47 protein-coding genes (2 of these 47 running past the window's edge) are annotated in these 57,671 nt (G+C 68.2%); 26 read left to right on the top strand and 21 right to left on the bottom strand.

What is annotated here, in order from left to right:
• The 9 genes from FHY04_RS00490 to FHY04_RS00450 form a co-directional block, all read left to right on the top strand.
• On the top strand, positions 1–428 hold the 3' portion of the coding sequence (locus FHY04_RS00490; protein ID WP_183935057.1) for a glutathione S-transferase. It extends 196 nt beyond the left edge of the window; 428 of the gene's 624 nt are visible here — the last part of the coding sequence; its start codon lies off the left edge, out of view; it ends in the stop codon at positions 426–428.
• Between the two features lie 142 nt (positions 429–570).
• Positions 571–2,910, top strand: a complete 2,340-nt coding sequence (locus FHY04_RS00485) for a TonB-dependent receptor domain-containing protein (RefSeq protein ID WP_183935427.1) — start codon at positions 571–573, stop codon at positions 2,908–2,910.
• Positions 2,911–3,055: 145 nt separating this feature from the next.
• On the top strand, positions 3,056–4,174 hold the full coding sequence (locus FHY04_RS00480) for a DUF47 family protein (protein ID WP_056679450.1): 1,119 nt from the start codon (positions 3,056–3,058) through the stop codon (positions 4,172–4,174).
• A 194-nt stretch (positions 4,175–4,368) separates the two neighbouring features.
• A complete protein-coding gene (locus FHY04_RS00475) occupies positions 4,369–5,367 on the top strand; it encodes an inorganic phosphate transporter (protein ID WP_031394897.1) in 999 nt (332 codons plus the stop codon).
• 58 nt (positions 5,368–5,425) lie between these two features.
• Positions 5,426–8,116, top strand: a complete 2,691-nt coding sequence (locus FHY04_RS00470) for an EAL domain-containing protein (protein ID WP_260171251.1) — start codon at positions 5,426–5,428, stop codon at positions 8,114–8,116.
• Between the two features lie 407 nt (positions 8,117–8,523).
• Entirely contained in the window at positions 8,524–10,410 is a 1,887-nt protein-coding gene (locus tag FHY04_RS00465) for a ribonucleoside-diphosphate reductase subunit alpha (protein WP_409349135.1), read from the top strand.
• A 182-nt stretch (positions 10,411–10,592) separates the two neighbouring features.
• Entirely contained in the window at positions 10,593–11,339 is a 747-nt protein-coding gene (locus FHY04_RS00460) for a hypothetical protein (protein WP_183935056.1), read from the top strand.
• The gene (locus FHY04_RS00455; RefSeq protein WP_183935055.1) at positions 11,336–12,505 is read left to right on the top strand and encodes a M48 family metallopeptidase; all 1,170 of its coding nucleotides are present in this window, start codon (positions 11,336–11,338) and stop codon (positions 12,503–12,505) included. Before FHY04_RS00460 ends, FHY04_RS00455 begins: the two co-directional genes overlap by 4 nt.
• The gene (locus FHY04_RS00450) at positions 12,505–13,083 is read left to right on the top strand and encodes a hypothetical protein (protein WP_183935054.1); all 579 of its coding nucleotides are present in this window, start codon (positions 12,505–12,507) and stop codon (positions 13,081–13,083) included. Before FHY04_RS00455 ends, FHY04_RS00450 begins: the two co-directional genes overlap by 1 nt.
• Here the strand turns inward: FHY04_RS00450 and FHY04_RS00445 are convergent.
• From FHY04_RS00445 to FHY04_RS00425, 5 genes are all read right to left on the bottom strand, one after another.
• A complete protein-coding gene (locus tag FHY04_RS00445) occupies positions 13,080–15,311 on the bottom strand; it encodes an ATP-binding protein (RefSeq protein ID WP_183935053.1) in 2,232 nt (743 codons plus the stop codon). The two genes, FHY04_RS00450 and FHY04_RS00445, sit on opposite strands and share 4 nt — an antisense overlap.
• Positions 15,312–15,438: 127 nt before the next feature.
• The gene (locus FHY04_RS00440; protein WP_183935052.1) at positions 15,439–17,112 is read right to left on the bottom strand and encodes a response regulator; all 1,674 of its coding nucleotides are present in this window, start codon (positions 17,110–17,112) and stop codon (positions 15,439–15,441) included.
• Between the two features lie 13 nt (positions 17,113–17,125).
• Positions 17,126–18,634, bottom strand: coding sequence for an ATPase domain-containing protein (locus tag FHY04_RS00435; RefSeq protein WP_311723088.1), 1,509 nt, complete (start codon positions 18,632–18,634; stop codon positions 17,126–17,128).
• A 170-nt stretch (positions 18,635–18,804) separates the two neighbouring features.
• Positions 18,805–20,613: a DUF885 family protein gene (locus FHY04_RS00430; protein ID WP_183935050.1), complete on the bottom strand. Its 1,809-nt coding sequence runs from the start codon at positions 20,611–20,613 to the stop codon at positions 18,805–18,807.
• Positions 20,614–20,699: 86 nt separating this feature from the next.
• Positions 20,700–20,903 (bottom strand): DUF5818 domain-containing protein, encoded by a 204-nt coding sequence (locus FHY04_RS00425; protein ID WP_031440577.1) that lies wholly within the window; start codon positions 20,901–20,903, stop codon positions 20,700–20,702.
• Between the two features lie 188 nt (positions 20,904–21,091).
• On the opposite strand from FHY04_RS00425, the gene nhaA reads away from it, so the two are divergent.
• Together nhaA and FHY04_RS00415 are read left to right on the top strand one after the other, a co-directional pair.
• Entirely contained in the window at positions 21,092–22,480 is a 1,389-nt protein-coding gene (gene nhaA, locus FHY04_RS00420) for a Na+/H+ antiporter NhaA (protein ID WP_183935049.1), read from the top strand.
• A 63-nt stretch (positions 22,481–22,543) separates the two neighbouring features.
• Complete coding sequence (locus FHY04_RS00415) at positions 22,544–22,855, top strand: hypothetical protein (protein ID WP_183935048.1); 312 nt, start codon at positions 22,544–22,546, stop codon at positions 22,853–22,855.
• 461 nt (positions 22,856–23,316) lie between these two features.
• On the opposite strand, the gene FHY04_RS00410 is transcribed toward FHY04_RS00415, so the two are convergent.
• Entirely contained in the window at positions 23,317–23,565 is a 249-nt protein-coding gene (locus FHY04_RS00410; protein ID WP_031396615.1) for a DUF2171 domain-containing protein, read from the bottom strand.
• A 56-nt stretch (positions 23,566–23,621) separates the two neighbouring features.
• Between FHY04_RS00410 and FHY04_RS00405 the strand changes: the two genes are divergently transcribed.
• From FHY04_RS00405 to FHY04_RS00385, 5 genes are all read left to right on the top strand, one after another.
• A complete protein-coding gene (locus FHY04_RS00405; RefSeq protein WP_031396614.1) occupies positions 23,622–23,825 on the top strand; it encodes a hypothetical protein in 204 nt (67 codons plus the stop codon).
• Positions 23,822–24,085, top strand: a complete 264-nt coding sequence (locus FHY04_RS00400) for a hypothetical protein (protein WP_031396613.1) — start codon at positions 23,822–23,824, stop codon at positions 24,083–24,085. Before FHY04_RS00405 ends, FHY04_RS00400 begins: the two co-directional genes overlap by 4 nt.
• Positions 24,086–24,121: 36 nt before the next feature.
• On the top strand, positions 24,122–25,177 hold the full coding sequence (locus FHY04_RS00395; RefSeq protein ID WP_056409090.1) for a ribonucleotide-diphosphate reductase subunit beta: 1,056 nt from the start codon (positions 24,122–24,124) through the stop codon (positions 25,175–25,177).
• A 181-nt stretch (positions 25,178–25,358) separates the two neighbouring features.
• A complete protein-coding gene (locus FHY04_RS00390) occupies positions 25,359–25,529 on the top strand; it encodes a DNA-binding protein (RefSeq protein WP_183935047.1) in 171 nt (56 codons plus the stop codon).
• Positions 25,522–25,785: a DUF2442 domain-containing protein gene (locus FHY04_RS00385; RefSeq protein WP_183935425.1), complete on the top strand. Its 264-nt coding sequence runs from the start codon at positions 25,522–25,524 to the stop codon at positions 25,783–25,785. The genes FHY04_RS00390 and FHY04_RS00385 overlap by 8 nt, the downstream gene beginning before the upstream one ends.
• 140 nt (positions 25,786–25,925) lie before the next feature.
• Here the strand turns inward: FHY04_RS00385 and FHY04_RS00380 are convergent, their stop codons facing one another.
• From FHY04_RS00380 to FHY04_RS00360, 5 genes are all read right to left on the bottom strand, one after another.
• Entirely contained in the window at positions 25,926–26,684 is a 759-nt protein-coding gene (locus tag FHY04_RS00380; RefSeq protein ID WP_311723080.1) for a thermonuclease family protein, read from the bottom strand.
• A gap of 231 nt (positions 26,685–26,915) precedes the next feature.
• Positions 26,916–27,581: an outer membrane protein gene (locus FHY04_RS00375; protein ID WP_031394478.1), complete on the bottom strand. Its 666-nt coding sequence runs from the start codon at positions 27,579–27,581 to the stop codon at positions 26,916–26,918.
• Between the two features lie 265 nt (positions 27,582–27,846).
• Complete coding sequence (locus tag FHY04_RS00370; protein ID WP_183935046.1) at positions 27,847–28,467, bottom strand: hypothetical protein; 621 nt, start codon at positions 28,465–28,467, stop codon at positions 27,847–27,849.
• A gap of 74 nt (positions 28,468–28,541) precedes the next feature.
• A complete protein-coding gene (locus tag FHY04_RS00365; RefSeq protein ID WP_037530490.1) occupies positions 28,542–28,883 on the bottom strand; it encodes a hypothetical protein in 342 nt (113 codons plus the stop codon).
• A 72-nt stretch (positions 28,884–28,955) separates the two neighbouring features.
• Positions 28,956–30,215, bottom strand: a complete 1,260-nt coding sequence (locus FHY04_RS00360) for a multidrug effflux MFS transporter (RefSeq protein ID WP_183935045.1) — start codon at positions 30,213–30,215, stop codon at positions 28,956–28,958.
• Between the two features lie 141 nt (positions 30,216–30,356).
• Between FHY04_RS00360 and FHY04_RS00355 the strand changes: the two genes are divergently transcribed.
• Positions 30,357–31,313: an isopenicillin N synthase family oxygenase gene (locus FHY04_RS00355; protein ID WP_183935044.1), complete on the top strand. Its 957-nt coding sequence runs from the start codon at positions 30,357–30,359 to the stop codon at positions 31,311–31,313.
• A 447-nt stretch (positions 31,314–31,760) separates the two neighbouring features.
• Here FHY04_RS00355 and FHY04_RS00350 read toward each other — a convergent pair whose 3' ends face one another.
• The 5 genes from FHY04_RS00350 to hflK form a co-directional block, all read right to left on the bottom strand.
• Positions 31,761–32,993: a M20 family metallopeptidase gene (locus FHY04_RS00350; RefSeq protein WP_183935043.1), complete on the bottom strand. Its 1,233-nt coding sequence runs from the start codon at positions 32,991–32,993 to the stop codon at positions 31,761–31,763.
• Positions 32,994–33,554: 561 nt separating this feature from the next.
• Positions 33,555–35,204 (bottom strand): helicase HerA-like domain-containing protein, encoded by a 1,650-nt coding sequence (locus FHY04_RS00345; protein WP_183935042.1) that lies wholly within the window; start codon positions 35,202–35,204, stop codon positions 33,555–33,557.
• Between the two features lie 110 nt (positions 35,205–35,314).
• Entirely contained in the window at positions 35,315–36,880 is a 1,566-nt protein-coding gene (locus FHY04_RS00340; RefSeq protein ID WP_183935041.1) for a Do family serine endopeptidase, read from the bottom strand.
• 105 nt (positions 36,881–36,985) lie between these two features.
• Complete coding sequence (gene hflC / locus FHY04_RS00335; RefSeq protein ID WP_031395778.1) at positions 36,986–37,852, bottom strand: protease modulator HflC; 867 nt, start codon at positions 37,850–37,852, stop codon at positions 36,986–36,988.
• Complete coding sequence (gene hflK, locus FHY04_RS00330) at positions 37,849–39,015, bottom strand: protease modulator HflK (RefSeq protein ID WP_183935040.1); 1,167 nt, start codon at positions 39,013–39,015, stop codon at positions 37,849–37,851. Before hflK ends, hflC begins: the two co-directional genes overlap by 4 nt.
• 69 nt (positions 39,016–39,084) lie before the next feature.
• On the opposite strand from hflK, the gene FHY04_RS00325 reads away from it, so the two are divergent.
• The 4 genes from FHY04_RS00325 to FHY04_RS00310 all read left to right on the top strand — a co-directional run bounded on the left by FHY04_RS00325 (position 39,085) and on the right by FHY04_RS00310 (position 41,611).
• Complete coding sequence (locus FHY04_RS00325; RefSeq protein ID WP_183935039.1) at positions 39,085–40,035, top strand: Mrp/NBP35 family ATP-binding protein; 951 nt, start codon at positions 39,085–39,087, stop codon at positions 40,033–40,035.
• 141 nt (positions 40,036–40,176) lie between these two features.
• Positions 40,177–40,620 (top strand): CoA-binding protein, encoded by a 444-nt coding sequence (locus tag FHY04_RS00320; RefSeq protein ID WP_183935038.1) that lies wholly within the window; start codon positions 40,177–40,179, stop codon positions 40,618–40,620.
• A gap of 76 nt (positions 40,621–40,696) precedes the next feature.
• Positions 40,697–41,035: a hypothetical protein gene (locus FHY04_RS00315; protein WP_107931843.1), complete on the top strand. Its 339-nt coding sequence runs from the start codon at positions 40,697–40,699 to the stop codon at positions 41,033–41,035.
• A 120-nt stretch (positions 41,036–41,155) separates the two neighbouring features.
• On the top strand, positions 41,156–41,611 hold the full coding sequence (locus tag FHY04_RS00310) for a hypothetical protein (protein WP_183935037.1): 456 nt from the start codon (positions 41,156–41,158) through the stop codon (positions 41,609–41,611).
• Between the two features lie 500 nt (positions 41,612–42,111).
• Here FHY04_RS00310 and FHY04_RS00305 read toward each other — a convergent pair whose 3' ends face one another.
• On the bottom strand, positions 42,112–43,401 hold the full coding sequence (locus FHY04_RS00305; RefSeq protein ID WP_159512341.1) for a homoserine dehydrogenase: 1,290 nt from the start codon (positions 43,399–43,401) through the stop codon (positions 42,112–42,114).
• 98 nt (positions 43,402–43,499) lie between these two features.
• Between FHY04_RS00305 and FHY04_RS00300 the strand changes: the two genes are divergently transcribed.
• Positions 43,500–46,247, top strand: coding sequence for a [protein-PII] uridylyltransferase (locus FHY04_RS00300; protein ID WP_166746977.1), 2,748 nt, complete (start codon positions 43,500–43,502; stop codon positions 46,245–46,247).
• Positions 46,248–46,457: 210 nt separating this feature from the next.
• Here FHY04_RS00300 and FHY04_RS00295 read toward each other — a convergent pair whose 3' ends face one another.
• The 4 genes from FHY04_RS00295 to FHY04_RS00280 form a co-directional block, all read right to left on the bottom strand.
• Positions 46,458–49,277 carry a TonB-dependent receptor gene (locus FHY04_RS00295; protein ID WP_183935036.1) on the bottom strand — a complete coding sequence of 940 codons (2,820 nt, stop codon included), beginning with the start codon at positions 49,275–49,277 and terminating at the stop codon, positions 46,458–46,460.
• 334 nt (positions 49,278–49,611) lie between these two features.
• Positions 49,612–50,142, bottom strand: a complete 531-nt coding sequence (infC, locus tag FHY04_RS00290; protein ID WP_031396176.1) for a translation initiation factor IF-3 — start codon at positions 50,140–50,142, stop codon at positions 49,612–49,614.
• 99 nt (positions 50,143–50,241) lie between these two features.
• Positions 50,242–52,233: a threonine--tRNA ligase gene (thrS, locus tag FHY04_RS00285; RefSeq protein WP_183935035.1), complete on the bottom strand. Its 1,992-nt coding sequence runs from the start codon at positions 52,231–52,233 to the stop codon at positions 50,242–50,244.
• A 554-nt stretch (positions 52,234–52,787) separates the two neighbouring features.
• Positions 52,788–53,603 (bottom strand): LD-carboxypeptidase, encoded by an 816-nt coding sequence (locus FHY04_RS00280; protein ID WP_183935034.1) that lies wholly within the window; start codon positions 53,601–53,603, stop codon positions 52,788–52,790.
• A gap of 48 nt (positions 53,604–53,651) precedes the next feature.
• On the opposite strand from FHY04_RS00280, the gene FHY04_RS00275 reads away from it, so the two are divergent.
• The 4 genes from FHY04_RS00275 to FHY04_RS00260 form a co-directional block, all read left to right on the top strand.
• A complete protein-coding gene (locus FHY04_RS00275) occupies positions 53,652–55,076 on the top strand; it encodes a glutamate ligase domain-containing protein (RefSeq protein WP_183935033.1) in 1,425 nt (474 codons plus the stop codon).
• 36 nt (positions 55,077–55,112) lie between these two features.
• A complete protein-coding gene (locus FHY04_RS00270) occupies positions 55,113–55,367 on the top strand; it encodes a DUF6356 family protein (protein ID WP_031395112.1) in 255 nt (84 codons plus the stop codon).
• Positions 55,368–56,616: 1,249 nt separating this feature from the next.
• Positions 56,617–57,354: an alpha/beta fold hydrolase gene (locus FHY04_RS00265; protein WP_183935032.1), complete on the top strand. Its 738-nt coding sequence runs from the start codon at positions 56,617–56,619 to the stop codon at positions 57,352–57,354.
• On the top strand, positions 57,351–57,671 hold the start of the coding sequence (locus FHY04_RS00260; RefSeq protein ID WP_409349134.1) for a hypothetical protein. The gene runs 480 nt beyond the window's last position; 321 of the gene's 801 nt are visible here — the first part of the coding sequence; the start codon lies at positions 57,351–57,353; its stop codon lies beyond the right edge, outside the window. Before FHY04_RS00265 ends, FHY04_RS00260 begins: the two co-directional genes overlap by 4 nt.

The following is a 57,671-nucleotide window of genomic DNA, read 5'->3' as shown; positions in this document are numbered from 1 at the left end:
TCGCCATCATGCACTGGGCGCTCGCCACAGCCGATCCGCTCGACTGGCTCGCCGGAGAGGACACCGATCTGATCGCGACCAACGACGGCGCGTTCAAGCATCATCTCGACCGCTACAAATATGCCGATCGCCACGCGACCGACCCGCTTGAGCACCGCGCCGCCGCCGCCGCGATCCTCGCCGATCTCGACGCGCGGCTGCACGCCACCGGCCATCTCGTCGCGCCCCGCTTCACGCTGACCGACATGGCGATACTCCCCTTCGTCCGCCAGTTCGCGCAGACCGACCGCGCCTGGTTCGACACGCTCCCCCTCCCCGCGCTCCACGACTGGCTGGGCCGCTATCTCGCAAGCCCGCTCTTCGCCGCCGTCATGCCCAAATTCGCGCCGTGGCAGCCGGATGCGCCGACTGTCATTTTTCCAACATGATCCGCGCCTAGCGCATCGCCGGGGGGCATTGCGACAGCATGAGCCGCGCGACGGCGATCACGGTCCACGGGGGTGGCCGCGATCGGCGCGCGCGGCTCGTCGGGTGTCCCTTCGGTAAAACCAAGAAGATCATCCAGGGAATATCACCGTGACACGCACCCGTCTGACCACGTCGCTCCTGCGCGGCATCGCACCCGCGACATTGCTGCTCGCCGCGCTGCCCGCCGCCGCCCAGGACACGACCACCGCCCCGGCTGCCACCCCCGCTGAAGACGGCCTCGGCGAGATCGTCGTCACCGCCGAACGCCGCTCGGAGAATCTCCAGCGCGTGCCGCTGTCGGTCGGCGTCGCCTCGGGCGATGCGTTGCGCGCGTTCCAGGCGGGTGGCGACGACACGCTGCTGTCGCTGTCGGGCCGCGTCCCCGGCCTCTATGTCGAGACCACCACCGGCCGCATCTTCCCGCGCTTCTACATCCGCGGTCTCGGCAACATCGATTTCTACCTCGGCGCGTCGCAGCCGGTCACGATCATCCAGGACGACGTGATCCTCGAGCATGTCGTGCTGAAGTCGAACCCGGTCTATGACGTCCGCCAGGTCGAGGTGCTGCGCGGCCCGCAGGGCTCGCTGTTCGGCCGCAACACGACCGCGGGCATCATCAAGTTCGACACGATCAAGCCGACCAACGACTTCGACAGCCGCGCCTCGGCCTCGGTCGGCACCTATGGCAGCGTCAGCGTCGACGCGGGCGTCGGTGGCCCGCTGATCAAGGACCTGCTGTCGATCCGCGTCTCGACGCTGCTCCAGCACCGCGAAAACTATGTCGACAACGTCTATGCCGGCGTCACGCAGGACAGCACCGCGACCCCGCGCAAGAACGCGATGGGCGGCTTCGACGACCGCAACGTCCGCGTCCAGCTCGCGCTGACCCCGGGCAACGCCTTCTCGCTCGACCTGTCGGGCCATGCCCGCTGGTATGACGGCACCTCGACGCTGTTCCACCGCGCCGCGCTGAAGAAGGGGTCGAACGACGTCCAGGCCGAACCGCGCAACGTCGTCGCGCTCGACGAAGGCAATGACAATCCGCAGAGCTACACCACCTATGGCGGCTCGGTCCGCGCGACCTATGATTTCGGTCCTGCCGCGCTCACCTCGATCACCGCGTACGAGACCACCTCGGGCTTCAGCCGCGGCGACACCGATGGCGGCGCGGGCGCGAACTTCCCCGTCCGCGGCACGGCGAACGGCTTCGGCCAGTCGCAGGGCCAGATCCGCGATCTCGACCAGTGGTCGCAGGAACTGCGTCTCTCGGGCACGCAGGGCGGCCGCTTCAACTGGCAGGTCGGCGGCCTGTATTTCGACACGCGCGATATCACCGATTTCTACCAGCGGACCTTCTTCCTGACGACCGCACAGCGCAACCCGAACAACTGGGTCCGCCTCCACGACGTCAACACCTCCTGGGCCGGCTTCGGTCAGGTCAGCTACGAGCTGATGGACCGGCTGACGCTCACCGCCGGCGGCCGCATCACCGAGGACAAGAAGCGTACGCAGTTGCTCAAGCTTGTCCAGAATGTCGCCGGTATCAGCCAGTATCCGGCCAACTTCCGCACCGACGTCACGCTGAAGGCGACCAAGCCGAGCTGGGACGCGAGCCTCCTCTACCAGGCGAGCCCCGACATCAGCCTCTACTCGCGCATTGCACAGGGCTTCCGCGGACCGACGATCCAGGGCCGCTCGGCGGTGTTCAACTCGGACTTCTCGACCGCCAATTCGGAGACGATCCTGTCGTGGGAGACGGGCATCAAGACCCGCCTGCTCGACAACACGCTGAGCCTCAACGCGACCGTGTTCGGCTACCGCGTCAACGACATCCAGCTCAACGGCAACGATCTCAACGGCAACGGCATCCTGTTCAACGGCAACAAGGCCGAGGCGTACGGCATGGAGGCCGAGGCGAACTGGAAGCCCGTTCCCAACCTCACGCTCGGCGCCGGGCTCAGCCTGCTCCACAGCGCGATTCGCGACAAGACGACCGAGGTGCAGATCTGCGCGCTCAACAACGCGGTCGTCTGCACGCCCTCCGCGGCGGTCCGCCCGGTGCCCGGGGCGTTCGGCACGACCTTCCTCGTCAAGATCGACGGCGAGCCTTTGCCCAATGCGCCGGAGTATAATGTCGACCTGACCGCACGCTACGACCAGCCGCTCGGCAATGGCGGTCGCGCGTTCATCGCGGGCGACTTTAACATCCAGGGCTATACGCAGTTCGTGCTCTACAAGACCAAGGAGTTCACCGCGAACGGCAACTTCGAAGGCGGCCTGAAGATCGGCTATGCCGCGCCCGACGACGCCTATGAACTCGCGGTGTTCGCACGCAACATCACCGGCGAGAAGAACCTGAAGGGCGTGATCGAGAACTACATGGCCGCGGTGTTCAACGAACCGCGGATCATCGGTGTCTCGCTCAGCGGCAAGTTCCGCTGATACGGCCGGCGTGGCGGTAACCCCGCCACGCCATCCCCTTGCGGATCGTGGCGGTTCATCCGCCACGCCACCTTTGCGGAGCGTCTGGCGCTCGCGCGCGGTGCGTGTCAGACATCGGGTTTGACCTTGCCCGAGGACCCGACCGATCCGTCAGATCGCTGCCCTGCCCTACCGGATCACCGCCGACGGATCCGCCGAGATCCTGCTCATCACCTCGCGCGAGACGCGGCGCTGGGTGATCCCCAAGGGCAATCCGATTGCCGGCCTCGCCTCGCACGAGGCCGCCGCGCAGGAAGCGTTCGAGGAAGCCGGGATTCGCGGCATCCCCTGCCCCAGCGCGGTCGGCGATTTCTGCTACGACAAGCGGCGCCGCAGCGGGCGTCTCCGGCCGATGATCGTCAGCGTCTATCCGATGCAGGTCGTCGAACAGGTCGCGGACTGGCCCGAGCGGGATCAGCGCGAGACACGGTGGTTTCCGCCTGATAAGGCCGCCGCCGCGGTCGACGAGCCCGAACTCAAGGCTCTGATCCGAGGATTCCGAAAGCCACCGATCCCGGTGGCGTTCGAACAACGCGTGCTGCCGGTGCTGCGGTCACGAATGAGGAGGCGTTTTCCGATGCTGGGCTGGTTCCAGGCACTCATGCCCAAGCAGGGGCGGTTCTTCGAGCTGTTCGACGCGCATGCCGCGACGCTCGTCGCGGGCGCCGACGCGCTCGCCCGGCTGCTCCACGGCGAAGGCTCGATCGAAAGCCAGATCGCCGAGATCGTGCGCCGCGAACACGAGGCCGACGACATCACGCGCGAGGTCCTGCAGGACGTCCGCCGCGTGTTCGTGACGCCGTTCGACCGCAGCGCGATCACCGACCTGATCGGCGTGATGGACGATGCGATCGACCAGATGAACGGCACCGCCAACGCGATCGCGCTGTACGAGGTGACCGAATTCGCGCCCGAGATGCGCGATATGGCGGGGATCATCGTCGAGGCCGCGCGAATCACCGCCGAGGCGATCCCGCTGCTCCGCTCGCTCGGCAGCAACGCCGGCCGCCTCCACGACCTGACCGCCCGGCTGATCCAGATCGAGGGTCACGCCGACGACATCCACGACACCGGCCTGCGCGCACTCTTCGCCGCGTCGAAGAGCCATGCCGACCCGATGGCCTTCATCATCGGCCGCGAAATCTATTCGAGCCTCGAAAAGATCGTCGACCGCTTCGAAGACGTCGCCAACGAGATCCAGGGACTCGTCATCGACCATGCGTGACGCGTCGTTTCGGCCCGCGACATCCCCCAAGGCCCCCCCCGGCGAAGGCCGGGGCCCAGTTGGGGGACGGCCATGGCTGAAGGCAGCGCACCGTTACTGCGACCTCTCCAACTGGACCCCGGCCTCCGCCGGGGAGGTAAACTGGTGGGAGGCGCCGCGATGACGCCAATGCAGGCTCGGGGGAGCATCCCCGCATGATCCTCTCGCTTCCGGTCCTTATCGGCCTGATCGGCATCGCGCTGCTGTTCGATTTCCTGAACGGCCTGCACGACGCCGCGAACTCGATCGCGACGGTCGTCTCGACGCGCGTGTTGAAACCCCAATATGCCGTGCTCTGGGCGGCGTTCTTCAACTTCATCGCCTTTGCCGTCTTCGGCCTGCACGTCGCGCAGACCGTCGGCACCGGCATCGTCCATGCGCAGGTGATCGACGCGCAGGTGATCTTCGCCGCGCTGATCGGCGCGATCGCGTGGAACGTCATCACATGGGTGCTCGGCATCCCCTCGAGCAGCAGCCACGCGCTGATCGGCGGGCTGCTCGGCGCGGGCGTCGCCAAGATCGGCTTCGGCGCGATCGTCTGGAGCGGCGTGATCAAGACCGTCAGCGCGATCTTCGTCTCGCCCGCGGTCGGGCTGCTGCTCGCGCTGCTGCTCGTCCTGCTCGTCGCCTGGACCAGCCTCAAGCTCACCCCGCTCGGCGTCGACAAGCGCTTCCGCAAGCTCCAGCTTATCTCCGCCGCGCTCTATTCGCTCGGCCATGGCGGCAACGACGCGCAGAAGACGATGGGGATCATCGCGGTGCTGCTCTATTCGCAGGGGCTGCTCGGCGGCGAGTTCCACGTGCCCTTCTGGGTCGTGCTGTCCTGCCAGGCGGCGATGGCGCTCGGCACGCTGTCGGGCGGCTGGCGGATCGTCCACACCATGGGGTCGAAGATCACCCGGCTGACCCCCGCGCAGGGCTTCTGCGCGGAGACCGGCGGCGCGATCACGCTGTTCGCCGCGACCTTCTGGGGTGTGCCGGTCTCGTCGACGCACACCATCACCGGCGCGATCGTCGGCGTGGGTGCCGCGCGACGCCTGTCCGCGGTGCGCTGGAACGTCGCCAGCAACATCATCATCGCCTGGACCGTGACGCTGCCCGCCGCCGCCGCGATCGGGGCGGCGACCTATTGGCTGACCGGGCTGTTTATCTGATAAATGCAGGCGCTTACGGCCTGTTAAGCATGATCGGAGGGCAATTGCGCAACCGCTGATGCGGTACGCTCGCGGTATGTTCTCGCGCTCCCCCGCCATTCCCCTCCGCGATCATCCCGACGCCACGAGCCTCATCCTGTTCGGGCTCGTCGAAAGCGACGAGGATGCGTGGAGCGCCGCGCAGCATGTCCGCCTCGCCAAGGTCGGCGCGGTCTGGCCGGTCGCGCTGATCGCGCATCTGGTCGCCGCGGCGATCGTCTTCGGCGTCTCGCTGGCGGCACAGCCGGCGCTGATCGCGGCGGTGGCGGTGCATGCGGGGGTGATCGCCCTGCTGTCCGGCGCGGCCTTTGCGACGGTGCGCAGCGCGACGCTGCGCGAATGGCCGATCCATCGCCGCAACGCGGTGCTCGCGACCTGCGCCGCCGGGCTCTCCGCCGCGCTCCTGTCCTTGCTCTGGGTCACCGTCGAGCTGCCGGGCGGGCCGATCGAGCTCGCCGGGCTGGTCGCGATCGTCGGCGCGATCAGCGTGACCGCGATCACGCTTTATGCCGTGCGCGCCGCGACCCTGGGGTTCGGCATCGGCCTGGCGCTGATGCTGACCGTGCTGTCGGGCGTCGGGATCGCGCCGGTCGTCGCGATCGCCGCCTTTGCCGGGTTTGCCGCGGTCGCCTACCGGATGGCGCGGATCGACTATGCGCTCGCGCTCGATCATGCGGACCAGTCGAGCGAGGGCCGGCTCGCGATGAAGCTGATGGCGGAGTTCGAGAATTACGGCCCCGGCTGGTTCTGGGAAGCCGACCGGCGCGGTCGCATCACCTATATCTCGCCCAAGATGGCGCACGCGCTCCCGCCGCCGTCGGATCCGGAGGAGGGGTGCGACCCGTCGTCCGGGCTGGTCGGCTGCATCCTCACCGACCTGTTCCGCATGGACAGCGAGGCACCCGGCACCGAACGCACGCTCGCCTTCCATCTGTCGTCGCGCACCTCCTTCTCGGACTATTCGGTCTGCGCCGCCGCCGACCCCGCGCCCGAGCGCTGGTGGTCGATGTCTGGCCGACCCGTGATCGACGAGATCGGCCGCTTTCAGGGCTTTATCGGCACCGGCTTCGACCTCACCGAAAAGCGCAAGGCCGATGCCGAGATCAACCGCCTCGCGCTGTTCGACGGGCTGACCGGGCTCGCCAACCGCCAGCGGATGCGGCTGTCGCTCGACAAGACGCTCGCGCAGCAGGCCGGGCCCTACCGCCCGACCGCCTTGTTCCTGATGGATCTCGACCGATTCAAGGCGGTCAACGACACGCTCGGCCATCAGGCAGGCGACCTGCTGCTCAAACAGGTCGCGCAGCGGCTCACGCGCGTCGTCGGTGACGCAGGGCTGGTCGGCCGGCTCGGCGGCGACGAGTTCCAGGTCGTGCTCCCCGGCGTCGACAACCGCGACACGCTCAGCACCCTGTCGCGCGAGCTCATCCTCGCGCTGTCGCAGCCCTATTTCATCAGCGGCGCGTCGGTCTCGATCGGCTGCTCGATCGGCATCGCGATCACGCCGCAGCACGGCAAGGATTCGGAGACGCTGATCCGCAACGCCGATCTCGCGCTCTATGCGGCCAAGGCCGATGGCCGCGGCGTCCACCGCTTCTATTCGGACGACATGCTGGCGGGGGCGAAATCGCGCAAGCAGCTCGAGGACGATCTGCGCATCGCGGTGACCGAGGGCGCGTTCCACCTCTGCTACCAGCCCGTCGTCAGCACCAAGTCGACGCGGATCGTCGGCTATGAGGCGCTGATCCGCTGGAACCATCCGACGCGCGGCCCCGTGTCGCCCGCCGACTTCATCCCGATCGCGGAGGAATGCGGGCTGATCGAGGCGATCGGCACCTGGGTCCTGCGCACCGCGTGCAACGCCGCCGCGCGCTGGCCTGCCGACGTCCGCGTCGCGGTCAACGTCTCGCCGATCCAGTTCGCCAACCCCGCGCTCCCAGCCCTCGTCACCAGCGCGCTCGCCCAGTCCGGGCTGCCCGCCAACCGGCTCGAGCTCGAGATCACCGAGGGCGTCTTCCTCGACGAGAGCGCGTCCTCGGACCAGATGTTCAAGGCGCTCAAAGGAATCGGCGTCCGGCTCGCGCTCGACGATTTCGGCACCGGCTATTCGTCGCTCGGCTATTTGCGCACCGCGCCGTTCGACAAGATCAAGATCGACCAGTCGTTCGTGAAGGGCGCGGCCGAGCCCGGCAACCGCAATGCCGCGATCATCAAGGCGATCGTCATGCTCGCTGACACGCTCGGCATGGAGACGACCGCGGAGGGCGTCGAGCTGCAGGACGAGATCGCGCTGGTCCGCGATCTCGGCTGCAGCCATATCCAGGGCTATGTCTATGGCCGCCCGGTCCTCAACGAAGTGGTGATGGAACAGCTTGCCACCGCCGCGGGGGTGGCGACGGCCGCCGGGTTCAAGACTAGCCGTGCGCCGCGCGTGCGGATGCTGCGCTCGGCGCGGCTGCTGGTCGAGGACACGCTCGTCGATGTCCGCGTCCGCGACATCTCGACCAGCGGGGCGATGGTCGAGGGGCTGATGGTCCGCGGCGATCCGACCGGGGCCGGGGTCTCGATCGAGCTCGTCGATGGGCAGATGATCGGCGCGCAGATTCGCTGGCTGCGCGACGGCCGCGCCGGGCTCGCCTTCGATCATCCGGTCGATATCGAACGGCTCGGCCCCCCGCCGCTGGTCCGCGGGATGCGCCGCGCGGGCTGACCGCGGGCGCGCGCGGCTCGCTCGAAAATATTTCGAAAGGCGCGAAATCCGCTTGCGTATCGCGAACCCGGCGCAGATCCACGCGTCGCGCCGCCGCCGCTGCCTCGCGATACCCCCATCGACCCCGGGCAGGGCCGCAACGGGCCAACTAGCGGCTTGCACCCGCTGCGGGATTGGCACAGTATCTGGGGGCTACTTACAGCGGCAGGCCCTATCTCTGGTAGAACATGGTGCGCCCCTCGGGCTGCCACCCTGATTGTCGACAGGCGTGACCACGCGCTGCCGATCAGTTTTTGTTCTGCTTTTGATCTGCCCGATGATAGCATGGGATATGCTCCCGATTCGAACGATTACAGAATTTTAGGAGCGGTCTTTTGGATTTCAGAGACAGCAGCCGGGATAGCGACATGACGACCGACACCATCGAACAGACCCTCGACACGCCCGCAGCAGAGGCCCCCAAGGCGCCGCGTCAAGCGCAGGACAGCCATTCCGTGCGCGCGCAGATCTACCCGGTCGAGGTCGATCACAGCCGCGACGCGCTGCTGACCGAATTCGGCAAGGAGACGCTGAAGGACCGCTATCTGCTCCCGGGCGAGAGCTATCAGGATCTGTTCGTCCGCGTCGCGTCTGCGTACGCCGATGACGCCGGCCACGCGCAGCGCCTCTACGACGCGATCTCGAAGCTCTGGTTCATGCCCGCCACCCCCGTTCTCTCGAACGGCGGCACCGGTCGCGGCCTGCCGATCTCCTGCTATCTCAACTCGGTCCCCGACAGCCTCGGCGGCATCGTCGACACCTGGAACGAGAATGTCTGGCTCGCCTCGCGCGGCGGCGGCATCGGCACCTATTGGGGCAATGTCCGCGGCATCGGCGAGCCGGTCGGCCTGAACGGCAAGACCAGCGGCATCATCCCGTTCGTCCGCGTCATGGATTCGCTCACCCTCGCCATCTCGCAGGGGTCGCTGCGCCGCGGTTCGGCCGCGGTGTACCTCGACGTCTCGCACCCCGAGATCGAGGAATTCCTCGAGATCCGCAAACCCTCGGGCGATTTCAACCGCAAGGCGCTGAACCTCCACCACGGCGTGCTGATCACCGACGCGTTCATGGAGGCGGTGCGCAACGGCGAGGAATGGCATCTGCGGTCGCCGAAGGACCAGGCGATCCGCGCCACCGTCGACGCGCGCTCGCTGTTCCAGAAGCTCGTCGAGACGCGTCTCCAGACCGGCGAGCCCTACATCGTCTTTGCCGATCACGTGAACAAGGCGATGCCCAAGCATCACCGCGAACTCGGCCTCAAGGTCTCGACCTCGAACCTGTGCTCGGAAATCACGCTGCCGACCGGCAAGGATCATCTCGGCAACGAGCGGACCGCGGTCTGCTGCCTGTCGTCGCTGAACCTCGAAACCTGGGATCAGTGGAAGGACGAGAAGGGCCTGATCGAGGACGTGATGCGCTTCCTCGACAACGTGCTCCAGGATTATATCGACCGCCACGAGCCCGGCATGGAACGCGCCGCCTATTCGGCCGGCCGCGAGCGTTCGGTCGGCCTCGGCGTCATGGGCTTCCACAGCTTCCTCCAGGCACGTGGCATCCCGTTCGAGGGCGCGATGGCGAAGTCATGGAACCTGCGGATGTTCAAGCACATCAACGCGCAGGCGAATGAAGCCTCGATGCAGCTCGCGATCGAGCGCGGGCCCTGCCCCGACGCCGCCGATGTCGGCGCGATGGAGCGGTTCAGCTGCAAGATGGCGATCGCACCGACCGCGTCGATCAGCATCATCTGCGGCGGCACGTCGGCGTGCATCGAGCCGATCCCGGCGAACATCTACACGCACAAGACGCTCTCGGGCAGCTTCTCGATCAAGAACCCGTATCTCGAGAAGATGCTCGCCGAGAAGTCGAAGAACTCCGACGCGGTGTGGAACTCGATCCTCGAACAGGGCGGTTCGGTCCAGCATCTCGACTTCCTCTCGACCGAGGAAAAGGACTGCTACAAGACGTCGTTCGAGATCGACCAGCGCTGGCTGCTCGAACTCGCCGCGGACCGCACGCCCTATATCGACCAGGCGCAGTCGCTGAACCTGTTCATCCCCGCGGACGTCGAAAAGTGGGACCTGCTGATGCTCCACTTCCGCGCCTGGGAGCTCGGCATCAAGTCGCTCTATTATCTCCGCTCCAAGTCGGTGCAGCGCGCCGGCTTCGCGGGCGGGGTCGAGGCGGACAACACCATCGACCTGCGTCAGATCGACGTGGAATCGAAGGATTATGACGAGTGCCTCGCCTGCCAGTAAGCCCCCGACCCATCACCGTGGCGGGCCCGCCCGCCGCCTGATCGAACAGCCTGTCGCGCCTCTCGCGCGACAGGCTTTTTCGTTGGCGCGCGGCCTAGGTCCAAAGCGGGCCGGTCTGCGGCTTGTCGCCCCCGTGCGCGCGGCCTAGCCCGGTCGCCGGGACAGCGCGCTGGGGGGCGTCGATGGGGACAAGGCTCGCGACGCGTCTGGCGATCATGCTGCTGGCCCTCACGCCAGCGCCACCCGCCGCCGCCCGCCAGAGAAGCGCGCAGAAGACCGGCTTCACGCTGCCCCCCGGCAGCGGCAGGACCATCCTCCTGATCCGCCCGAGCATACGCGTCGGCGCGCGCTCGACCGGCGGGATGTTCGAACCCAATGGCGACTGGACCGACCAGGCCCGCCGGAACATCGAGACCGCGCTCGCCGCGCAGCAACAGGCGCTCGGCAACCGCGTGATTCCCGCGCCCGTAGCGGACGGCGATGCGGCGCGGCTCGTGGCGGACTATGCCGCGCTGTTCGCCGCGGTCTCGCAATCGGTGATCCGCTATCAGTTCTTCGCCGGCGACCGGCTGCCGACCAAGAAACGGGCGACGCAGGCCGGGCGCTTCGACTGGACGCTCGGGCCCGGCATCATGCGGCTGCCCGGTGCGCGCGACGCCGATTACGCGCTCTTCCTCAGCACCAGCGACGCCTATGGCTCGACCGGGCGCAAGCTGCTGCAGATCGTCGCGATGCTCGGGCCCGGCATCCCGATCAGCGCGGGCGAACATGCGGGCTATGCCGGGCTGGTCGATCTGCGGACGGGCGATCTGCTCTGGCTCAACGCCGACCGGGCGATGGGTGGCGACCTGCGCACCCCCGAAGGGGCCGCCCGCCGCGTCCAGCAGTTGCTCGCCGATTTCCCCGGCAGCACCCCCGCCCCCCGATGACCGTCACCGCGCTCGCCCTCGCCCTGCTCGCCGCGACCGCCCCCGCCCCGCCCCCCTATGCCGGCGCCTATCAACCGGTCGGCGTCGACGAGATCGGCGCCTGGGCCGAGGCGGACGAGGATGAGCGGCAACTCGCGTCGTCGCCGCTGCTGATCCGCGACGCTGGGCTTAACGCCTATGTCCGCCGCGCGCTCTGCGACACGGTCGGCGCGGCGCGCTGCGCCGGCGTGCGGGTCTATGTCCTGCGCGTGCCTTTGTTCAACGCGAGCATGGCGGCGAACGGGACGATGCGCGTGTTCAGCGGGCTGCTGCTCCGCGCCCGCAGCGAGGCGGAGCTCGGCGCGGTGCTCGGGCATGAATTCGGCCATTTCGAACGCCGCCACACGCTCGCGCAGTTCCGGGCGCAGCGTACCGGATCCGACCTGCTCGGCTGGGGCGCGGTGCTCGCCGCAATGGTCCCCGATGCCGATCTGCGCCGCCGCTTCGCCACGCTCGGCCGATCGGTCTACGGCGCACTCTACCGCTTCTCGCGCGATCAGGAACGCGAGGCCGACCGGCTCGGGATCGGCTATCTCAACGCCAGCCGCCTCCGCCCCCAGGCCGCCGCGCAGCTGTGGCAGAACGCGATCGCCGAGGCCGGGGCTTCCGCGGTTGCGCGCGGCGCGCACCGGCCGCGGCTCGACCGCATCGGCTTCTACGCCTCGCATCCGCCAGAAGCCGAACGCGCCGCCACGCTCGATGCGCTCGCCCTGCCCGACGCGACGGACCGCGACGACGGCGCCGACCGCCATGCCGACGCGCTCGCGCCCTGGCTGCCGCTGTTCCTCGACGACCAGATCAAGCTCAACGACTTCGGCGCCAGCGCCTATCTGATCGCTGCCTGTGCGACGCGCGGCTGGACCGCGGCACTGTGGCGCGCACGCGGCGATCTGTACCGCGCCCGCGGCAACCCCCGCGACCTCGTCAACGCCGCACACTTCTACGCGCAAGCCACCGCGCTCGACCCTAGCCTCGCCGCCGCACAGCGCGGGCTGGGACTGGCGCTGGTCCGGACCGGTCGCCTCGCGGAGGGACAGGCCGCGCTACGCCGCTATCTCGCGCTCGACCCCGCCGCGGGCGATGCGGGGATGATCGCGGCACTGATCGCCGCCCCGGAGGACCGCTGATGCGCTGCCCGCTGCTCCCTGCCCTCCTCATGCTCCTGCCCGCGCCCGCGCCCGCCGATGCCAACGCCTATCGCGCGCAGGGCAAGCCCGTCCGCGTCGCCCGCACGATGACCGTCACCCCGCCGCGCGACTGGAACCAGCTCTCCGCGCGACCGGGCCGCAAGGCCGAGGTCTGGACGCTCGACGGTGAGCGGCTCAACGCGGTCACCTGGTTCGGCGGGATCGCACCCGGCGAGCCGCTGCTGCGCGAACCCCGGCGCCGCAGGACGCTGCCCCGCTACAGCGGCGCGATGCTGCTCGCCGAAATCCCCGAACTGCTCGAATCGACCTATCGCAGCGCGGGCGGAATCGCGGACTTCACGCTCACCACCGCAGCACCCGACCCGTTTCTCGGCCATGCCGGCATCCGCTTCGGCTATGCCTATGTCGACGCCGACGATTTGCCCCGCCGGGGCGAGGCGCGCGCGGCGATCGTCGCGGGGCTGCTCTACATCGTCACCTTCGACGCGCCGCGCACCGACTATTTCGACCGGCTGCTCGGCGACGTCCACCGCCTCACCGACAGCGCCGCGCTCTAGAACGCGCCCGCCACAAGCGGCCGGTCCGCCTCCATCACCGCGTGCAACGCCCGCGCGAGCTCCGCCATCGAATAGGGTTTGTGCAACAGCGCAAAGCCCTGCGCGCCGTCCTTCGAGATCACGTCGCTATAGCCGCTGGTCAGCAGCACGCGCATCGCGGGAAAGTCCCGGCGGACATATTGCGCCAGCGCGACGCCGTTCATCCCCGGCATCACCACGTCGGAGAACATCACGTCGAACGCGTCCACCTCCCGCGCCAGGATCGCCAGCGCCTCCTCGGCATCGCGCGCGAACACGATCGCATGCCCCAGATCGGCGAGCGCGGACATTGCGAAGTCGCCAACCGCGGCATTGTCCTCAACCACCAGGATCCGCAGCGACGGCCCGTCGCCGCGCGCCTCCGCCGCGATGCCGACCCCCGCCGGCACGCCGGTCGGATCATGCGGCAGATACAGCGTGAAGGTCGCGCCCGCGCCGGGCGTGCTCTCGACGATCACCTCGCCGCCCGACTGCTTCACGAACCCGAACACCTGCGACAGCCCCAGCCCGGTGCCGTGGCCGATCGCCTTCGACGTGAAGAACGGCTCGAAGATATGCTCGATATGCGCCGGGTCGATCCCGCTGCCCGTGTCGCGTACGCCGATCGTGACGAAATCCCCGTCGCGCGCGACATGGCCGCGCACCGCCGGGATCCGCGCCGCGCGTCCGACCACGATCCGCAGCGCACCGCGCCCCGCCATCGCGTCACGCGCATTGACCGCCAGGTTGACGATCGCGGTCTCGAGCTGGCTCGCATCCGCATGCGTCAGGCACGGCGTGTCGGGCAGGCTCAGCGCAATGTCGATGAACGATCCCGACAGCGTCGCCAGCATCTCGGTCATCCCGCTGACGACGGCGCGGACGTCGAGCACCTCGGGGGTCAGCGACGATCGCCGCGCAAAGGCGAGCAGCTGGTTGGTCAGCTTGGTCGCGCGGTCGGCGGTGTCGGCGATCGCGGTGATATAGCGGTCGCGCCGATCCGCGCTCAGGTCGGGCCGCCGCAACAGGTCGGTCGATCCCCGGATCACCGTCAGCAGATTGTTGAAATCATGCGCGATACCGCCGGTCAGCTGGCCCAGCGTCTCCATCTTCTGCGCTTGGCGCAGCGCCTCGTGCGCCTGGGTCAGCTCCGCGGTCCGCTCCGCCACGCGCTGTTCGAGCGTGTCGTTAACCTCCTGCACCGCCTTGAACAATTGCGCATTGTCGATCGCGATCGCCGCCTGCGCCGCGACGCCGACCAGCAGCCGCTCGTGCCGCTCGCCAAAGCGCCCGGGCTCGGAATGGCCGAACAACAGCCCGCCCAGCACCACCCCGGTGCGCGACGTGACCGGCACCGACAGATAGCTCCGCACCGGCAGATGCCCGCGCGGCATCCCGTAATGCGGCGCGCTCTTTCCGTAGCGCGGGTCGGTGCGGATATCGTCCGACCGGATCACGCCCTCGTTGCGGAAGGTCGGCCCGAACACCGCGGTCGCGCGCGGCCGGCCGAGCTTCTCGAACGCCGCGCGCTCCGCGCCGGCCAGCGTGAACAGGTGCAGCCGCTCGCCGGTCTCGTCCATCAGGTTGTGGAAATAGGCGCCGAACTCCGCCCCGGTCAGCTTGACCCCCGCATCGGTGACCATCTGGATCAGCGGCTCGAGCTCGAGCTCGGCGACCAGCGCCGCGCCGGTGACGTTCAGCGTCTCGAGGCTGTGCGTCTCCCAGCGCAGGCTGCGCTCGGCGAGCACCGCGTCGGTCGTCTCGATCACCACCGCCAGCACGCCCGCGGGCACCCCGTCGGCATCGAGCACGGGCGAATAATTGAGGTCGAGGAACACCGTCTCGGGCTCGCCGTGGCGGTACAGCGTCAGCTCCTGCCGCGCATAGCTCCGCGTCTTGCCGGCCATCCCGGCGCGCACCACGCCGTCGTTGAACGCCGCCGCCTCCGTCCAGGCCTCGCGCACCGGCATGCCGAGGATCGCGGGGTGCTTGTCCTGCGCGATCGTCGCATAGCGCGTATTGTAGAGCAGGATCCCCTCCTCGCCCCACAGCAGCGCCATCGGCACCGGCGCGCGCAACAGGATCGACACCACGGTCCGCAGATGCGGCGGCCAGCCCTCGATCGGGCCGAGCGGGGTCGCCGACCAGTCGAACGCAGCGATCAGCGCCGCGAGCGGGCCGTCGCCCAGGAATCCATGCCGCTCAGTCACGCTGCCCCACCTTGCCCCCACCCCGGGTCCGAAATCCTGCGTCCCTGATCACCGTACACGCACGGGCCTTACCCCATCCTATACACCGCACCGCCACCGCGAAACGCTGCAATGTCCGTCACCTGCGCTACTGCGCCGACTCCGCCGACAGTGCGTCGCCGATCCGCGCCGCGACCTCGCCGATGCGATAGGGTTTCTTCAGCACCGTCTCCGCCGCCAGCTCGTCGCCGAACGTCGCGACATCGGCATAGCCGCTCGCGAACAGCAACGGCATGGCGGGGGCGACCGCGCGGATCCGCCGTGCCAGGTCGACGCCCGACATGCCCGGCATCACCACGTCGGTCAGCACCAGGTCGAACGACGCGCGCCCGAATTCGGTCAGCGCCTCGGACCCGCTCGCCGCCGCGACCACCTGATAGCCGATCTCCTCGATCATCTGCGCGGCGACCCCGCGGACGTCATTGTCGTCGTCGACCACCAGGATCCGCTGCCGCGACCCGGTCGCCTGGGTCAGCCGCTCGATCGCGACCGGATCGGCGACCTCGGTCGTCCGCGGCAGGTACAAGGTGATCACCGTCCCCTCGTTCTCCGCGCTGACGATCCGGACCGTGCCGCCCGACTGGCGGGCAAAGCCGTAGACCTGCGCGAGCCCCAGGCCCGTGCCCTTGCCCTGCCCCTTGGTGGTGAAGAACGGCTCGAACGCGCGCGCGAGCACCGCGGGCGTCATCCCCGCACCGGTATCGGCGACCTCGATCGCAACATAGGCGCCCGGGTTCAGCTCGGCGGTCAGCGCGTCGGGCACCGCGGCCAGGTTGCGCGTCGCGATCCGCACCACCCCGCCCGACGGCATCGCGTCGCGCGCGTTGATCGCCAGGTTGAGCAGCACGACCTCGAGCTGCGTCGGATCGACCATCGCGCGCCAGACATCGTCCGCCAGGTCGAGCTCGACCGTCACCGCCGCCCCGATCGACCGCGCGAGCAGGTCTGCCATCGACGCGACGACCTGATTGGGCTCGACCGGCACCGGCGACAGATGCTGGCGCCGCGAAAAGGACAGGAGCTGCGCGGTCAGCGTCGCGCCGCGCTCGCCCGCCTGCAACGCCATGCTCGCCAGCCGCCGGATCTTCTCGTCGTCGGTGCGCCGCAGCAACAGGTCGAGCGAGCCGATCACCGCGGTCAGCAGATTGTTGAAATCATGCGCGATGCCCCCGGTCAGCTGGCCGATCGCCTCCATCTTCTGCGCCTGCACCAGCCGTGCCTCGGCGCGCTCGCGCTCGGCGATCTCCGCAGTTAGCCGGTCGTTCGCCGCCGCCAGTTCGCGCGTCCGCGCCTCGACCTTTGCTTCGAGCGTGTCGGCCAGATCGCGCAGCTCGGCGCGCGCCTTTTCGCGGTCCTCGAAATGCCGCGCCGCGAGCCGCTGGCGTTGCCGCGCGCGCAGCGCCGCCCGCGCCGCACTGACCAGCGACGCAGGGTGGAGCGGGCGTTCGAGCAGCGTGACGTTGGCGACCGCCTCGACCTCGCGCGCGCCGCGCCGCGGTTCGCCGCGCTTGCTCAGCAGGATGAACGGAAAGTCGGACCAGGGCGCCTGCGCCGCGATCGCCGCGAGCAGCCGCTCCTGATCGAGCCGCGACAGCGCGTCGTCGGTCAGGATCGCGCCGGCATGCGTGCCCCCCGCGATCGCCGCGAACAGCGCGGTCCCGTCGGCATCCGGCACCGCGGCGATATCGGCAGAGCGCAGCACCTGCGCGGTCACATCGGCGTCGCGGCCGGTCGGCGCGACCACCAGGAAATCGTCGGTCATCACGGCCGGTCGGTCAGTTATCGTCACGGTTCGTCAGCAGGGCGGCGCTGCCCCCATATTCGGGCGTCCCGGTCAGCACACCGCGAAACCCGGTCAGCTGCGGGCCGACGCGGATCCCGCCGCTGTCGATCCGGAACTCGCGCAAGGTCCCCTCGTGCGGACCCATCCGACGTTTCAGGAACGACATCACCCGCCGGATCGCGCCATCAGCCTCGAAGAACCTCAGCAGCATCACCGAATCCGCAAGATAGGTCAGGTCGACCGGCGACTGCATCGTCCCGATCATCCCGGTCTGCGTCAGCACCAGCAGCCCCAGCACGCCCTGCTGGTTCAGATAGGTCACGACCTCGTGCATCTGCAGCAGCATGTGCTGCTCCTCGGGCATGGCGAGCTGATAGCCCGACAGCGAATCGAGCACGACCACCGTCGCGCCGACCCGCTCGACCTGGTCGCGGATGATCCCGGTCAGCTCGCCCGGCGACAATTCGCCCGGATCGACCTGGCGGAAACACAGCCGCCCCGCCGCGACATGGTCGCCGAGGTCGAGGTCCATTCCCGCCGCGCGGCGCATGAACACGCGCTCGGTCTCGTCGAAGCTGACGAACAGCGCTTTCTCTCCGCGTTCGAGCGCGGCGAAGACATATTGCAGCGACAGCGTCGTCTTGCCCGATCCCGACGGCCCGATGATCAGCGTCGTCGTCCCGTAATCGAGACCGCCACCCGACAGCGTGTCCAGCTCCTCGATCCCGCTCGACGCCAGCCGGTCGACGAAACCGGTATCGGGATGCGCGACCGCGGTCAGCCGCGGAAAAATCTGCAGCCCGCCACGCCGGATCACGAAGTCGTGGAAGCCACCGCGAAACGCGCGCGCACGCATCTTGTACACGCGCAGCCGCCGCCGCTCGGATCCATAGGGCAGCGCGATCTGCTCGAGCCGGACGACGCCGTGCGCCAGGCTGTGCAGGCTGAGATCGTCCTCGGTCTGCGTCAGGTCGTCGAGGAACAAGGCGGTGCAGCCCCGCTGCGCGAAATAATGCTTGAGCGCGAGCAGCTGCCGGCGGAACCGCAGCGGCCCCTGCGCGAGCAGGCGGATCTCGGACAGGCTGTCGAACACGATCCGCGTCGGCTCGACCTTGCTGACCGCCTCCATCACCATGTTGACCGTCTCGCCGAGTTCGAGATCGGACGAATAGACGATCGACTGTTCGCGATCGACGTCGAGGCTCAGTTCGGGCGGCACCAGTTCGAAAATGTCGACCCCGGTCATGTCCCAGCCATGCGTCTTGGCGACATGGAGCAGCTCGTCGCGGCTTTCCGACAGCGTGATGTACAGGCACCGCTCGCCCGCATCGCGCCCGGCGAGCAGGAACTGCAGCCCGAGCGTCGTCTTGCCCGACCCCGGCTCGCCCTCGATCAGGTGGACGCGGTTATACGCATAGCCGCCGTCGAGGATATAGTTCAGCGGGTCGAGGCCGGTCGATACGACGCTCCCGTCGGAGGGTGATGACGGTTCTTGGCGCACGCGACATTTCTCCAGGCCAGTCCGGGCGCCGCGCCGGACCATGTCCGGTTCGAGAGCCCCCGCCCAACAACCCCCCGGCAACGCACAAGTTTCCGCTGCGGAATTTTTGCAAAAGTCACCGCGGTCCGGCCGCGTCGGCGGGGGGGCGGCGGGCTGGAGGACTGGGGGGCCTAAGCCCCCGCCCCCGTCCGGCGCACCACGCGCTCGAGGATCGCGAGCGGCATCGCCCCCTTCAGCAACACCGCATGGAAGTCCTTCGGCGTATATCCCGGCCGCGTCTTCGCCTCGTCGCGCAGGCGGGTCCACACCGTGTGGCCGATCTTGTAGCTGCACGCCTGGCCCGGCCAGACGGTGTAGCGGTCGATCTCGCCCTGGCTGCGGCCGCGCGCGATCCCCGTCGTCGCGATCAGGTAATCGGTCGCCTTTTCGCGGCTCCAGCGTTTCGCGTGCATCCCGCTGTCGACCACCAGCCGCGTCGCGCGGAACAGCAGCGACTGGAGATAGCCGACCTGCCCCAGTGGATCGCCCTCATACATCCCCATCTCGTCGGCGAGCTGTTCGGCATAGAGCGCCCAGCCCTCCGAATAGCCGCTGAAGAACCCGCGCCGCCGGATCAGCGGGATCTGCTCGCTTTCGAGCGCGAGGCTGACCTGGAGGTGATGCCCCGGCACCGCCTCGTGATGGGTCAGCGTGGCGAGCCCGAATTTGGGCCGGTCGAACGTGTCGCGCAGGTTGATATAGTAGATCGCCGGTCGCGACCCGTCGAGCGAGGCGTTCTGGTAATAGCCGCCCGGTGCGCCCGCCTGGATCGTCGGCGGCACGCGGCGTACCTCGACCGGCGCCTTGGGCAGGCTGGCGAACGCCTCGGGCAGCCGCGCCTGCATCGCGACGATCTGCCGGTTGAGATGCGCGAGCAGCGCGTCGCGGCCCGCATCGGTGTTGGGATAAAGCTGGTCGGGCCGCTTGTTGAGCGCCACCAGCCGCTCGCCGACGGTGCCTTGCGTCATCCCCTGCGTCTTCAGGATGCCGTCGATCCGCGCGCCGATCTCGGCGACCTGCGCGAGGCCGAGGCGGTGGATCTCGTCCCCGCTCATCGCCACCGTCGTCGCGGCCTCCGCCGCCGCGGCATAATAGGCGTCGCCATCGGGCAGCCGCCAGCACCCCGCATCATGCACCGCCTTGGCGCGCAACTCGGCGACCAACGCACGCTGCCGCTCGAGCGCGGGGCGGACGTCGCGCTCGACGATCGCAGTCGCGCGCGCGACGCGGTCGTCGGGCAGCCCCGCGGCCTTCAGCTTGGTGGCGAAGCTCGTCACCATCACGCTCTGCGCGGCCGCGCCCTCCATCGCGCTGCCCAGCTGTTTCAGCGTCGTGTCGAGGATATAGTCAGGCGCGAACACGCCGCGCGCCGCGTCGCTGCGCTGCTGCTCGCTGCTGTCGTCGATCGCCTTGGGCAGCGCGGACAGTCGCTGCAGATACGCATCCGCCTCGCCCGCATCGCGCACCCGCGTCTGCGACTCGAGGAAATCGGGCACGTCGCGATACGGCCCGGTCAGCTGGCTCAGCACATAGGGCGCGAACCGCCCGAGGCTGCTGCCATAGGTGAACCGCTTCGCGCCCGCGACCGCGCGTGTCAGCTGATAGGTCACGATCTCGTGATCGAGCGCGGCATCGCTCGACAGCCCGCCCGTCCCGAACGCGCGCAGCTCGGCGAGTTCCTTCGTCGCCTGCGCCAGCTCGCGCGCACGCCCCGCCGCCGACTGGTCGTCGAGCCGCGCCTTCAGGCCGCTGCCCGTCCCCGTATCGAGCCCCAGCCGCGTTGCCTGCTCGGGCGAATCGTCGAGCCGCGCATAGAAGAACCGGTCGAGCATCGTGCGCAGCGCCGCGTCGCGCGATCCCGCCGCGTCGGCCCCTTTGAGGGGGACCGCGCCGATGACGGACGCGGCAGCGGCACTCGTTAGAAACCGACGACGATGCATGGACTACTCCCCTGATTCGGGGAGGGGTGTAGCATCCGGGCGGGCTCGATCCACCCCGGGCCCCATGCTATCTAGGACTTACGCGCTCAGACGGGCGAGACGCCGTCCGCATTCACCAGATCGTCACCGACCAGCGTGCCGACCAGCCGCACGCGCTTCTCGACCAGGTCGACCGGCGTGCGGTGGAGCTCGAGCTCATAGCGCCCGCCCATGTCGCGGCGGAGATAGAACGCACCGCCGTCACGGATCAGCGTCCCCGTCTCGTCGATCTTGGTTCCGATGGTCGTCATGGCGCGCGGCCTCCTGCCAGCGGCGATACCGCAGGTGACGCGCGACGCAACCCCCGGCGGCGTCGGTCCGCCGGCAGAAGTGTCCCACGCGCCCAAGGGATACGGCAAGGGATACGGCAAGGGATACGACAGGCGGTCTGCACCGTTATACCCGCACGCGCGTCCTGCCGACGCGATCCTGGAACATCATGGCCCTCACCCCCCGTCTCTCCGGCAAGCTGGCGGCGCGCGCGCATCATTCGCCCGCCGCCGCCGGTTTCCTCCACCGCCTCGCGCCGTTCTTTGCCGCCGATCAGGTCGTCGGCGGGCCGTTGCTCATCGCCACGATCGTCGCCTTGATCTGCACCAACCTGCCGATCGCGCATGATTACCAGACGATGTGGGACAGCACGCTCGAAATCCGGCTCGGCAGCTTCCGCGCCGCGCACCCGCTTGCCGACTGGGTGAACGAGGCGCTGTTGCCGCTGTTCTTCTTGATCATCGGCGCGGAGGTGAAGCGCGAATTCACCAAGGGCGCGCTCTCGACCGTGCGCACCGCGATGTTCCCGCTCGCCGGCGCGATCGGCGGGATCCTCGTTCCCGTCGCGGTCTATCTCGCGTTCAACTACGGCACCGAAGCCGCGAGCGGCTGGGGCACCGTCATCACCTCGGACACCGCGTTCGCGCTGGCGATCATCGGCATGTTCGCGACCCGGCTGCCGGTCTCGATCCGCGCGGTGCTGCTGGCGTTCGCGGCTATCGACGATGTCGGCGGGCTGCTTGTCATCGCGGTCGCCTATACCGGCACCCTGGTCCTGCCGATGCTCGTCGTCGCGGCGGTCGCCTATGTCGCGATCTTCGTGCTGCTGCGGCTGAAGCTCGTCTCGCCCATCCCCTATGTGCTGCTCGGGCTGATCGTCTGGGCGGGCGTCTATGCGTCTGGTATCCATGCGACGATCGCCGGCGTGATGCTCGGGCTGTTGTCGCCGACCCAGTCGCGGCTGTCCGAACGCCGTTTCGCCGAGCGCGTCCAGGCCCCGATCGACCGCTTCAAGCAGGCGGTCGACGAGGCGGAGTCGGGCGACCCCGAGGATAACGAGGAGATCCAGCGCAAGGCGCAGCAACAGCTCGGCTATATCCAGGAAATGACCGAGGCGACCGACGAACCCGCCGAACGTCTCGTCCAGATGCTCAACCCCTGGGTGTCCTATGTCGTCCTGCCGCTGTTCGCGCTGTCCGCGGTGCGGATCCACTTCTCGTCGGACCTGCTCGCCGACGCCGCGGGATCGCTGCTCGGGATCGGCGTGTTCGCAGGGCTCGCGTTCGGCAAGCCGCTCGGCTTCGTCACCGCGACGTGGCTGGCGGTCAAGGCGGGCGCTGCCGAACTGCCCGACGCGGTCACCTGGCGGATGGTGCTCGCGATCGGCGCCTTGTCGGGGATCGGCTTCACCATTTCGCTGTTCATCGCCAATCTCGCCTTTCCCGATGCACAGCGCACCGAGATGGCCTCGCTCGCGGTGCTCGCCGCGTCGCTCGCCTCGGGCGCGCTCGGCTATGTCCTGCTCCGCACCGCCGCGGCGCGGACCGAGGCCGGCTGAGCACGGAACCTCCGCCGGCCACCGGGCGCTTCCATTGGGTTCTCGCGTGATGGAGGTATGACGATGACCGAAGCCTATTGGGGCGACACGACGCCGCCCGACATCGACTGGCGGATGAGCGCCGCGCTCGAAAACGTGCCCCGCGGCGACACCGACGTCGCCGAAGTGACCAGCCTCGAGACCGCGGTCCGCACCTGGACGACGCTCGATCCCGAGCATCAGCGCGCCGCGACACTCACGCCCGAGCACGCGCTCCAGATCGGGCCCGAGGGCGCGGTCCGGCACTTCACCGGCGACGCGATCGCAACACTCGCCGCACTGCTCCCGACTGCCGGTCGCGCGGCCCCGGTCGACGACGACCCCGAAGCCGCCTGATCGCGTCGTTTCGGGGCCCGGACAGCGGCTGTCCGGCCCCGAAACCCGCGGAATTCCGCGGGCCCGCAGGGGTCGCGGCCACCCGACCGCGCCCCGACGCCCGATCCCGTATCTGGTGTCGGAATGCCCCCGACCACACTATCCCTAGGTGCAAGTCGGATAATTCGCGGCTCTTATCGAAATAAGTGCATAGCGATATCCGGCCCGATCATGTAGATAAATGGCGTCACGCAGCGCCGCCCATCGGCGACGCCGGGCCCAGCTAGGACGGAGACGACATGCGCAGCAAATCGCACTCTGCCGCCGGGCGGACACCGGCCGACGCCACCCCGATTCGGGTGGCCGGTGCAGCAGCGCGCAGTCGTGCAAGCACGACGCGAAAAGGGCGACCCGGATCGCTCCGGAACGCCCCTGTCGTGCACTCGGCGCGCCCCCTCCGCTCGGGAGAGGGCGCCGCGCGGTTACTCGCTCTCTTCGAACGTCAGCGCGTTCGCGCCGGTCGCGCTCAGGCGGACCTTGTCACCCTCGATCTCGGCGACGAGGCCGAGCGAGATATAGTGATGCTTGGCGCCCTGCCCGTCCTGCGACTGCGGCGAATCATTCTTGGTCAGCTTGATGCGGTCGCCGTCGACATGATCGACGGTACCGACATGAACGCCGTCCGCGCCGATGACTTCAGCGTGTTCCTTGATCTGGGTTGCGTCGACCATTTTGCGTCTCCTGTGGTGGGTCCGGGTGCAGAACGCGCGTCTCGGGCATTGGTCGCATGACCTATGGCAGCGCCATCATGTTTGTCGTCGCGGCCCTGCTCGGGATCATCGGCGTCGCGATGCTGTTGCGGCTGCGCAGCCCCGACGTCAGCGACAAGCAGGTCTATGCCTTCCGGATGATCGGCATCATGCTCACCTCGGGCGCGATCGTGCTCGCGCTTTCGGCGGGCGCGATGTGGCAATGGACGCTCGAATCGTGAACACGCTCGTCCTGATCCTCGCGGTCGTCGGCATCTGCGCGGCGAACATGATCCTCGGCCGTCACTGGAGCCGGCTCGACCATAATCCCTGGTCGGGCGACTTTCGCGGCGAGACCTTCTGGGGTCCGACCCCCGGCTGGAACCCCGGCGCGCTCGACATCGGCAAGATCCGCCAGCGCGGCCGCGTGCTGATGATCGCCGCACCGATCGCGTCGCTGCTGTTCCTCGTCGTCGTCATCACCAGTTCAAGCCGTTTCTAGTTTCCTCAATTTCCCAAATTTGTCCCGGAGTATCCCATGTCCCTCCTCGAAGCCCGCAAGCAGTACAAGCCGTTCGAATACCCCTGGGCATTCGAATTCTGGAAGCGCCAGCAGCAGCTCCACTGGCTCCCCGAGGAAGTGCCCCTGGGTGAGGATTGCCGCGACTGGGCGCAGAAGCTCAGCGATCACGAGCGCAACCTGCTGACGCAGATCTTCCGCTTCTTCACCCAAGCCGACGTCGAGGTGCAGGATTGCTACCACGAGAAATACGGCCGCGTGTTCAAGCCGACCGAGATCAAGATGATGCTGGCCGCGTTCAGCAACATGGAGACGGTGCACATCGCCGCCTACAGCCATCTGCTCGACACCATCGGCATGCCCGAGAGCGAATATGGCGCCTTCCTCGAATATGCCGAGCTGAAGGACAAGCATGACTATATGCAGAGCTTCGGCGTCGACAATGACGAGGATATCGCGCGCACGCTCGCGATGTTCGGCGGCTTCACCGAGGGCGTCCAGCTCTTCGCCTCGTTCGCGATGCTGATGAACTTCCCGCGCTTCAACAAGATGAAGGGCATGGGCCAGATCGTCACTTGGTCGATCCGCGACGAGAGCCTGCACTGCGAGGGCATCATCAAGATGTTCCACACCTTCTGTGCGGAGCGTCAGTGCCTCACCAAGGCGGTCAAGGACGACATCGCCGACGTCTGCCAGACGACGATCCGCCTCGAGGACAACTTCATCGATCTCGCCTTCGAAATGGGTCCGGTCAACGGCATGACCCCCAAGGAGATCAAGAAGTATATCCGCTTCATCGCCGACTGGCGCATGACCCAGCTCGGCCTCAAGCCGATCTACATGATCGACGAGCACCCGCTCCCCTGGCTCGCCCCGATGCTCAACGGCGTCGAGCACGCCAACTTCTTCGAACAGCGCGCCACCGAATATTCGAAGGCCGCGACCAAGGGTCAGTGGAACGACGTCTGGGACAGCTTCGACAAGCGCCAGACCGCCAAGAAGGGCCCCGCCGCGAACGAGGACCTCGCCGACGGCGGCGACATGTTCTCGCTGGCGGGCGTGGCTGCGGAATAAGTCGCGCCGCGCGCGGGTTTAGCGACCGCTAAACCCCGCCCCCGGCGGCGCGACCGGCCGGCGGCGCCATCAGCGCCGGCCGACGGCATGGGCTTTGCTCATGCCGGCCTCGTTCTGCAGACGGCAGGTGACAAATCCCGGCAAGGCGACGATGATCGCCGAGGTTTGGAGAGTCAGACTGATGGCTATCAAAACGACCGGCTGGAGCCCTACCGCGCATCTCGACAGCGATGCCGCAGTGCTCGCCTATCTCGAAGCGGTCTTCGAAGACGGCGATCCGGCTCTGATCGCTGCCGCACTTGCCGACGTGGCCCAGGTCCGCAGCAGTGTCGGTGCAGAGGTTCGTGATTAAGCTCGTTCACCTCGCCATTAGCGGCGACGATACGCTGGACCTCGTCTTTTCGGACGGCAGCGCCGCGCACTGGTCCGCGGCGGACCTCATAACCCGCGACACGGTCATGACGCGCCCGCTCGCCGACCACGCCTATTTCGCCCGCGCCTTTATCGAAGGCGGCGCGCTGGCCTGGCCGAACGGCTTCGAACTGTCCGCCGACGCGCTGCATCAGCGTCTGGCAGCCAAAGACCTGCTGATCCACGACGCCGCCTGACGGGCGGCCGGTGGGGCACGCCTCGCCTGATCCCGAAAGGATCGTCATTTCCGCGAGGGCGGGAACCCAAACGGGCTGACCCGACTTCGTGATCGCTGCCGTGGACCCGGTGCCGTCACGTTACGACGACCAGAGCCCCCTCAGCACCAGGGCGACCGCTTCCCCCCGCCATAACGCCGCGCCAGCCCCTCGCGGACCAGCGTGTCGCCCAGCGACCGCCCGTCACGCTGCACCAGCCGCAGCTTGCGCCCATATTTGTCGACGTCGCGCTTGATCCGCGTCAGCGTGAACGGCCCCGCATTGAGCAGCGCCTGCATCCGCAGCGTCGCGCGGTGGCCCGCGCGTGCTTCGGCCTTGCAGCGCGGCGGGTGCGTTTCGGGGGTGTCGATATCGGCGATGCGGATCTTGGTGCGGTTCATCCAGAAGGTGTCGCCGTCGACCATGCAGTTGACCCGCTTAGCCCGGCCGCAGATCGTGAAGCGCGCCGACACCGCCTTCCCCGCCCCCACCGCGCCGGCCCCGCCTGACCCCGCAGAGCCGGCCCCGACGATCAGCCCGCCCGCCGCGCCCGCCGCCGCAGCCGCCGCGGTCGCGGCCGTGCTGCCCAGACCCGCAGCGGACGGCGCGACGTCGGTGGCGGTATCGCGCAGCCGCCCCCAGCCACCCGGCACGTGGAGCTGCCCCGCGGGCCAGGTCACGCCGAACCCGGTCGGCCATTCGACCTTCAGGCCCGGCGGGACGAGCGGCGACCAGTCGATCTTGCGCAAGGTCGGCACCATCAGCCCGATCAGCACGCCGTAGAACACCAGGCGGAGCTGTAGCGCGAGACCCGGACCGCTCCGACGACGGGCGCCACCCGTCCCGCGATTGCCGCTCAGCAACCGCATAAAATCAAACACATACTCCATCGCCTTTCGCGCCTACGCGGCCACGAGTCGATGTCACTCGCCCGTCGACTCACATGCGGCGAAGCGAGTCGGAAATGCGCCAGAACGCATCGGGAACATCAGGAGGACGTCATGGCACCGCCCGACGCCTCTCCACGCGGCCGGCCGATCCGCGCCGGACACAAAAAAGGGCGGGGTGCGATCGCTCGCACCCCGCCCGATTTCACGTACCTAAGCCAAGGCTCAGAAGTGCGTGACGATACCCAGCATCGGGCGGAAGCTCTGCGCGTCGCCGAAGGTGTTGACCTCGGCGCGGATGCGGAAGCCCGCGTTGCCGGTGATGCCCTTCAGGCCGATGCTCTGCGGACCGACTTCGGCGCCGATGCCGTAGGTGATCGCGCTATAGTCGCGGTTCGTGTTGGGAACCGTGTTCGACAGGCCCGAGAAATGGTCGAAGTTGACCCACTGGTAGCCGACCTTGCCGTAGATCAGGCCGCTGTCGCCAGCGCGGAAACCGAAACGGCCTGCTGCGCCATACTGCCAGTCGATGTTGCCATCGATGCCCTTGATCACGTTACCTTCTGCGCCGACGAAGACCGGGCCCAGCGGAACGTTGACGCCCAGGACGCCCTGAACGAGCGAACCCGAGGGCTTGTAGCCGCGACGCAGCGTGCCGTTGGCGTTCAGCGCCTGCGGGATGCCGTGGCCGGCTTCGTTGTCGAACTGCTCCCAACCGCCCATGACGCCGAAATACGGCTCGATCCCGAAGGCCTTCGAGCCGTCCGGTGCAGCGGCTTCGCCGGGCGCTGCGCTGTTGTCGGTGGGGGCAGGAGCCGACATGTCCTGCGCGAACGCCGGAGCGGCGAGGGCGGCTGCTGCGATGGCGACTGCGATGGAAAGCTTACGCATATTCGAATGACCTTCTTGTTTCGTTCTGGGTCCCGCCGCCCCGGACAACCCGTGGCGCGTGACACTCAGGCCCTCCAAACAGGTCGATGACGAAAATGTTGCACCGCCGTGCGTCGATTTCGGGAACAATCGCCGGCTGTGGCAAGATGGCAACGGTTTCTGACGGTCGGATGAACGAACAGGGGCGAAACCGCGGCCATCATGGCGGCTTCGTGGCTTTTCCCGGGCGTCAGCAAGACGCTACGGATAGCCGGGTTTCAGCGGCTTAGCGGCGTCCGGGCGCGCTGGTGACGGGCGCGCGCGGCGGCGGGATCACCGGGTCGACCGAGGTGGATTCGATCCGCCAGAGATGTGCCTCGGCGCTCGCGGTCTCGATCCCGTCATTGACGCGGTGCAGCAGAACCATCCCGTCATCGGCAAAGCGCGTCCCGTCAGTCAGCGTCCCCGTCACGCGCACCGGCACCGAGATGTGCAGCTGGCCCGCGCCTGCATCGACGCTGCCCGGCGCGGCAATGCTCGCATCATAACGTGCGTAGCGCGCGAAGCGGTTCGCAAACCCCGCCCGGTCGAGCGTCGAGGATTCGCCGTCGCGACACCAGAGCGCGCGCGCCCCGGCAAAATCATGCGCCGCGATCCGCTGGTAATAGCGCCGGACCACCGCCGCCGCCGCCTCGGGCAGGGTCTCGGGCGCCGCCGCCGCGATCTTGGTGGTGCCGACGGGATGCCGGCCGGGGCGGCTGTCCGCCGCATAACGCGCGATGTTCTGTTGCGCGCGCGCCGCCGCCGCGGTGACGTCGAGCTGCTGCTGCTTTGGGTCCGAGCAGCCGCCAAGGCCGCATCCCAGAAGGATCGGCATCACGCCGCCGGTTGCGATCACGATACGCACGCGCGCCTCCTACATCGAAGCGGAGACGCGCGTGTGGGGATCGCTGCCGCACGCGCGTCGGGGGATCGCAGGGATCAGGGCTTCAGCGCGACGTCGTCGGCATCGTCCAGTTCGTCATCGTCGATGCTGCCATCGTCGAGCTCGTCCTGAACGTCGTCCTCGTCGATATCGTCCTCGTCCATCGTCACGGTCGAATCGGTCTGGCCGACCGCTTCCGAATCCATGTCGATGTCGTCGATCGGCTCGTCCTCGTCGTCGTCCGTGCCCAGATCGGGGCTCAGATCGGTGACGATCGCGCCGTCGACCGGGCCGCTGCGCGTCGCCTCGAGGATCTCGGCGCGCTGGCTCTCGTCATAGCCGTCCTCGTCATACCCGTCGTCGCCCGTGCCCATGCCGGGAACCTGATGTCCGCCCATGCTATCGCTCCTGCTCAGGCCGCGTCGTGCGGTCTCGCGTCAAGGAACGGCGGGCACGCGTGCCCGGTTCCGTCACTCGGCCGGTTTGACGACGATCGCAGGCCGGAACAGGCGGCCCCGTTCCGTCAGCGCGACGACTGCCAGCGCCGCGAGCCCCGCGAGCAGGAAGCCGAGCACCAGCGGCACCGTCGTCCCGTCGAACGCCTGGCCGATCACCGCGCCGATCACCGCGCCCGCGGTGACGCTGACGAACCCCTGCACGCTCGACGCGGTGCCGGCGATCCGCCCCATATTCTCCATCGCCATCGCCGAGAAGTTCGACGTCGCCAGCCCGAAACAGCCAAGCGTCAGCGCCTGGAACACCGCAAAGCTGGTGAGCGATTCCCAGTCCGCCTCGATCGCGCCCAGATGCACCAGCGACACCAGGATCAGCCCCGACAGCGCGCAGTGGCTGATCAGCCGCGTGCCGAGCTTCATCACGATCCGCGAATTCATCAGATTGGCCGCCGCCATCGTCACCGAGGTGACGGCGAAGATCAGTGCGAGCAGGTCGGGCTTTGCGAACACGTCCGCCATGATCTGCTGGATCGAGTTGAGATACCCGTACAGCGACCCCATCAGCGCGGTCGCCGCCAGCGTATAGCCGAGCGACAGCCGGTCGCTGAGCGTCTGCCGCCAGTCCGACAGGATCCGCGCCGGCGTGATCGGCAGGACATTCTCGGGCGCCAGCGTCTCGGGCATCCGGACCCAGAACCAGGCGAGCACGACCAGCGTCAGGCCTGCGATCACCCAGAAGATCGCGCGCCAGTCGCCGAACTGCAGCACGCTCCAGCCGAAGGTCGGCGCCAGGATCGGCACGATCATGAACACCATGAACGCGATCGACATCACCCGCGCCATCGCACGCCCGTGATAACAGTCGCGCACCAGCGCGATCGTCGCGACCCGCGCCGCGGCGATCACCGCCCCGCCTGCGACCCGCGCGATCAGCAGCAATGTGAAGCTCCCCGCCAGCGCGCAGGCGACATTGGCGAGCGCATACAGCCCCAGCGACCAGAGCAGCACCGTGCGGCGCCCGAACCGGTCGGCGAGCGGCCCGTGGACGAGCTGCGCGACGCCGAAGCCGATGACGAACGCGGTCACGATATATTGCCGGCTGTTCTCGCTCGCGATCCCCAGCGACTCGCCGATCGCGGGCAGCGCGGGCAGCATCGAATCGATCCCCAGCGCGGTCAGCGACATGAGGGCTGCGACCAGCGCCACGAACTCGACAAAGCCGATCGGCGCGCCGCGCATCGCGGGCGCGTCGGATACTGGGGTTTCTGCGGTCATGATGCGGCGCCCTACCGCGTTATCGCTACCTACGAAACCCGCTATCCGCCCCGCCACAGCCACCACGCGAAATCCCGCCAGGCAATTGGCACCGCCCCCCCGCGTCGCTATATCGACGCTCCCCTATCCGGACATCCTTCCATGCTCGACAGCCCCGCCGCCCAGGTTCCCACACTCAGCCTCGCCGATCAGACGCACGACCCCGATGGCTTTGCCGCCGCGCTCGGCAACTCGTTCGAACGCTTCGGTTTTGCGATCGTCGCCGATCACGGAATCCCGACCGAGCTGATCGACCAGGCCTGGGCCGAGACCAAGGCGCTGTTCGAGTTGCCCGAGGACGAGAAGCGCGGCTATTTCGCCCCCGGTGGCGGCGGCGCGCGCGGCTACACCCCGTTCAAGACCGAGATTGCCAAGGACGCGAAAGTCGTCGACCTCAAGGAATTCTGGCATGTCGGCCGCGAGCTCCCCGCCGGCCACCGCTACGAGGCGCAGATGTCGCCGAACGTCTGGCCGACCCGGCCCGAGGGCTTCAAGCCGGTCTTCCTCGACCTGTTCAAGGCGTTCGACACCGCGGGCGACAAATTGCTCTCCGCGATCGCGCGCCACCTGAAGCTCGCGCCCGACTGGTTCGACCCCGCGGTCAAGGACGGCAACAGCGTCCTGCGCCTGCTCCACTACCCGCCGATCCCCGCCGATGCCGAGGGCGTCCGCGCCGGCGCGCATGAGGACATCAACCTCATCACCCTGCTGCTCGGTGCGGAAGAGGCGGGCCTCGAGCTGCTCGACCGCGCGAACGGCCGCTGGCTATCGATCAAGCCGCCCGAGGGCGCGATGGTCGTCAATGTCGGCGACATGCTCCAGCGGCTGACTAACCACGTCCTGCCCTCGACCACGCACCGCGTCGTCAACCCGCCGCCCGAGCGCCGCGGCCATTCGCGCTACTCGATGCCCTTCTTCCTGCATCCCGCGCCGGATTTCCTGATTCAGACGCTGCCGGCGACGATCACCGCGGAAAACCCCAACCGCTACCCCACCCCGATCACCGCGCACGACTATCTCTACGAACGCCTCGTCGAGATCGGCCTGATCAAGAAGTAACCGCCCCCGCGCGCTACCACCCCGGCGAAGGCCGGGGCCCAGTTGGGGAACGGCAATAACCGCGGACACCGCTCCGTTCCGCCGACCTCTTCACCTGGACCCCGGCCTCCGCCGGGAAGGTGCGACACGTACGACCGGCCCGCCCCCCGCCACCACCCCGGCGAAGGCCGGGGCCAATCGGGGGACGGCAGTAACCGCGGACACCGCTCCGTTACGCGACCTCTCCACCTGGCCCCCGGCCTCCGCCGGGGCGGTGCGACACGTGCGTCCGGCCCGCCTACCTCCACCACCCCGGCGAAGGCCGGGGCCCAGTTGGGAGACGGTGATAACGTGGGACACCGCTCCGTTACACAGCCCTCCCACCTGCGCCCCGGCCTTCGCCGGGGAGGAGCAACAGGATGGCGCGCACGCTCCCCCGGATCAGTCCGGCGGAGCGCACGCCCCCCCTCAATCGAACCCATTCGCCAGAAACCGCTCCGCCACCGCGCAGTGCACCGCGATCCCGTGCGCCATCACCCGCTCGTCGATCGTCATCTTCGTATTGTGCAGCGGCGGGTTGGTCCGCGGGTCGCTCCCCTCGGGCGCCGCGCCGATGAACGCCATCGCGCCGGGCAGCTTCTGCAGCACGTAGGAAAAGTCCTCCGCGCCCATCATCGGCGGCATCACCTGATACGCGCCCTCGCCGCCGATCGTCGTCGCCACCGCCTTGATCAGCTCGGTCGCGCGCGGATCGTTCACGGTGACGGGATAACCCTGCTCGATCGTCGGCGTCCCGACCGCACCATGCGCCGCGGCGATCCCCTCGACCATCCGCACGAACGCCGCGCGCAGCTGTTCGCGCGTCCGCTCGGACAGCGTCCGCATCGTCCCCAGCATCTCGACGCTCGACGGGATGACGTTGTGCGCGCTCCCCGCATTCAGCTTGGTGATCGACAGCACCGCCGGATCGGTCACCGCCACCTGCCGCGCGACATAGGTCTGCAGCGCGGTGACGATCTCGCATGCGATCGGCAGCGGATCGAGGCAGTCGTGCGGCATCGCCGCATGCCCGCCGCGCCCGGTGATCGTCGCGCGCAGCGTGTCGGTCGACGCCATCAGCGTCCCCGACCGGCTGACGACATGCCCCATCGGCATGTTGGGCGAGATGTGCAGCGCGAACCCCGCCTCGGGCAATGGCGCGTCGAGCAGCCCGTCGGCGATCATGTGCCGCGCGCCGTGATGCCCTTCCTCGCCCGGCTGGAACATGAACACGACCGTCCCCGGCAGATCGTCCCGCCGCGCGCACAAGGCCTTGGCCGCCCCGACCAGCATCGCGGTATGCGAATCATGCCCGCACGCATGCATCGCCCCGTCGACCTTCGACGCGAACGGCAGCCCCGTCTCCTCCTGCATCGGCAGCGCGTCCATGTCGCCGCGCAACAGCACGGTCCGCCCATTGCCCCCCGCGGTGCCGCCACCCCGCCCGCCGCGCAGGATCGCGACGAACCCGGTCGTCGACGTCCCCTCGCGGATCTCGAGCGGCAGCCCGGCCAGCGCCGCCTTCACCTTGTCCGAGGTGCGCGGACAGTGCAGCCCGACCTCGGGATCCGCATGGATCGCGCGCCGCAACTCGATCGCCGCATCCAGACTCTCCTCACCGATCGCGGCCCAGTCGGTGGTGGATTCGAAATCGAGCGACATGATCGGGTACCTTTGCAAGACGTGGTGCACCGGCCCGGCCAACGCCCGGCCCGTGCCGATGCCGCCCTATACCACAGCACCCCACCCCCTCCACCACCCCGCTCCCCCCTTGTGTCCCTGCAAAGGCGGGGACCCAGTCTGGGCACCCGCCTTCGCGGGTGACCATGGGGGAGGACACGCCACCCCCCAAAGAGCGCCACCACCCCGGCGAAGGCCGGGGCCCAGTTGGGGGACGCCAGTGATGCAGGACAGCGCTCCGTTACTCCAACCTCCCCAACTGGGCCCCGGCCTCCGCCGGGGTGGTATGCGCGAGATCACACGCCCCCGCTCCCCGTTGTGTCCCCGCGAAGGCGGGGACCCAGTCTGGGCACCCGCCTTCGCGGGTGACCATGGGGGAGGACACGCCAGCCCCCCAAAGAGCGCCACCACCCCGGCGAAGGCCGGGGCCCAGTTGGGGGACGCCAGTGATGCAGGACAGCGCTCCGTTACAGCGACTCCCCAACTGGGCCCCGGCCTCCGCCGGGGTGGTAACTGGAGGAGCCGAACCGCACCCCACCCCCATCACCCCCGAAACAACCCCCCCAGCACCCCGCGCAGCACGCTCCCCACAAGCCCACCCCCCGACGCCCCGGCGCGCGACCGCGACCGGCTCCGGCTGGTCGTCCCGAACACCTGTTTCCCAATTTCGTTCGCCACCTGCCGCCCGATCGACGAGCTCGCCGCCCGCGTCGCGGACGACGCCATCTTCGCCCAGGGCGAATCCGCCGCCTCGCGCTCGGCCGCCCGCTCAACCCGCTCCGCCTCGCGCTCCGCCGCCCGAGCCTCGCGCGCCGCCTTCGCGTCGAGCTTCGCCTGCGCCACCGCCGCCTTCTCCGCCGCGGTCGTCGCCTTCGCCTCCGCCGCCGCCGCGCTCGCCGCTTCGGTCTTCGCCGCGAGCAGCTCCTCCGCCGACTTGCGATCCACCAGCGTGTCGTATTTCGCCCCGATCGCATCCGTCTCGATCATCACCGCGCGCTCGGCGGGCGTGATCGGCCCCACCCGCGACACCGGCGGCTTGATCAGCGTGCGCGCAACCGGCGTCGGCGACCCGTCCGCCTGCAACAGCGACACCAGGGCCTCGCCCACCTTCAGCTCGGTGATCGCGGTCGCGACATCGACCCCCGGATTCGCCCGGAACGTCTCCGCCGCGGAGCGCACCGCCGCCTGGTCGCGCGGGGTGAACGCGCGCAGCGCATGCTGCACCCGGTTGCCGAGCTGCCCCGCAATCGTCTCGGGAATGTCGATCGGGTTCTGCGTGATGAAATACACGCCCACGCCCTTCGACCGGATCAGCCGCACGACCTGCGCGATCGTGTCGAGCAGGGCCTTGGGCGCGGCATCGAACAGCAGATGCGCCTCGTCGAAGAAGAAGCACAGTACCGGCTTGTCGGGATCGCCGATCTCGGGAAGCTGCTCGAACAGCTCGCTCATCAGCCACAGCAGGAACGTCGAATAGAGCTTCGGGCTCGCCATCAGCTTGTCCGCGGCGAGGATGTTGACCAGCCCCCGCCCCCGGTCGTCGACGCCGATGAAGTCGCGCAATTCGAGCGCGGGCTCGCCGAAGAAATGCTCCGCGCCCTGGCTGCGCAACTGGAGCAGCGCCCGCTGGATCGCGCCGATCGACTGTTTCGACACGTTGCCATAGGTCGTCGTCAGCTCGTCCGCCCGCCCCGCGCATTCGCTCAGCATCGCCTGCAGATCGTCGAGATCGATCAGCAACAGCCCTTCCGTATCAGCGACGTGGAAGGCGATCGTCAGCACCCCCTCCTGCACCTCGTTAAGATCGAGCAGCCGCGCGAGCAGCACCGGCCCCATCTCGCTGATCGTCGTGCGGATCGGATGCCCCTGCTCGCCGAACAGGTCCCAGAACTGCACCGGCGTGTCGGCATAGGCCCAGCCGTCATCGCCGATCGCCCTGGCGCGCTCGGCAAAGATCGCATGCGTCTTCGCGGTCGGCGACCCCGCCATGGCGAGCCCCGACAGATCGCCCTTCACGTCCGCGACGAAGCACGGCACGCCGTTTGCCGAAAACCCCTCGATGATCCCCTGCACGGTCACGGTCTTGCCCGTCCCCGTCGCGCCCGCGATCAGCCCGTGCCGGTTCGCGCGTCTGAGCTCGAGCGTCTGCCGCGTACCGTCCGCGCTCGCGCCGATGAAGATGCCGTCGCCCATGCTGCTATGTCCTCGCTGTCGATCCCGATCCTAACCCCGCGCCCCGCAAAGAAAAAGGACCGCCGCTCGGGTGAGCGACGGTCCTTCGGGACACGCGAGTGTCGGGTGGATTACTTGATCTTGACCGGCAGGAACTGCGCCGGCCCGCGCCCGCGCTTGACCTGCAACAGCACCTGCGGGCGCCCGGCGGCCTTGGCCGTCGTGACCGCGCCCTGCATCTCGGTTGCGCTGCGCACCGGCGTGCCGTTGACCGAGATGATCACGTCGCCGCGCTTGAGCTTGCCGAACGCATCGCTCGTCTGCGCGACCGCCGCGATCACCACGCCCTGCGTGCCCGCCTCGACGCCGACCGCCTGCGCGATCGCCGGGGTCAGCGGCTGGACGCCGATCCCGAGCGCCGCACCCGCGGTGGGTGCCGCGCCGGTCGCTGCGTCATCGTCATCGCCGTCGTCGGTGCCGAAGCCCTGCGCGTCGCCGCCCAGCGTCGCCGCCAGCTTGTCCGCGCTCGGCCGCGGTACCACGACCACGTTCGCGCTCGTCGGCTTACCGTTGCGCAGGATGTCGAGCCGCGCGGTCTGGCCGGGCTTCACGTTCGACACGAGATAGGACAGCGACTGGTCGACCGTGACCACCTGGCCGTTGACCTTGGTCACCACGTCGCCCGCGCGCACCCCGGCGCGCGCCGCAGGCCCGCCCGCGGTGACGTCGTTGATCAGCTCGCCCTGGTTCTTGGCGATGCCGAGCGCCGCTGCGGTATCCTCGTCGATCGTGCCGCCACGGCCCAGCGTCACACCGATATAGCCGCGCTCGATCGTGCCACCCTTCATGAAGGTCGCGATGATCGGCTTGGCGGTCGCCGCGGGGATCGCGAAGCCGATGCCGATATTGCCGCCCGACTGGCTGAAGATCTGCGAATTCACGCCGATCACATTGCCGTTCAGGTCGAACATCGGCCCGCCCGAATTGCCCTGGTTGATCGACGCGTCGGTCTGGATGAAGCGGTCATACGCGCCGCCCTGCCCGGTGACGCGGTTGATCGCCGAGATGATCCCCGCGGTCACCGTGCCGCCCAGCCCGAACGGCTCGCCGATCGCGACGACCCAGTCGCCGACGCGCGCGCCGTTCGAATCGCCGAACTTGACGAAGGGCAGGTTCGGCGCGTCGATCTTCAGCAGCGCCAGGTCCGATTCCTGGTCCTTGCCGATGACCTTGGCGACATATTCCTTCTTGTTGCTCAGCGTCACGGTGATCGAATCGACCGTCGCGCCCTGCGCGCCCGGCGAGATCACGTGGTTGTTGGTGACGACATAGCCGTCCGCCGAGATCAGGAAGCCCGAGCCGAGCGACGCGCCCTCGCGCTTGACCGGCGGGCCACCCTGCGGACCGCCGCCCATGCCGCCGAACAGCTCGCCGAACGGCGTGCCCGCGAACGGATTGGCCTGCTGCTTCTGGACGATCGTCTGCTTGGTCGAGATGTTCACGACCGCGGGCTGGAGCCGCGCGACCATGTCGGCAAAGCTCATCGGCGCGCCGGGCTTGGGCACGACCGCCTGGATCGCGCCGGGTTCGTTCTGGGCGACCTGGCCGGTCCCCGAAGCGGTGCCGGGCTGGAGCGCGAGCGTCGCGGTCGCGCCGCCGAGCAGTAGAGCGCTGGTAATGGCGTAGGCGTAACGCACTGGATATTGTCCTCTCGTTTCATCGTCCGAAACCGGGGTTTCATCGCCGATTACGGCTGAACGACGCTTGAATATGAACGGGTGTTCAGAGCAAGCTCACGGGCTTTAACGCCCGCGGCCCTCGAATTCCCGCAGATAGCTGTTGTTCGGCGAAAGAATTATCGACGTCGATCCTTCAGGTGCCGGACCGCCATCTGCCCCGAACGTGTGCCGGTAGGACTGCATCGCCCGGTAGAAGTCGTAGAAGTCGGCATCCTTGCCAAAGCTCTCGGCATAGATCTTCGCCGAATCGGCATCCGCCTGCGCACGCACGATCTGCGCCTGCTTCTGGCCCTCGGCCCGGATCGTGATCGCCTCCTGCTGGCGTGCGCTCGACATGCGCTTGAGCGCGCTTTCGAGCGGCAGGCCGACGGGCAGGTTCGCCTGCTTGATCCGCACGTCGACGATCTCGACGCCGTACTGGCTCGCGACGCGCTGCAGCCCGGTCTGGATATTGTCCATCAGCTCGGACCGCTCGGGGCTGAGCAGTTCGACGAAGCGCCGCTTGCCCAGCTCGTTGCGCAGCGCCGAGCCCAGGATCGGGCGCAGCTGGTCGGGGATGCGTTCCTCGCTGCCGACCGCGTTGCGCATCTTGCGCGGGTCGACGACGCGGTAGCGCGCATAGGCATCGACCTCGAGCCGCAGCTGATCGGTCGACAGCACCAGCGTGTTGTCGAGCTCGATGTCCTGCACGCGCTTGTCGATCCACACGATGCGGTCGATGAACGGCACGCGTGCGATCAGCCCCGCGCCGGTCTGGCCGAAGGGCTGGCCGGGCGCATAGGCGTTGACCGTCCGGATCGGCTGGCCGAACCGCAGGATCACCGCCTGCTGCGTTTCCGGCACGATCGCAAAACTCGCCGCGGCAAGGATCACGAGCACCAGCGCGATCGCGCCCGCGATCAGCGGGTTACGCCAGGTCAGGCCGTTCACTGGGCGGCTCCCGGCTGGGCGCCGGCCGCGGCCGCAGCCGGCGCGGGCGTCGCCGGCTGGGCGGCGCGCGGCGCGACCTCCGGATCAGCGAGCCGCTTGCCGTTGCGCAACGGCAGATAGGGGACGACGCCGCCCGGGGTCTCGACGATCGTCTTGTCGCTCTTGGCCAATACCGCTTCCATGGTCTCGTAATACATCCGTCGACGCGTCACCTCGGGGGCGAGGCGATATTGTTCATAGACCTTGTCGAACGATGCGGCCTCGCCCTGCGCGCGCGCCACGACCTGCTGCGCATAGGAGCGCGACTGGTTGAGGTTGGCGATCGCTTCCTGCTGCGCCGCGGTCACCGCGTTGAAGTCCTCGACGATCTGCGCGGGCGCGGCGGCCTGTTTGATCGCGACGCCCTGGATGCGGACGCCCGACTTATAGTCGTTGAGGATCTGCTGGGTCAGCTCGGCGACGCGCTGCTCGATCACCGTGCGGCCCGTGCCGATCGCCTGTTCGAGCGTCGTCGTCGCGACCACCGCGCGCATCGCGCTCTCGGCCGCGGCGCGCACCGTGGTGTTCGGCTCGGCGAGCTGGAACACGTAATCGCGCGGATCGGCGATGTCCCAGCGCACCGAATAGGCCAGGTCGATGATGTTCTGGTCGCCGGTCAGCGTCAGATTCTCGCCGTCGCCGACGGGGAAATTGTCGGTGCGGATATTCTGCACGTCGACCACCTCGACGCTCGCGATCGGCGCGGGCGGGGTCAGGCGGATGCCCGGGTCGAGCGTGCCGGCATATTTGCCGAAATAGGTGACCACGCCGCGCTGCTGCGGCCCGATCTGGTGGAACGAGGTGAACAGCAGCCACAGGACCACGATCACCGCCACCGCGATCGCCCACAGCGCGCGCGCATTGGCGCCCGTCGGCAGGCCGCCGAATCCGCCGCCGCTGCTGCCGCCGCCGCCACCGCCGCCCGAGACCCGCGCCTTTTTCAGGAATTCGTCGAGCGCGCTCGGCTTGCCGGTCGGCTTGCGCCCGCCGGGGGGCAGCGCCCAGGGATTGCGGGGGCCGCCGCCCTCGCCGGCATTGTCGTCACCCGAGCCGCCCCAGGGGCCCTTTGGCGTTTCGACGGCGAGAATGGGGGGACGCCGGAGCCAGCGCGTAAAGATCGTCATCCAACCTTTATAGGTGTGCCATCGCGGAAAAACAGTGCCAAGCGCCCGCCACGGGCCTATCTGGCGGCGATGATCGACATTGAAGCGGTAAAGGCGGCGATTGCCGCAGTGGCGGGCCCGCGCGCCACGGTGCGACTCGAAGGAACCCGGCTCGGCGTGGTCGTCGATGCGACCGGCCTCGACCCCAAGGCGCGCGACGCGCTCGAGGCGACGGTGAAGATGGCCGCGACCGCGCCGGGCGTCGGCGAGGTGCGCGTGGTCATGACCGCCGAACGCACCACCCGCCGGCTGATCGCGGTCGCCAGCGGCAAGGGCGGGGTCGGCAAGTCGACGCTGTCCGCCAACCTCGCCATCGCGCTGTCCAGGGCCGGGCGCCGCGTCGGCCTCGTCGACGCGGACATCTACGGCCCGTCGCAGCCGCGGCTGATGGGGGTCGAGGGCACCCGCCCGACCGCGAAGGACAAGGTGCTCGACCCGGTCCCCACCCCCTACGGCGTCCCCCTCCTGTCGATGGGCCAGCTCGTCGATCCCGGCCGCGCGCTCGCCTGGCGCGGGCCGATGGCGGCGGGCGCGCTCGGCCAGCTGGTCGAGGCGGACTGGGGCGCGACCGACACGCTCGTGCTCGATCTTCCCCCCGGCACCGGCGACGTCCAGCTGACGATGGTCCAGAAATACCGTCCCGCGGGCGCGATCATCGTCTCGACCCCGCAGGATCTCGCGCTGATCGACGCGCGCCGCGCGATCGACCTGTTCGAGAAAGCCGGCATCCCGATCATCGGACTGGTCGAGAACATGGCGGGCTATGTCTGCCCGCATTGCGGCGAAAGCTCGGATCCGTTCGGCAACGGCGGCGCCGAGGCGGCGGCGCGTGAGCTCGGCATCGCGTTCCTCGGCCGCGTCCCGCTGACGCTGTCGATCCGCACCGCCTCCGACGCGGGAACGCCCCCCGCGGCCGAGCCCGACGACGTGATCTTTGCCGCCCTCGCCGCTCAGGTCGTCGCATGGATTGGAAAAATGTGAAACGTTTTGGGGCCCGCGCCGTTGTGCTGTTACCGGTCGTGCCTGGCGCGTAGAGCTACGGCACGAGCGGACCAGGATTCCAGCCACCCGACCGGTCTATGTACAGACCCGGACGGGTGCTCTCCCGAAGAGGACGCCGCGATGCCTCTTACCGCCGATCCCGATATCAAAGCGCTGCTCGAAAACGCGCGCACGATCGCGCTGGTCGGCGCCTCCGACCGCCCTGACCGCCCCTCCTACGGCGTGATGGCGCGGATGCAGGCGCACGGTTACCGCGTCATCCCGGTCAATCCGCAGATCACCGGCGAACACATCCATGGTGAATTCGTCTTCCGCGAACTCGCCCAGCTCGGCGACCAAATCGACATCGTCGACATCTTCCGCAATTCCGCCGCCGCGGGCGAGGCCGTCGACCAGGCGATCGCAATCGGTGCCAAGGCGGTCTGGCTCCAGCTCGGCGTCATCAACGAGGACGCCGCCGCCCGCGCCGAAGCCGCCGGGCTTCAGGTCGTCATGGACCGCTGCCCCGCGATCGAGATCCCCCGGCTCGGCGTCGCCAGAATAGATCCGGATCCGACCGACTGACGCTTGCGGCTCGCCTGCGCGTGCGTCACCCTCGCGACGAGCTTCGTATCGGCCCATCGCGTATCGGGGACAGGTCATGTTCGCCTTGCTTCTGGCTCTTGCTCAGGACCCGCTGCTCGCCAAGGCCAGCGAGCGACTCGCCGCCGAACCCCGCTGCGTCGTCGATCCCGCTTCGACCGACATCACCGTCTGCGGCCTTCGCCAGGCGGATCGGTTCCGCGTGCCGTTCGTCGAGCACGATCCCGGCGATCCGCGCCACGAAAGCCTCGCCGCGGAACGCGTCCGGCTGCTCAACGCGCGCACCCCGGTCCAGGACATGGGCCCGTTCCAGGTCGGCGGCGGCATGGCCGGCGTGTCGGTCGGCGTCGGCGCGGCGGGCGTCACCGCCGGCGGCCTCCGCAAACCCGCGCCCTGACCCCCGCGCCATCACGCCCCCGCCATCAGCCCCCCGCCATCTGGACAGTGGCAAGACGCCCCGATCGGGTCCATGCTCGGGCGATGCCCATGATCACCGCAAACCGTTGAGGCGCCGTCGATGATTCTCGTCACCCTGCTCGCGCTCGCACAGGCCGGCGCTACACCTGCGGCCAAGCCCGCCGCCACACAGGTATCGTCCGCCCCGACCGAGAAGAGCTGGTCGATCCTCAATCCCCCCGACTGTCCGGTGGTGAAGGAGGGCGACAAGACGATCACCGTCTGCGCGCCCGGCACCCAATCGGGCCCGCGCCTCCCGCTCCCCGACTGGGGCCCGCCCGACCGCCCCGTCGCCTCCAACCCGAACATGACCGCGATCCGCGCATTGTCGCTCGAGGGAACGCCCTGCGCCGCGACCCAGAGCGGCTGCCAGTCCGGCTTCGGCCCCCCGATCGCCCCCCTCGTCGCCGGCGCCGTCGCGCTCGCCAAAAGCGCCTTCGCCAAAAAACCCGACAAGACCGGCCGCATCGCCATCGACCTGTCCGACCCCACGCCGCCGGCCCCCGCCAGACCGTAACCCACCCCGTCATCCTGACGAAAGTCAGGACCCAGAGCCAAGCAGCGCCCCGCCCCGCCACGCGGGGTCCCGGGTCAAGCCCAGGATGACGGCGGGGGCGGCCGCCACGCACCCCAACCCCGTCATCCTGACGAACGTCAGGACCCAGAACCAAGCAGCACAGCGCCCCACAACTCTGGATCCTGGGTCAAGCCCAGGATGACGGAAGGGAGCGGCCGCCACCACCCGCCCACAACCCCGTCATCCTGACGAACGTCACGACCCAGAGCCAAGCAGTGCAGCGCCCTGCAACTCTGGATCCTGGGTCAAGCCCAGGATGACGGAAGGGAGCGGCCGCCACCACCCGCCCACAACCCCGTCATCCTGACGAAAGTCAGGATCCAGAGCCACACAGTGCAGCCCTCCGCCACCCTGGGTCGTGACCTTCGTCAGGATGACGGCAACCGGTGGGGCATCCGGCGGCAGGCCCGTCGCCCGTCACCATCACCCCACCCCCAAAATCACCCCAGAATATGCATCCACAACGGCTGCCCAACCAGACTCTGCGACCCCCGCAATTTCTCCAGCGCCTGCGCCACAGAGCGTTCCGGCCCCTCATGCGTCACGATCGCGACGAGCACGCTGCCGTCCGCCATCGCGCCGCGCTGGATCAAGCTCTCGATCGAGACGCCCGCGTCGCGCATCGCCGCGGCGATCTCGGCCAGCACGCCGACCCGGTCCGCGACCGTGAAGCGCAGATAGGCGCGCCCGCGCCGCTCGCCGCTGTCCGCGGTCGCCGCCGCGACCAGCGACGCCGCCGGCATTGCATAGGGCGGGCCATATTCACCGCGCGCGATGTCGATCAGGTCCGCGACCACCGCGCTCGCGGTCGGCCCGTCGCCCGCGCCGGCACCCTGGAACAGCAGCCGCCCGACGAAATTGCCCTCCGCAACGACCGCGTTCAGCGACCCCGTCACATGCGCGAGCGGATGGTCGACCGGTACCAGATGCGCATGCACGCGCTGGAACAGCCCGTCGGGCCCGTCCTCCGCCAGCCCGAGCAGCCGCACGCGGTAGCCCAGCGCCGCCGCCTCGGCGATGTCCGCGCCCAGCAGGTGCCGGATGCCGCTCGCCGCGACCGTGTCGAACGCCGGCCGTGTCCCGAACGCGATCGAGGCGAGGATCGACAGCTTGTGCGCGGCATCCACCCCGTCGATGTCGAAGCTCGGATCCGCCTCGGCAAAGCCCAGCGCCTGCGCCTCGGCGAGGATCTCGGCGAAATCGCGCCCCTCTGCCTCCATCTTGCTCAGGATGAAATTGCACGTCCCGTTGAGGATGCCGTAGACCCGCCCGATCGCGTTCGCCGCGGCGCCCTCGCGCAGGCCCTTGATCACCGGGATCCCGCCCGCGACCGCCGCCTCGAACTTCAGCGCAACGCGCGCCGCCTCCGCCGCGGTCGCCAGCTCATAGCCGTGATGCGCGAGCATCGCCTTGTTCGCGGTCACGAACGACTTGCCCGCGGCGAGTGTCGAGCGCGCGAGCGTCAGCGCGGGGCCGTCCGATCCGCCGATCAGCTCGACGACGACATCGACGTCCGCCTGCTGCGCCAGCGCGGTCGTATCGTCGACCCAGGCGAACCGCGTCAGATCGACGCCGCGATCCTTGTAGCGGTCGCGCGCCGACACCGCGACGACCTCGATCGCGCGGCCGGCCCGTCTGGCGATCAGCTCGCGGTTCGCGTCGAGCAGCCGGATGACGCCGCCCCCCACGGTTCCCAAGCCCGCCAGTCCCACGCGCAACGCTTCGCTCATCGTCTTCCTTTCGCCAAACCCGCGCGAAGACCTAGGGTTCGGGAAGGATTCCCGCAATCAAGATGACGAATGGCGCCGCGCGCCCTATCTGGTCCCGCATGACCGGCCGCTTCGATCACCTGCCCAACCGCCGCGCGATCATCGATCGCCGCGCGGTCGCCGACACCATCGCCGCGCTGGACGAGACCGACCCGGTCGCGCTCGGCCGCCAGGCGACGATCCTGCTCAAGGCCGCGCTCGACGCGGGCCGGGTCGAGGTCGCCAAGCGGCTCGCCGAACATCCCAGCCGCGGGCTCGAGGTGTCGAGCGCGCAGGCCTATCTGATCGACCAGCTGCTCCGCCTGCTGTTCGACTTCACCACCACCCGGCTGCACCCCGCGCCCGCGCCCACCCCCGACGACCGGCTCACGCTGATCGCGGTCGGCGGCTATGGCCGCGGCGAGATGGCGCCGCATTCGGATGTCGATATCGGCTTCCTCACGCCGGGCAAGCAGACCCCGCGGGTCGAGCGCATCATCGAATCGATGCTCTACACGCTCTGGGATCTCGGGCTGAAGCTCGGCCAGTCCAGCCGCTCGCTCGACGAGATGATCCGCCAGGCCAAGGCCGACATCACCGTCCGCACCGCCCTGCTCGAGGCGCGCTACGTCACCGGCGACATGGATCTCTATGAAGAGGCCTCGCGCCGCTTCAAGGTCGAGGTCCAGGCGGATACCGCGCGCGCGTTCATCGCCGACAAGCTCGTCGAGCGCGACCTGCGCCACCGCAAGATGGGCGACACGCGCTATGTCGTCGAACCCAACGTCAAGGAGGGCAAGGGGGGCCTGCGCGATCTCCACGCGCTGTTCTGGATCGGCAAGTATATCTACGACGTCCAGCGCGCGGCGCAGCTCGTCGATGTCGGGCTGTTTACCAAGGCCGAATATCGCCTCTTCCACCGCGCCGACAATTTCTTCCAGGCGGTGCGCTGCCACCTCCACAGCATCACCGGTCGCGCCGAGGACCGGCTGACCTTCGACGTCCAGCGCGAGATCGCCGACCGGATGCGCTTCTCCGACCGCCCGGGCAAGCCGAAGGTCGAGCGCTTCATGCATTTCTACTTCCTCCAGGCGAAGACCGTCGGCGACCTGACCGGTGTCTTCCTCGCGCATCTCGACGAGAAGTTCGCCGCGCGCGGCCGCCGCTTCGGGCTGCCGACGATCCGCCGCAGCCCGCGCCGGCTGAACGGCTTCGTCCTCGACCGCGGCCGGCTGGCGCTGCCCGACGACGACTTCTTCCGCGCAAGTCCGGTCCGGCTGATCGAGATCTTCCAGCTCGCCGACCGCAACACGCTCGAGATCCACCCGCTCGCGATGCGCGCGGCCGCCCGCGACGTGAAGCTGGTCGACGACATCCGCGACGATCCGACCGCCAACGCGCTGTTCCTCGACGTGCTCAGCTCGCCGCGCGATCCCGAACTCGTCCTGCGCTGGATGAACGAGACTGGCGTCTTCGGCCGCTTCGTGCCCGATTTCGGCCGCGTCGTCGCGCAGATGCAGTTCGACATGTACCACCACTACACCGTCGACGAACACACGATCCGCGCGCTCGGCCTGCTCGCGCGGATCGAGAATGGCGCTTTGAAGGACGACCATCCGCTCGCCAGCGCGATCTTCCGCCAGATCGTCTCGCGCCGCGTCCTTTATGTCGCGGTGCTGCTCCACGACATCGCCAAGGGCCGCGGCGGCGATCATTCGATCCTCGGCGCGGAGGTCGCGCAGCGCCTCTGCCCGCGCTTCGGCCTGTCGCCGGCCGAGACCGAGACCGTCGCCTGGCTCGTCCGCTGGCATCTGCTGATGTCCGCGACCGCGTTCAAGCGCGACCTGTCGGACTTCAAGACGATCCTCGACTTCTGCGACGTGGTGCAGAGCCCCGAGCGGCTGCGCCTGCTGCTCGTCCTCACCATCGTCGATATCCGCGCGGTCGGCCCCGGCGTCTGGAACGGCTGGAAGCGGCAATTGCTCGGCGACCTCTATGAATCCGCCGAGGAGGTGCTCCGCCTCGGCCACAAGCAGAAGGGCCGCGCGGAACGCATCGCCGCCAAGCACGAGACGCTCCACGCCGATCTCGGCTGGAGCGACGCCGAGTTCGCCGCGTTCGTCCGCCGCATGCCCGAGGCCTATTGGATCGCCGAGCCCGAGGACGTGCTCGTCCACAATGCCCGCTTCCTCGCCGGCACCGGCGACGCGCAGCTCGCGATCGACGCGCATGTCTATCCGGGCCGCGGCGCCACGCTCGTGACGATCTACGCCGCGGATCATCCCGGGCTCTTCTACCGGATCGCCGGCGCGATCCATGTCGCGGGCGGCAACATCATCGACGCGCGGATCCACACCACGCGCGACGGCATGGCGGTCGACAATTTCCTCGTCCAGGACCCGTTCGGCCGCCCGTTCGACGGCAGCGAACAGCTCGCCCGGCTGAAGACCGCGATCGAGGATGCGCTCGCCAACCGCGGCAAGCTCGCCGACCGCCTCGTCGCCAAGCCGCTCCCGCGCGCGCGCGCCGAGGCGTTCGACATCGTCCCCAACGCGATGATCGACAACCGCGCCTCGAACCGCTTCACCGTGGTCGAGGTCAACGCCCGCGACGGCCCCGCCTTGCTCAACCGGCTCGCCCAGGCGCTCTTCCAGTCGAAGGTGACGATCCACTCCGCGCATGTCGCGACGTACGGCGAACGCGCGGTCGACACCTTCTACATCACCGACCTCACCGGCGACCGCATCACCGCCCCCGCCCGGCTGAAGACGCTCGAACGCCGCCTGCTCGCGGCGGCCGCCGGCAAGGAACTCGACCTCGCCGCCTGACTAATCGTCATCCTCCCCCTCCCGTCATCCCCCTTTTCTTTTCGTCATCCTGACGAAAGTCAGGACCCAGAGCCACAAAGGCCACCCCCCGTAACCCTGGGTCCCGGGTCAAGCCCGGGATGACGGAAGGGCGCGACCCTCCCCGCCACAAACAAGAAAGGCCGGCCCGCTCTCCCGAGCGGACCGGCCTTCCCTAGCGACGTCGAACGCTCAGAACCGCGTCCGCACCGTCAGCCCATAGGTCCGCGGCTCGGCGAGGTACGAGGTGAAGATCTGGTTCCCCACCCCGCCGAACGCCTTCACCTGGTCGAGATTACCAGCACCCTGGAACGGCGCGTTGAAGCCGACCTGCTGGTAATCGGTGTCGAGCAGGTTCTGCGCCCACAGTTCGACCGCCCATTTCTGCGCCGGCCCGCGGATGCCGATCCGCGCGTTCATCAGGAAGAAGCCGTCCTGCGTCTTCTCGGTGAACAGGTCCGACCCGGTGTTATAGTCGCTGGTCATGCGGCCATCGATGTAGAACAGCCCGGTGATCCCCGACGACCCCAGCTCGGGCGTCCACGTCCCCGACGCGGTGACCGTGTGCTTGGGCGCGTTCGACAGCGTGTTGCCCGACAGCAGGAACAGCGCGGGGTCGAGTGCCTCGCCCGTCTCCGACCCGACCAGGTTGTTCTTGAAGGTCGTGTCGACATAGGTGTAGCCGAGCGACACCGCGACGTCGCGGACCGGGAACAGCCCCGCCTCGAGCTCGACGCCCTGCGACCGCACGCCATATTTCACGTCGCCGGTGCACGCGCCCGTCGCCGCGCTCGCATCGCGATCCGCGCCGTTCAGGCTGGTGTCGCACGAGCTGATGTTCTGGACGATGAAGTTGGTGCCGTTGAACGTGTTCAGCTGGAAGTTCTTGAACTCCTGGCGGAAGCCCGCGACGTTGAAGGTGAACTGCGCGGACGTGAACTTCAGCCCCAGCTCATAGGAATTGACCGTCTCGGGATCGAACCGCAGCCGGCTCGCGCTCGCATTGGTCGGCGACGCGAAGACGTTCGCGGTCAGATCCGACCGGTCGAGGTTATAGCCACCCGCCTTGTAGCCGCGCGAATAGGACGCATAGAGCAGCGTGTCGGTGCGCGGCTTGTACGACACGATCCCCGTGCCGCTGAACTCGCCTTCCTTGAACCCGTCGTTGAGATCGAGCCCGTTCAGCGCCGAAGTCGAATTGCCCGTGCAGGTCAGCGTGACGATCCCGCCGACCAGCGTCTTCAGGCTGGCGGGCACCGCCGCGCTCGCCAGCAGCGGGCTCAGTGCCGCCTGCTGCGCGGGGCAGACGGTGTTGTTGTTGTTGAAATCGGCGTGGAAGTCCTTCTGCTCATGCGTGTAGCGAAGCCCGCCGGTGATCGACAGCTTGTCGGTGACCTTGAAGATGTTGTGCGTGAAGAACGCGTAATTCTCGCTGTCCTGATAATAGGTCGACCGCTGGTCGCCCAGATTGTTGAGCGTGCTCAGCCGGTCGATGCCGCTCAGGATGGTACCGGTCAGCGCGCCGAAGGCGGGCTGCGTGCCCGGAACCTGTCCCGACAGGACCGCACGTCCCGCCGCGCTGAGGCAGCCCGGATTGGCCGGATTGCGCAGCGCCGCCGCCGGGTTGACCGTCGCGACGATCCGGCACGCGGCGAACGCGCCATATTGCGTTCCGAACTTCAGATTGTCCGCGACGACCAGGTCTTCCTTCGAATAATAGCCGCCGACCAGCCAGTCGAGCTTGTCGTCGAACAGCGACCCGTTCAGCCGGACTTCCTGGCTGAAGGTGTGGAACTGGCGATAGCTGTTGCCGTCGTCCGCACGGTAGCCGATGTCGAGATTGCCGTAATCGATGTCCGCCGCGCCGCCCGACTTGTACTCGCGGTACGCGGTGATCGAGGTCAGCTGCGCAAAGCCGAGGTTCGCGTCGATCTGGCCCGAACCGCCATAATCCTTGGTGATGTTCGAATAGGCGCGGCCCAGCGTGTTGGCGATGCGGCGGTTATACGGGTCGCCCTGGCTCGGGAACACCGCGCCCATGCTCTGCATGACCTGCTGGATGCGGTTGCCCGCGGGGTTGATCGCGAAGTCGCCCGCGACGCCCGGCGTCGGATCGATCTTCTCGCGCGTGTCGATATAGACCGCACCACAGCATTTCTCGTCACGCCGCGTGTAATCGCCGATCAGCCGCACCGACACGTCGGCGCTCGGCTCGAACAGCAGCTGCCCGCGCACGAAATAACGGTTGCGGTCGTTGTAATCGGTCTGGTTGATGACGTCGTAGTAATAGCCGTCGCGCTTGCCGAACACGCCGTCGAGCCGGAACGCCAGCTTGTCCTTGATGATCGGCCCGGTCAGCCCGCCCGCGATGCGGATATTGTTGTAATTGCCATAGGTCGCGTCGCCATAGCCGCCGAACTGGTAGGAGGGCAGCTTGGTCAAGATGTTGATCGTGCCCGCCGATGCGTTGCGCCCGGCCAGCGTCCCCTGCGGCCCGCGCAGCACCTCGATCCGGTCGACTTCGCCGAGATCGTTCAGACCCGACCCCGTGCGACTGCGATAGACGCCGTCGATGAACACCGCGACCGAGCTTTCGAGGCCGGGATTGTCGCCGACCGTGCCGATGCCGCGGATACGCGCCGAGGCGTTCGCCTCCGAGCCCGTCGACGAGATCAGCAGCGACGGCGCGAGCTGGGTCATCTGGCGGATGTCGGTCGCACCTGAATTCTGCAGCGCGGCCTGGCCGACCGCGGACACCGCGATCGGCACGTTCGACAGCCGCTCGGAGCGGCGCGTCGCGGTGATGACGATGTCACCCGCATTGATCGGCTGGGGATTCGCGTTCTCGGCAACCGGCTGCTGCTGCGCATCGACCGACGCGGCGGCGGTACCCGATGTATTTGAGGGTACGGTCTGCGCCTCGGGCTGCGTCGTCGGGACATCCTGTGCGAAGGCCGGCGCCGCGATCGCGATCGTCGCGGCGGCAGACAACAGATATGCGGTCATGCGCATGGGCATCTCTCCTGGCGGCTTCGAATTATTTCGAATTTCCGGTTTGGTCAGGAGGTAATTGGAATTTTCATGCAGCGTCCACCGATTTCCGTATGCGGAAGTAACTTTCCGGTCGCTGTGTCGCACTTCCGCAACACCGAGCAATAACACCGCGTGATAGCCCCGAAATCGATGCATCGCGCCCAGGCGGTTCGACCGCGGCGATTGACGCTACGGAAAGGGTCATGGTGACCTACACCCCAACGCAAACGGCCCACCGCCCCGGATAGGGGGCGATGGGCCGGTCGCTATCGTCGTATCGCGTCCCGCATCGCGGGGCCGCGTCGTCACGCCGTTACTTGGGCGCGAGCACCATCAGCATCTGACGGCCTTCCATGCGCGGATACGCCTCGATCTTGGCGATCTCCGCAACGTCGTCCTGCACGCGCTTCAACAGGTTCATGCCCAGCTGGCCATGGCTCAGCTCGCGGCCACGGAAGCGCAGCGTGATCTTGACCTTGTCGCCCTCGCCGATGAAGTCGTTCACCTTCTTCATCTTCGTGTCGTAATCATGGTCGTCGATGTTCGGACGCATCTTGATCTCCTTGATCTCCTGCGTCTTCTGCGACTTGCGTGCGAGGTTCGCCTTCTTCTGCGCCTCGTACTTGAACTTGCCGACATCGAGAAACTTGGCGACGGGCGGATCGGCGTTGGGCGAGACCTCAACCAGGTCCAGACCATGCTCGGCCGCCTGCTCGATCGCTTCGCGCGTGTACATCACGCCCAGATTCTCGCCCTCGTGATCGATCACGCGGACCTTCTGGCTCTGGATGAATTCGTTGAATCGCGGGCCGTTCATCGCGGGCGTCTGCATGGGCCGGCGCATCGTGGGAGGACGTATGGGGGTTGCTCCTGTTGTTTCTGACGAAGTATTTGGGCCGGCTTATAGCGCAGAAAGCTCTGCGCGGAAAGCCGGCCTCGTCCATCACATATCGGGAGCGCGCGCCTCGATCGCAAGGCGTGCCACCGCCTCGTCGAGCGACAGCATCTCCTGCCCCTGGCTGCCCAGCCGGCGAATCGCGACCGTCGCCTCGTCCGCCTCGCGCTTGCCGACCACGAACAGCACCGGCACCTTCGCCAGGCTGTGCTCGCGCACCTTGTAGTTGATCTTCTCGTTGCGCAGGTCGGTCTCGACGCGGATCCCCGCCTTGCGCAGCGCGGCGACGACACTGTGCGCATAGTCGTCCGCATCCGACACGATCGTCGCGACGACCACCTGCACCGGCGCCAGCCAGAGCGGGAAGCGCCCGGCATGATGCTCGATCAATATGCCGATGAACCGCTCGAACGTGCCGAGGATCGCGCGGTGGAGCATCACCGGCCGGTGCCGCTCGCCATCCGCGCCGACGTACGACGCGTCGAGTCGCTCGGGCAGCACGCGGTCCGACTGGATCGTGCCGACCTGCCACGTCCGCCCGATCGCATCGGTCAGGTGGAATTCGAGCTTGGGCGCATAGAACGCCCCCTCGCCCGGCAGCTCCTCGAAATTCGCCTTGATCGTGTCGCTCAGCGTCGACTGCATCACCGCCTCGCGCAGCTCGGCCTCCGCCTTGTCCCACATCGCGTCGTCGCCGAACCGCTTTTCGGGGCGCAGTGCGAGCTTCACCGCATAATCCTCGAAGCCCAGATGCTTGTAGACGCTGTCGAGCAGCTCGCAGAACTTGCGCACCTCCTCGACCAGCTGGTCCTCGCGGACGAAGATATGCGCGTCGTCCTGCGTGAACTGCCGCACGCGCATGATGCCGTGCAGCGCGCCATGCGGCTCGTTGCGGTGGCAGCAGCCGAACTCCGCCATCCGGATCGGCAGGTCGCGGTACGACTTGATCCCCTGCTTGAAGATCAGGACATGCGCGGGGCAGTTCATCGGCTTGAGCGCCATCAGGTCGCCCTCGCCCGACAGGACCGCGCCCTCGTCTTCCACATTGGGGATCTCGTCGGGCACCACGAACATGTTCTCGCGATACTTGCCCCAGTGCCCCGACTGTTCCCACTGCTTGGCGTCCATCAGCTGCGGCGTCTTCACCTCGGCATAGTCCGCCGCATCGAGCCGCCGGCGCATATACGCCTCCAGCTGGCGCCACAGCACGAAGCCGTTGGGATGCCAGAACACCGACCCCTGCGCCTCGGACTGGAGGTGGAACAGGTCCATCTCCTGCCCGATTTTCCGATGATCGCGCTTGGCGGCTTCCTCCAGCCGGAACAGGTGCTGGTCGAGCTGCTTCTTGTTGAGCCAGCCGGTGCCGTAGATGCGGCTGAGCATCGCGTTCTTCTGGTCGCCGCGCCAATAGGCACCGCTCACGCGCGTCAGCTTGAACGCGGCGGGATCGAGCTTGCCGGTCGAGACCATGTGCGGCCCGCGGCACATGTCGAGCCACTCGCCCTGGCGGTAGATGGTCAGCTCCTCGCCCTCGGGCAGTTCGGCGGCCCATTCGGCCTTGAACGTCTCGCCCTGCTCGGTCCACCGGTCGATCAGCTGCTGGCGCGACCAGACCTCGCGCAGGAACGGCTCGTTCCGCGCGATGATCGCGCGCATCTCCGCCTCGATCGCCGGCAGGTCCTCGTCGGTGAACGGGCGATCCTTCGGCGCGAAGTCGTAATAGAAGCCGTCATCGGTCGCCGGCCCGAACGTGATCTGAGTCCCCGGGAACAGGTGCTGCACCGCTTCGGCCATCACATGCGCCAGGTCATGCCGCACCAGCTCGAGCGCATCCGCCTCGTCGCGCGCGGTGACGAGCGCCAGCTGCGTATCCCCCTCGAACGGCCGGTTCAGGTCCCGCACCTGCCCATCGATCCGCGCCGCCAGCGCCGCCTTGGCGAGGCCGGGCCCGATCGCCGCAGCGACATCCGCGGGCGTAGTCCCGGGCGCAACCTCGCGGACGGAACCGTCGGGAAGCGTAATGCGGAACATGGCGGACATGAGGAACTTTCTCGTGATTGAAGAGCGGCGCTTATGCCGTCGCCCAGCCGATATAGGCAACCCGCCACGCACCGACACCCCACGAACCGCCCCATGTTCCCCGGCGAAGGCCGGGGCCCAGTTGGGAAACGCCACTGATGACGGACCGCGCCCAGTTACGCCGACCTCACCACCTGGACGCCGGCCTCCGCCGGGGAACCACCCCCGTCATCCTGACGAAAGTCAGGACCCAGAGCCAAGCAGCGCGCACCGCAATCCCAGCACGCCGCAATACCCCCGCGCCCCTCCCAAACTCCACCCCGACGAAGGCCGGGGCCCAGTTGGGAAACGTCGCCAACAAAGGACCGCGCCCAGTTACGCCGACCTCACCACCTGGACCCCGGCCTCCGCCGGGGAACCCACCCCCGTCATCCTGACGAAAGTCAGGACCCAGAGCCAAGCAGCGCCCCGCTCCATAACTCTAGACTCCCGCCTCCGCGGGAGAACGGGAACGACGCACCGTTCCCCCGCGAACGCGGGGGCCCAGGAGCCAAGCAGCACTACCGCCCGCCGGATCAAACCACCCCAAACGGCACCACATGGTTCCGCTGCGTGTGCCCCACCTCGGCCCGCCCCAGATACGGCACCCCCATATCCCGCGCCCACCGCACCATCATGTAATCGAGCGTCTCCCCCCAGGCCGGCTCGTTCGCCTGCACCGCGGTCACCGCCCCCAGCCTGAGCCCCGCAATCCCCTTCAGCTGGGTCGCGTTCGCCACCTTGAACAGCATCCGGTCGATCGCATACATCGGCTCCGACACCTCCTCGACGATCAGCACGTGATCGGTCAGGTCGGGCAGCCACGGCGTCCCGATCAGTGACGTCAGGATCGACAGGTTGAACGCCGCCGAAGGCTGCCCCCCGAGCCCCGGCTCGAGTCCGCTGCGATCCTCCCGCGCCATCCACCCGAGCGACCGCGCGACCGTCGCCTCGCCGTCATGCCGGTTGATGTCGCTGACCATCGGCCCGTGCGCCACCCGCCCGATCCGCCGCGCGTAGAGCGCCCCCAGCAGGAACCCGACATCCGAATAGCCCAGATAAATCTTGTGCCGCGCCGCGCGCCCCAGCTCGGGCATCACCATCTGCAGGATCCGGTTCGCGCCATAGCCCCCGCGCAGGAACCAGATCGCGTCGAACGCCGGATCATTGGCGTATTCCAGAAACGCCGCCGCCCGCGCAAAATCCGACCCCGCGAAATGCCCGTCGGTCGCGGTGCATTGCGGATGGAACACCAGCTCGACCTCGGGAAACGCGCGCGCCGCATAGGCGGTGACCACGGGGATAGCCGAGGGATTGGTCCGGCTCGACGCGGCGAGAACACCGATGCGCATGGTTCGTCCTGTCTTGCCCCGTTACGCAACCGCCGATAGCGCGAGCACATGGATATCACCAACCCCTCCGACCAGACCGCCGCCGACCAGCCCGCCTATTTCTTCATCGGCATCGGCGGGTCGGGCATGATGCCGCTCGCGATGATCCTCGCGGGCCGCGGCGCGACCGTCGCGGGCTCGGACCGCAATCTCGACCAGGGCCGCGTCCCCGCCAAGTTCGACGATCTCGCCGCCAAGGGCGTCGCGCTCTTCCCGCAGGACGGCAGCGGCATCGTCTCGCCGGACCAGCACGTCGTCGCCTCCGCCGCGATCGAGGCCACCGTCCCCGACATGATCGCCGCCGCCGCGCTCGGCTGCCCGCGCGCCACCCGCGCCGAGTTGCTCGCCTCCTTGTTCAACGACAGCCGCCTGCCGATCGGCGTGGCGGGCACCAGCGGCAAGTCGACCGTCACCGGCATGATCGGCTGGATCCTCCACACCACCGGCCGCGACCCCACCGTGATGAACGGCGCGGTGATGAAGAACTTCGCCACCCCCGACGCCCCCTTCGCGAGTGCCTTAGTCGGCGAGGGCGACAGTTTCGTCAGCGAGGTCGACGAAAGCGACGGCTCGATCGCGCATTACGCGCCGAAGATCGCGGTGCTCAACAATGTCAGCCTCGACCACAAGTCGCTCGACGAACTGCGCCAGTTGTTCGGCGCCTTCATCGCCAAGGCCAAGACCGCGGTCGTCAACGCCAACGACCCCGACGCCGCAGCGCTCGCCGCGCGCCTCCCACGCGGCCAGGTCACCACCTTCGCGATCGACGCGTCCGCCGACCTCCGCGCCGAAAACCTGAAGCCCGAACCCTTCGCGATAGCCTTCGACCTCGTCTCGCGCGGCGTCCGCACGCGCGTGACGCTCGCCGTCCCCGGCCGCCACAACGTCGCGAACGCGCTCGCCGCGATCGGCGCGGCGATGGCCGCCGACGTGTCGCTCCCCGACGCGGTCAGGGCACTCGCGAGCTTCACTGGCCTGCGCCGCCGCTTCGATCTCGTCGGCGAAGCGAACGGCGTCGCGGTGATCGACGATTTCGGCCACAACCCCGACAAGATCGCCGCGACGCTCGACACGCTCCACGCCTTTCCCGGCCGCCTGCTGATCCTGTTCCAGCCGCACGGCTATGGCCCCTTGAAGGTCATGGGCACCGAACTCGTCGCCACCTTCGTCGAACGGATGGCGCCCGAAGACCTGCTCGTCCTCCCCGACCCGGCCTATTATGGCGGCACCGTCACGCGCGAGGTCACCAGCGCCGACATCGTCGCCCGGATCGCCGCGAAGGGCCGCGACGCCCGCCACATCGCCGACCGCGCCGACGCCGCCGCGCTGCTCGTCGCCGAGGCGCGCCCCGGCGACCGCATCGTCGTGATGGGCGCGCGCGACGATACGCTCAGCCTGCTCGCGGCGACCATGGTCGAATCCCTCGCCGGCTGATAGGATAAGGCCGATCCCCCGTCCGGAGACCCGCCGATGTTCCGCCGCCTCTTCCTCGACCATCCCGCCACCGTCGGCGAAAGCTATGCCGAGCATTTCGGCGTCGCGAGCCGGTTCGGCGTGACGATGATCGCCGGCGGCCTCGGCGCCCTCGTCCACGCGGTCGTCCCCGCTTTGTGCAAGACCAGCGGCAGCGACACGGTGCGCGAACTCCACCGCCAGATGGTCGCCAAACGCGGCGCCGTCGCCGCCGACCAGACCCAGATGAAGACGGTAGAATTCATCATCTGACCCCGTCCCCCCGCGAAAGCGGGGGCCCAGGACGACGGCAGTAAAGCGCCGCCCTCCCCCCACCCGTCATCCTGACGAAAGTCAGGACCCAGAGCCCAGCAGCGCTGCGCCCCGTAACCCTGGATCCTGGGTCAAGCCCAGGATGACGGCGGTGAAGTGCAGCCCCCCACCCGTCCTCCCGACGGCGAGGAAGCGCCGCCCTCCCCCCACCCGTCATCCTGACGAAAGTCAGGCCCCAGAGCCAAGCAGCACCACCCCCGTAACCCTGGATCCTGGGTCAAGCCCAGGATGACGGCGGTGAAGTGCAGCCCTCCCCACCGGACATCCCGACAGCGGTAAAGCGCCGCCCTCCCCCACCCGTCATCCTGACGAAAGTCAGGATCCAGAGCCCAACAGCACCACCCCCCGTAATCCTGGATCCTGGGTCAAGCCCAGGATGACGGTGGTGAAGTGCAGCCCTCCCCACCAGACATCCCGACAGCGGTAAAGCGCCGCCCACCTCCCCCCGTCATCCTGACGAAAGTCAGGATCCAGAGCCCAGCAGCACCAAGCCCTGCCACCCTGGACTCCCGCCTACGCGGGAGAACGGACAGGCGCTGGCCTCGCCTTTGCACCCGCTAAAGCTGCACATAAACTCACCAAGGTTCAGCCAATCTTACCTGCACGTAGGATTTACCGGGGGCTCAGGCCGGCATGAAAAGGGCGTCAGTGCCGAAACTCTGACGCCCTAGATGTTAGGCGGGGAATGGGCCCTTCGCCGGTGGTACGTCAGGATGCCTCTTGCCATGCTTCACATCGCTGATGCGCCCCTGATTGATACCTAAGAGCGCCGCAATCTGCTGCTGCAATAAGTCGCCGCGTTTAAGCAGAAACTTGATGTGAGCCGCCAATTCGCGAGTGAGTGGTGGGGATCCGCGTTTTGCCATTTCTGTTCTCCATCGTTCTTAAAACAACGACCGGCTCTTGCCAAAATGGGAAAACAGTCTAGGTTCCATAGCGCGACGCTGGGGAACCCATCCCCCGTTTTGGAACCAGCGAGCCGACCGCCAAGTCATTGCTGGTTTCATTCGGGTGCCCTTTGTGTGGTAGCTTAGGGCACCCGATTCGTCGCTTAACACATTTGAAACGATTCTCCGAATCTTGTATTCGGGAATGGCTTGTTCTGTTCTATTTTGTTCTCTGGTCTTCACCAGTTCTTCCGCATCAGCCTGACCTATCCCCACCCGCCCGCTTTGGCTAAAGCCCGCGCATGACCGACACCACCACCCCCGCGCCGGACCGCCCCCGCCTCGCCTATCACCACACGACCGGCACCGGCCCGACGATCGTCTTCCTGTCGGGCTATGGCTCGGACATGACGGGCACCAAGGCGGTCACGCTCGAGGCCTGGGCGAAATCGCAGAGGCGCGCCTATCTCCGCTTCGACTATGGCGGCTGCGGCCGCAGCGAAGGCGCGTTCGAGGACCAGACTTTGGTCGACTGGCGTGACGACGTGATCGCGATGCTCGAGGCGCTGGCGGACGGCCCCGCGGTGCTCGTCGGTTCGTCGCTCGGCGGCTGGCTGATGCTGCTGGTGGCGAAGGCCCGCCCCGATCTGGTCGCAGCCCTCGTCGGCATCGCCCCCGCGCCCGACTTCACCGACTGGGGCTTCACCCCTGAGGAAAAGCTGACCCTGCTCAGCGCGGGCCGGCTCGAACGCGCCAACGACTACGGCCCCGAACCCACCATCTACACGCGCGGCTTCTGGGCGTCGGGCGAGGCGAACCGGCTGATGTTCGGCTGGATCGAGATCCGCTGCCCCGTCCGCCTGATCCAGGGCCAGCGTGACAAGGCGGTGCCGTGGCTGCGCACCACCCGGCTCGCCGAGCTGCTTCGTTCAGCCGATGTGCAGACACTGCTCGTCAAGGACGGCGATCACCGCCTGTCACGCGATTCCGACATCGCGCTGATCATCCGCGCGGTCGAGGATGTGATCGCCCGCTTATGATCCTGATGCTGCTCGCCCCCGCGCTGCTCCTGTCCCAGGCCGCCAGCCCCGCCGCAAAACCTGCTGCGAGACCGGCCGCCAAGCCCGCCGCCGCCGGCCCCGCCGACGATGCCACGCGGCTCCAACGCTGCATCGCGACGATCGCCACCGATCCGGTCGCCGCGCGTGCCGAAGCGGGCCGCTGGCGGATGGCGGGCGGCGGCGCCGCGGCGCGCGACTGTGGCGGGCTCGCCTTTGCCGCGGAAAAGAACTGGGCCGCCGCCGCCGCCGAATTCGAGAGCGCGGCGCGCGACGCACAGCTCGCGCACGACGATCGC

The organism is Sphingomonas sp. BK481 (assembly GCF_014194875.1).
GTDB lineage: Bacteria > Pseudomonadota > Alphaproteobacteria > Sphingomonadales > Sphingomonadaceae > Sphingomonas > Sphingomonas aerolata.
This window is presented reverse-complemented; position numbering and strand designations above follow the sequence as displayed.

Excerpts from the sequence above, each read along its gene's own strand:
- FHY04_RS00265 (WP_183935032.1), top strand. The coding sequence starts at position 56,617 with ATGACCGACACCACCACCCCCGCGCCGGACCGCCCCCGCCTCGCCTAT.
- FHY04_RS00310 (WP_183935037.1), top strand. The coding sequence starts at position 41,156 with ATGATTCTCGTCACCCTGCTCGCGCTCGCACAGGCCGGCGCTACACCT.
- FHY04_RS00320 (WP_183935038.1), top strand. The coding sequence starts at position 40,177 with ATGCCTCTTACCGCCGATCCCGATATCAAAGCGCTGCTCGAAAACGCG.
- FHY04_RS00305 (WP_159512341.1), bottom strand. The coding sequence starts at position 43,401 with ATGAGCGAAGCGTTGCGCGTGGGACTGGCGGGCTTGGGAACCGTGGGG.
- FHY04_RS00405 (WP_031396614.1), top strand. The coding sequence starts at position 23,622 with ATGACCTATGGCAGCGCCATCATGTTTGTCGTCGCGGCCCTGCTCGGG.
- FHY04_RS00365 (WP_037530490.1), bottom strand. The coding sequence starts at position 28,883 with ATGGGCGGACATCAGGTTCCCGGCATGGGCACGGGCGACGACGGGTAT.
- FHY04_RS00350 (WP_183935043.1), bottom strand. The coding sequence starts at position 32,993 with ATGTCGCTCGATTTCGAATCCACCACCGACTGGGCCGCGATCGGTGAG.
- FHY04_RS00280 (WP_183935034.1), bottom strand. The coding sequence starts at position 53,603 with ATGCGCATCGGTGTTCTCGCCGCGTCGAGCCGGACCAATCCCTCGGCT.
- infC (WP_031396176.1), bottom strand. The coding sequence starts at position 50,142 with ATGCGCCGGCCCATGCAGACGCCCGCGATGAACGGCCCGCGATTCAAC.
- FHY04_RS00475 (WP_031394897.1), top strand. The coding sequence starts at position 4,369 with ATGATCCTCTCGCTTCCGGTCCTTATCGGCCTGATCGGCATCGCGCTG.
- FHY04_RS00390 (WP_183935047.1), top strand. The coding sequence starts at position 25,359 with ATGGCTATCAAAACGACCGGCTGGAGCCCTACCGCGCATCTCGACAGC.
- FHY04_RS00440 (WP_183935052.1), bottom strand. The coding sequence starts at position 17,112 with ATGACCGACGATTTCCTGGTGGTCGCGCCGACCGGCCGCGACGCCGAT.
- FHY04_RS00455 (WP_183935055.1), top strand. The coding sequence starts at position 11,336 with ATGACCGTCACCGCGCTCGCCCTCGCCCTGCTCGCCGCGACCGCCCCC.
- FHY04_RS00375 (WP_031394478.1), bottom strand. The coding sequence starts at position 27,581 with ATGCGTAAGCTTTCCATCGCAGTCGCCATCGCAGCAGCCGCCCTCGCC.
- hflK (WP_183935040.1), bottom strand. The coding sequence starts at position 39,015 with ATGACGATCTTTACGCGCTGGCTCCGGCGTCCCCCCATTCTCGCCGTC.
- FHY04_RS00465 (WP_409349135.1), top strand. The coding sequence starts at position 8,524 with ATGACGACCGACACCATCGAACAGACCCTCGACACGCCCGCAGCAGAG.
- FHY04_RS00295 (WP_183935036.1), bottom strand. The coding sequence starts at position 49,277 with ATGCGCATGACCGCATATCTGTTGTCTGCCGCCGCGACGATCGCGATC.
- FHY04_RS00300 (WP_166746977.1), top strand. The coding sequence starts at position 43,500 with ATGACCGGCCGCTTCGATCACCTGCCCAACCGCCGCGCGATCATCGAT.
- thrS (WP_183935035.1), bottom strand. The coding sequence starts at position 52,233 with ATGTCCGCCATGTTCCGCATTACGCTTCCCGACGGTTCCGTCCGCGAG.
- FHY04_RS00325 (WP_183935039.1), top strand. The coding sequence starts at position 39,085 with ATGATCGACATTGAAGCGGTAAAGGCGGCGATTGCCGCAGTGGCGGGC.
- FHY04_RS00275 (WP_183935033.1), top strand. The coding sequence starts at position 53,652 with ATGGATATCACCAACCCCTCCGACCAGACCGCCGCCGACCAGCCCGCC.
- FHY04_RS00315 (WP_107931843.1), top strand. The coding sequence starts at position 40,697 with ATGTTCGCCTTGCTTCTGGCTCTTGCTCAGGACCCGCTGCTCGCCAAG.
- FHY04_RS00410 (WP_031396615.1), bottom strand. The coding sequence starts at position 23,565 with ATGGTCGACGCAACCCAGATCAAGGAACACGCTGAAGTCATCGGCGCG.
- FHY04_RS00355 (WP_183935044.1), top strand. The coding sequence starts at position 30,357 with ATGCTCGACAGCCCCGCCGCCCAGGTTCCCACACTCAGCCTCGCCGAT.
- FHY04_RS00395 (WP_056409090.1), top strand. The coding sequence starts at position 24,122 with ATGTCCCTCCTCGAAGCCCGCAAGCAGTACAAGCCGTTCGAATACCCC.
- FHY04_RS00450 (WP_183935054.1), top strand. The coding sequence starts at position 12,505 with ATGCGCTGCCCGCTGCTCCCTGCCCTCCTCATGCTCCTGCCCGCGCCC.
- FHY04_RS00360 (WP_183935045.1), bottom strand. The coding sequence starts at position 30,215 with ATGACCGCAGAAACCCCAGTATCCGACGCGCCCGCGATGCGCGGCGCG.
- FHY04_RS00425 (WP_031440577.1), bottom strand. The coding sequence starts at position 20,903 with ATGACGACCATCGGAACCAAGATCGACGAGACGGGGACGCTGATCCGT.
- FHY04_RS00345 (WP_183935042.1), bottom strand. The coding sequence starts at position 35,204 with ATGGGCGACGGCATCTTCATCGGCGCGAGCGCGGACGGTACGCGGCAG.
- nhaA (WP_183935049.1), top strand. The coding sequence starts at position 21,092 with ATGGCCCTCACCCCCCGTCTCTCCGGCAAGCTGGCGGCGCGCGCGCAT.
- FHY04_RS00430 (WP_183935050.1), bottom strand. The coding sequence starts at position 20,613 with ATGCATCGTCGTCGGTTTCTAACGAGTGCCGCTGCCGCGTCCGTCATC.
- FHY04_RS00470 (WP_260171251.1), top strand. The coding sequence starts at position 5,426 with ATGCGGTACGCTCGCGGTATGTTCTCGCGCTCCCCCGCCATTCCCCTC.
- FHY04_RS00415 (WP_183935048.1), top strand. The coding sequence starts at position 22,544 with ATGACCGAAGCCTATTGGGGCGACACGACGCCGCCCGACATCGACTGG.
- FHY04_RS00460 (WP_183935056.1), top strand. The coding sequence starts at position 10,593 with ATGGGGACAAGGCTCGCGACGCGTCTGGCGATCATGCTGCTGGCCCTC.
- FHY04_RS00270 (WP_031395112.1), top strand. The coding sequence starts at position 55,113 with ATGTTCCGCCGCCTCTTCCTCGACCATCCCGCCACCGTCGGCGAAAGC.